This window comes from Bradyrhizobium sp. LB8.2, from assembly GCF_040548035.1.
Classification (GTDB): domain Bacteria; phylum Pseudomonadota; class Alphaproteobacteria; order Rhizobiales; family Xanthobacteraceae; genus Bradyrhizobium.
On record NZ_JBEPQV010000041.1, the window covers coordinates 1 to 57671 of the forward strand.

50 protein-coding genes and 1 pseudogene (1 of these 51 running past the window's edge) are annotated in these 57671 nt (G+C 61.1%); 25 read left to right on the forward strand and 26 right to left on the reverse strand.

The genetic code is table 11. The annotated features are described in order from the left end of the window. Positions 1 to 157 precede the first annotated feature (157 nt). Positions 158 to 1714, reverse strand: a complete 1557-nt coding sequence (locus ABIB06_RS34250) for an ISL3 family transposase (RefSeq protein ID WP_354052659.1) — start codon at positions 1712 to 1714, stop codon at positions 158 to 160. Positions 1715 to 1823: 109 nt separating this feature from the next. Here ABIB06_RS34250 and ABIB06_RS34255 point away from each other — a divergent pair, with 109 nt between their 5' ends. From ABIB06_RS34255 to ABIB06_RS34270, 4 genes are all read left to right on the forward strand, one after another. Further along, positions 1824 to 1991 carry a DinB/UmuC family translesion DNA polymerase gene (locus ABIB06_RS34255; RefSeq protein ID WP_354052661.1) on the forward strand — a complete coding sequence of 56 codons (168 nt, stop codon included), beginning with the start codon at positions 1824 to 1826 and terminating at the stop codon, positions 1989 to 1991. A gap of 947 nt (positions 1992 to 2938) precedes the next feature. After that, positions 2939 to 4150, forward strand: a complete 1212-nt coding sequence (locus ABIB06_RS34260; protein WP_354052663.1) for an ABC transporter substrate-binding protein — start codon at positions 2939 to 2941, stop codon at positions 4148 to 4150. 51 nt (positions 4151 to 4201) lie between these two features. After that, the gene (locus ABIB06_RS34265) at positions 4202 to 6166 is read left to right on the forward strand and encodes an AMP-binding protein (protein WP_354069972.1); all 1965 of its coding nucleotides are present in this window, start codon (positions 4202 to 4204) and stop codon (positions 6164 to 6166) included. Positions 6167 to 6356: 190 nt separating this feature from the next. Continuing rightward, the gene (locus ABIB06_RS34270; protein ID WP_354052664.1) at positions 6357 to 7367 is read left to right on the forward strand and encodes an NADP-dependent oxidoreductase; all 1011 of its coding nucleotides are present in this window, start codon (positions 6357 to 6359) and stop codon (positions 7365 to 7367) included. Between the two features lie 199 nt (positions 7368 to 7566). Here ABIB06_RS34270 and ABIB06_RS34275 read toward each other — a convergent pair whose 3' ends face one another. The 3 genes from ABIB06_RS34275 to ABIB06_RS34285 form a co-directional block, all read right to left on the reverse strand. Beyond that, entirely contained in the window at positions 7567 to 8730 is a 1164-nt protein-coding gene (locus ABIB06_RS34275) for an acyl-CoA dehydrogenase family protein (protein WP_354052666.1), read from the reverse strand. A 19-nt stretch (positions 8731 to 8749) separates the two neighbouring features. Further along, positions 8750 to 9814 (reverse strand): acyl-CoA dehydrogenase family protein, encoded by a 1065-nt coding sequence (locus ABIB06_RS34280; RefSeq protein WP_354052668.1) that lies wholly within the window; start codon positions 9812 to 9814, stop codon positions 8750 to 8752. A gap of 200 nt (positions 9815 to 10014) precedes the next feature. Beyond that, positions 10015 to 10869, reverse strand: coding sequence for an IclR family transcriptional regulator (locus ABIB06_RS34285; protein WP_354052670.1), 855 nt, complete (start codon positions 10867 to 10869; stop codon positions 10015 to 10017). A 657-nt stretch (positions 10870 to 11526) separates the two neighbouring features. Here ABIB06_RS34285 and ABIB06_RS34290 point away from each other — a divergent pair. Together ABIB06_RS34290 and ABIB06_RS34295 are read left to right on the forward strand one after the other, a co-directional pair. Beyond that, complete coding sequence (locus ABIB06_RS34290; protein WP_354052672.1) at positions 11527 to 12360, forward strand: enoyl-CoA hydratase/isomerase family protein; 834 nt, start codon at positions 11527 to 11529, stop codon at positions 12358 to 12360. 279 nt (positions 12361 to 12639) lie between these two features. Beyond that, positions 12640 to 13026 carry a YybH family protein gene (locus ABIB06_RS34295; protein ID WP_354052673.1) on the forward strand — a complete coding sequence of 129 codons (387 nt, stop codon included), beginning with the start codon at positions 12640 to 12642 and terminating at the stop codon, positions 13024 to 13026. 730 nt (positions 13027 to 13756) lie between these two features. On the opposite strand, the gene ABIB06_RS34300 is transcribed toward ABIB06_RS34295, so the two are convergent. After that, a complete protein-coding gene (locus tag ABIB06_RS34300; RefSeq protein ID WP_354052675.1) occupies positions 13757 to 15562 on the reverse strand; it encodes an amidohydrolase in 1806 nt (601 codons plus the stop codon). A 418-nt stretch (positions 15563 to 15980) separates the two neighbouring features. Next, positions 15981 to 16874: a LysR family transcriptional regulator gene (locus tag ABIB06_RS34305; protein ID WP_354052677.1), complete on the reverse strand. Its 894-nt coding sequence runs from the start codon at positions 16872 to 16874 to the stop codon at positions 15981 to 15983. 141 nt (positions 16875 to 17015) lie between these two features. Here ABIB06_RS34305 and ABIB06_RS34310 point away from each other — a divergent pair, with 141 nt between their 5' ends. From ABIB06_RS34310 to ABIB06_RS34335, 6 genes are all read left to right on the forward strand, one after another. Next, on the forward strand, positions 17016 to 17663 hold the full coding sequence (locus ABIB06_RS34310; protein WP_354052679.1) for a hydrolase: 648 nt from the start codon (positions 17016 to 17018) through the stop codon (positions 17661 to 17663). A 173-nt stretch (positions 17664 to 17836) separates the two neighbouring features. Then, positions 17837 to 19237 (forward strand): alginate export family protein, encoded by a 1401-nt coding sequence (locus ABIB06_RS34315; protein ID WP_354052680.1) that lies wholly within the window; start codon positions 17837 to 17839, stop codon positions 19235 to 19237. A gap of 150 nt (positions 19238 to 19387) precedes the next feature. Continuing rightward, positions 19388 to 19825, forward strand: a complete 438-nt coding sequence (locus ABIB06_RS34320; RefSeq protein WP_354052682.1) for a YybH family protein — start codon at positions 19388 to 19390, stop codon at positions 19823 to 19825. A 333-nt stretch (positions 19826 to 20158) separates the two neighbouring features. After that, entirely contained in the window at positions 20159 to 21199 is a 1041-nt protein-coding gene (locus tag ABIB06_RS34325; protein ID WP_354052684.1) for an LLM class flavin-dependent oxidoreductase, read from the forward strand. Positions 21200 to 21546: 347 nt separating this feature from the next. Next, a complete protein-coding gene (locus ABIB06_RS34330; protein ID WP_354052685.1) occupies positions 21547 to 22401 on the forward strand; it encodes a pirin family protein in 855 nt (284 codons plus the stop codon). A 300-nt stretch (positions 22402 to 22701) separates the two neighbouring features. Beyond that, positions 22702 to 23799 carry an alpha/beta hydrolase gene (locus ABIB06_RS34335; protein ID WP_354052686.1) on the forward strand — a complete coding sequence of 366 codons (1098 nt, stop codon included), beginning with the start codon at positions 22702 to 22704 and terminating at the stop codon, positions 23797 to 23799. Between the two features lie 295 nt (positions 23800 to 24094). On the opposite strand, the gene ABIB06_RS34340 is transcribed toward ABIB06_RS34335, so the two are convergent. Continuing rightward, positions 24095 to 24214, reverse strand: coding sequence for a thiamine pyrophosphate-binding protein (locus ABIB06_RS34340; RefSeq protein ID WP_354052687.1), 120 nt, complete (start codon positions 24212 to 24214; stop codon positions 24095 to 24097). Between the two features lie 262 nt (positions 24215 to 24476). Here ABIB06_RS34340 and ABIB06_RS34345 point away from each other — a divergent pair, with 262 nt between their 5' ends. Next, the gene (locus tag ABIB06_RS34345; RefSeq protein WP_354052689.1) at positions 24477 to 24827 is read left to right on the forward strand and encodes an AraC-like ligand-binding domain-containing protein; all 351 of its coding nucleotides are present in this window, start codon (positions 24477 to 24479) and stop codon (positions 24825 to 24827) included. A gap of 550 nt (positions 24828 to 25377) precedes the next feature. Further along, a complete protein-coding gene (locus ABIB06_RS34350; protein ID WP_354052691.1) occupies positions 25378 to 25845 on the forward strand; it encodes a YybH family protein in 468 nt (155 codons plus the stop codon). Between the two features lie 392 nt (positions 25846 to 26237). Here the strand turns inward: ABIB06_RS34350 and ABIB06_RS34355 are convergent, their stop codons facing one another. Beyond that, positions 26238 to 27818, reverse strand: a complete 1581-nt coding sequence (locus tag ABIB06_RS34355; RefSeq protein WP_354052692.1) for a Na+/H+ antiporter — start codon at positions 27816 to 27818, stop codon at positions 26238 to 26240. A 649-nt stretch (positions 27819 to 28467) separates the two neighbouring features. Here ABIB06_RS34355 and ABIB06_RS34360 point away from each other — a divergent pair. Continuing rightward, positions 28468 to 29478 carry a C-terminal helicase domain-containing protein gene (locus ABIB06_RS34360; protein ID WP_354052694.1) on the forward strand — a complete coding sequence of 337 codons (1011 nt, stop codon included), beginning with the start codon at positions 28468 to 28470 and terminating at the stop codon, positions 29476 to 29478. 362 nt (positions 29479 to 29840) lie between these two features. On the opposite strand, the gene ABIB06_RS34365 is transcribed toward ABIB06_RS34360, so the two are convergent. The 12 genes and pseudogenes from ABIB06_RS34365 to ABIB06_RS34420 form a co-directional block, all read right to left on the reverse strand. After that, complete coding sequence (locus ABIB06_RS34365) at positions 29841 to 31508, reverse strand: tyrosine-type recombinase/integrase (RefSeq protein ID WP_354052696.1); 1668 nt, start codon at positions 31506 to 31508, stop codon at positions 29841 to 29843. Between the two features lie 232 nt (positions 31509 to 31740). Continuing rightward, entirely contained in the window at positions 31741 to 32541 is an 801-nt protein-coding gene (locus tag ABIB06_RS34370; RefSeq protein ID WP_354052698.1) for a hypothetical protein, read from the reverse strand. Continuing rightward, positions 32538 to 32993, reverse strand: a complete 456-nt coding sequence (locus ABIB06_RS34375; RefSeq protein ID WP_354052700.1) for a hypothetical protein — start codon at positions 32991 to 32993, stop codon at positions 32538 to 32540. Before ABIB06_RS34375 ends, ABIB06_RS34370 begins: the two co-directional genes overlap by 4 nt. A gap of 10 nt (positions 32994 to 33003) precedes the next feature. Beyond that, the gene (locus ABIB06_RS34380) at positions 33004 to 33678 is read right to left on the reverse strand and encodes a hypothetical protein (protein WP_354052701.1); all 675 of its coding nucleotides are present in this window, start codon (positions 33676 to 33678) and stop codon (positions 33004 to 33006) included. A gap of 19 nt (positions 33679 to 33697) precedes the next feature. Next, positions 33698 to 34399 carry a hypothetical protein gene (locus ABIB06_RS34385; RefSeq protein WP_354052702.1) on the reverse strand — a complete coding sequence of 234 codons (702 nt, stop codon included), beginning with the start codon at positions 34397 to 34399 and terminating at the stop codon, positions 33698 to 33700. A 1-nt stretch (position 34400) separates the two neighbouring features. Beyond that, positions 34401 to 34775, reverse strand: coding sequence for a hypothetical protein (locus ABIB06_RS34390; RefSeq protein ID WP_354052703.1), 375 nt, complete (start codon positions 34773 to 34775; stop codon positions 34401 to 34403). Between the two features lie 10 nt (positions 34776 to 34785). Continuing rightward, positions 34786 to 35787: a site-specific integrase gene (locus tag ABIB06_RS34395; protein ID WP_354052705.1), complete on the reverse strand. Its 1002-nt coding sequence runs from the start codon at positions 35785 to 35787 to the stop codon at positions 34786 to 34788. Between the two features lie 130 nt (positions 35788 to 35917). Continuing rightward, positions 35918 to 36100, reverse strand: a pseudogene (locus ABIB06_RS34400) (DUF6538 domain-containing protein); the annotation flags it as partial. A gap of 378 nt (positions 36101 to 36478) precedes the next feature. Beyond that, positions 36479 to 37363, reverse strand: a complete 885-nt coding sequence (locus ABIB06_RS34405) for a relaxase/mobilization nuclease domain-containing protein (RefSeq protein WP_354052706.1) — start codon at positions 37361 to 37363, stop codon at positions 36479 to 36481. A gap of 188 nt (positions 37364 to 37551) precedes the next feature. Then, on the reverse strand, positions 37552 to 38070 hold the full coding sequence (locus ABIB06_RS34410; protein WP_354052708.1) for a plasmid mobilization protein: 519 nt from the start codon (positions 38068 to 38070) through the stop codon (positions 37552 to 37554). Positions 38071 to 38494: 424 nt separating this feature from the next. Further along, complete coding sequence (locus tag ABIB06_RS34415; RefSeq protein ID WP_354052709.1) at positions 38495 to 39475, reverse strand: ParB/RepB/Spo0J family partition protein; 981 nt, start codon at positions 39473 to 39475, stop codon at positions 38495 to 38497. Next, positions 39465 to 40226 (reverse strand): ParA family protein, encoded by a 762-nt coding sequence (locus tag ABIB06_RS34420; RefSeq protein WP_354052711.1) that lies wholly within the window; start codon positions 40224 to 40226, stop codon positions 39465 to 39467. Before ABIB06_RS34420 ends, ABIB06_RS34415 begins: the two co-directional genes overlap by 11 nt. A gap of 453 nt (positions 40227 to 40679) precedes the next feature. On the opposite strand from ABIB06_RS34420, the gene ABIB06_RS34425 reads away from it, so the two are divergent. The 5 genes from ABIB06_RS34425 (at position 40680) to ABIB06_RS34445 (ending at position 45660) form a co-directional block, all read left to right on the forward strand. Further along, positions 40680 to 41513, forward strand: a complete 834-nt coding sequence (locus ABIB06_RS34425; protein ID WP_354052713.1) for a GntR family transcriptional regulator — start codon at positions 40680 to 40682, stop codon at positions 41511 to 41513. Between the two features lie 50 nt (positions 41514 to 41563). After that, positions 41564 to 42745, forward strand: a complete 1182-nt coding sequence (locus ABIB06_RS34430) for an extracellular solute-binding protein (RefSeq protein ID WP_354069970.1) — start codon at positions 41564 to 41566, stop codon at positions 42743 to 42745. Positions 42746 to 42811: 66 nt separating this feature from the next. After that, positions 42812 to 43879, forward strand: coding sequence for an ABC transporter ATP-binding protein (locus ABIB06_RS34435; RefSeq protein ID WP_354052717.1), 1068 nt, complete (start codon positions 42812 to 42814; stop codon positions 43877 to 43879). Beyond that, on the forward strand, positions 43876 to 44802 hold the full coding sequence (locus ABIB06_RS34440; protein WP_354052720.1) for an ABC transporter permease: 927 nt from the start codon (positions 43876 to 43878) through the stop codon (positions 44800 to 44802). Before ABIB06_RS34435 ends, ABIB06_RS34440 begins: the two co-directional genes overlap by 4 nt. 15 nt (positions 44803 to 44817) lie before the next feature. After that, entirely contained in the window at positions 44818 to 45660 is an 843-nt protein-coding gene (locus ABIB06_RS34445; protein ID WP_354052722.1) for an ABC transporter permease, read from the forward strand. Positions 45661 to 46573: 913 nt separating this feature from the next. Here ABIB06_RS34445 and ABIB06_RS34450 read toward each other — a convergent pair. Both ABIB06_RS34450 and ABIB06_RS34455 read right to left on the reverse strand, forming a co-directional pair. Then, a complete protein-coding gene (locus ABIB06_RS34450) occupies positions 46574 to 46885 on the reverse strand; it encodes a DUF736 domain-containing protein (RefSeq protein WP_247297378.1) in 312 nt (103 codons plus the stop codon). Positions 46886 to 47603: 718 nt separating this feature from the next. Continuing rightward, positions 47604 to 47786 carry a hypothetical protein gene (locus ABIB06_RS34455; protein ID WP_148777359.1) on the reverse strand — a complete coding sequence of 61 codons (183 nt, stop codon included), beginning with the start codon at positions 47784 to 47786 and terminating at the stop codon, positions 47604 to 47606. A gap of 147 nt (positions 47787 to 47933) precedes the next feature. Here ABIB06_RS34455 and ABIB06_RS34460 point away from each other — a divergent pair, with 147 nt between their 5' ends. Next, positions 47934 to 48134, forward strand: a complete 201-nt coding sequence (locus ABIB06_RS34460; RefSeq protein WP_247004992.1) for a hypothetical protein — start codon at positions 47934 to 47936, stop codon at positions 48132 to 48134. Between the two features lie 146 nt (positions 48135 to 48280). Here the strand turns inward: ABIB06_RS34460 and ABIB06_RS34465 are convergent, their stop codons facing one another. From ABIB06_RS34465 to repA, 4 genes are all read right to left on the reverse strand, one after another. Further along, entirely contained in the window at positions 48281 to 48697 is a 417-nt protein-coding gene (locus ABIB06_RS34465) for a hypothetical protein (protein WP_354052725.1), read from the reverse strand. Between the two features lie 104 nt (positions 48698 to 48801). Then, the gene (gene repC, locus ABIB06_RS34470) at positions 48802 to 50034 is read right to left on the reverse strand and encodes a plasmid replication protein RepC (RefSeq protein WP_354069968.1); all 1233 of its coding nucleotides are present in this window, start codon (positions 50032 to 50034) and stop codon (positions 48802 to 48804) included. A 197-nt stretch (positions 50035 to 50231) separates the two neighbouring features. Then, complete coding sequence (gene repB / locus ABIB06_RS34475; RefSeq protein WP_354052729.1) at positions 50232 to 51251, reverse strand: plasmid partitioning protein RepB; 1020 nt, start codon at positions 51249 to 51251, stop codon at positions 50232 to 50234. After that, entirely contained in the window at positions 51248 to 52462 is a 1215-nt protein-coding gene (repA, locus tag ABIB06_RS34480; protein WP_354052731.1) for a plasmid partitioning protein RepA, read from the reverse strand. Before repA ends, repB begins: the two co-directional genes overlap by 4 nt. 1844 nt (positions 52463 to 54306) lie before the next feature. Between repA and ABIB06_RS34485 the strand changes: the two genes are divergently transcribed. The 4 genes from ABIB06_RS34485 to ABIB06_RS34500 all read left to right on the forward strand — a co-directional run. Further along, positions 54307 to 54528: a type II toxin-antitoxin system VapB family antitoxin gene (locus tag ABIB06_RS34485; protein ID WP_502916582.1), complete on the forward strand. Its 222-nt coding sequence runs from the start codon at positions 54307 to 54309 to the stop codon at positions 54526 to 54528. A 498-nt stretch (positions 54529 to 55026) separates the two neighbouring features. Further along, positions 55027 to 56202, forward strand: a complete 1176-nt coding sequence (locus ABIB06_RS34490; RefSeq protein ID WP_354052740.1) for an RHE_PE00001 family protein — start codon at positions 55027 to 55029, stop codon at positions 56200 to 56202. A 200-nt stretch (positions 56203 to 56402) separates the two neighbouring features. Further along, positions 56403 to 57140, forward strand: coding sequence for a type IV toxin-antitoxin system AbiEi family antitoxin domain-containing protein (locus ABIB06_RS34495; protein ID WP_354052732.1), 738 nt, complete (start codon positions 56403 to 56405; stop codon positions 57138 to 57140). Next, positions 57137 to 57671, forward strand: the 5' portion of a protein-coding gene (locus ABIB06_RS34500) for a nucleotidyl transferase AbiEii/AbiGii toxin family protein (RefSeq protein ID WP_354052734.1). Its footprint extends 380 nt past the window's final position; 535 of the gene's 915 nt are visible here — the first part of the coding sequence; its start codon is at positions 57137 to 57139; its stop codon lies off the right edge, out of view. The genes ABIB06_RS34495 and ABIB06_RS34500 overlap by 4 nt, the downstream gene beginning before the upstream one ends.

Sequence of the window (57671 nt, forward strand, 5' to 3'; positions counted from 1 at the left end):
TCCCGCCATAGAGGCCACCGAAGCAATTTGGTGGCGCCGCTGCAGTCATCGGCGAGAAGTTGTCCAGTAACATTCTTGATGAGGCAATGCGCCCCCTAAGCCGGGGGATCGGCGTCCAAAATTGGCTCTGACGCATATTCGATGATCGTGATTGTTTTTATGGCGCGCCAATCAGCCTGGCTTGAAGTAGATCGAGCTTAGCGCGCCCGTACATCTGCCGTTTGACCAGCTTGAGCTTGGTGATCTGAGCTTCCACTTGGCCATTGGACCAGGGTTGCGTAATAGCGGCGTGCACCGCGCCCTTATCGTTGGCGATTCCATTCGCGAACGAGGCGATGAGGCTCCGCTTGGATTCATCAATCCAAGGTTCGAGCTCCATCTCGGCCTTCTTTCGGATCATCGCGTGGAAGCGGCCAACGAGGGCTTGCGCATCGGCCAGCATAGGGACGTTTTGTTCGATGACCGCAAGCGTGACGGTCTCGGCCCTGGTTAGGTGGTCGCGCTTCGTCGTCATCAGCTGCGCTATCGTCCTGGCGGCGGGCACCTTCTGCAATTGTTGATGGCTGATAGTCTCGGCACGCCGCCGTCGCGTCGCCCATTCCGCCACCACGCGTAGTGATCCCTTGAAGCCTTGTCCCCTCAAGCGGCGCCAGAGCTCGGCACCGTTGCGACAGCCGACTGACCACTGCGCGTCCAGGAACGGCAGATGTCCGTCCAGGGTGCTTTGACGGGTGCGGAACATATCCGAACCGCCGCCGCGGCTAATTTGGCGAACCTGATTGCGACTATGTCCTGTGCGGCGGACGATCTCCTTGAGCGGCACACCGTCGCTGACGAGAGCCGTAATTACGGCATGGCTGTCCTGGCGCCGCAGATAGCCCTGATAGCGCAGCTTTTCCGCACTGGTCAGCAATTCCGGGTTGATCGTCGTCGCTCCGATTGCGGTTCGGATTCTGTTCATGGAGCGTCGCACCGCATCAAGGAAGGCCGCGCTCGCATTTTCCATCAGATGCCAGCGGTCAGCGACTTGGATGGCGTTCGGCAGCGCCTTGGCTGCTGCCTCGCCGTATCCACCACCGCGATCTCGCGACACAATGTTGATCGTTGGGTGCTTCGATAGCCACGCCCGAACGGTCGCAGTTTCCCTGTCAGGCAGCAGGGTAACGATCTGCCGCCGCTCCAAATCGCACACGATCGTCCCGTATCGATGGTTTCTCCGGAACGCCCAGTCATCGATGCCCACAACAAGCAATGGATCTGTCGGCATCGCCGCCCGCCGGCGGACCACCCGTAGCAAGGTATCGTTGCTGACGGGCAGCATCAGCCGCTTGGCGAAGCTTGCCGCCGGCCGGCCGCCGAGCGCTAACCCCAAGTGATGGACGATGTATTCCAGTCGTGCCGTCCGGCGCCGTCGAAGCGGGACGATGTCTTCACCAAACCGCTCCGCGAAGATCCGCCGACGGCAATGCGGCACCTCACATGTGAAGCGCCGCGTGAGCAATCGGAGGCGCACCTTTCTGCCCGCTGATGGCAAATCGGCCACGTGCCGGATGTAACGGCTATGGATTCGGCGCGATGCTGTCGCGCATAAAGGGCACTGGGCCTCCGCAGCCTCTGACCGAACAGCCAGAATAACCGTATCCTCTGAATCACTTACGCCATCAAATACCAAACCACTCGGGACGAGCGATGAAATTCGAAAACCTGTCCGCATGGCGCCGATTCTCCGTTGAAGAACCACAGTCGCCGGCGAACTTCATCAGAAATGAGTCAGAGCCAAAGTTGCAAGCCGATTGACAATAGATCTTATTGATCTCGATGCGATGACGGCCGAACTGCAGCCGCTAATCGACAAAGTCTGGCGCCACTGCGAGAACACGGGCAACCGAGGCCGTACCGTCACGCTGAAGATCAAGTTCTACCACTTCACGCGCAGCAGGTCGGGTTCCACCGCCATCGACAGTCGCAGCGACCTCGAACGGGTTCGATAGAACGATTGAAAAAGGAGATGCCTCTCGCCAAGCGGTCCGACTGCTAGGAATCTCGCTCTCGTCGCTCTCTAACCTCTGCAATAAGTGCGAATCGCATCACTGCCGGACGCGGCGAACGTTTCGCTCCTAGCTCGAAGCGAGCTGTCCAACCTGCTGATCGCCTCCCTCGTCACTTCAGTTTCGCCTTCTATGCGACGCTCACGCGCCGCACACCGATCACTTCAGTCCTCCGCGTCGAAATTGAAGTCGCCAAACTGCGCGTCGAAACACATATGAGTTTTACAAAAGTCTTTAATTGCTTGACCTGTTTTGCTCTGCCAGCCTTAGTTGACGGATCGAGCGTAATTCGTTTCTGCGCGCATTTTCTCACGCTCCGGCGTCGGTCTGTATGTACACGCTCCACAGCATCTTCTTATCGTCAGCTCGCGCCTCGTTCGCCTGCGTTTCTCGGCGCACGGACCGAAACCACACGGCTAACGGCACCCAACTCAGGCGCGCGGCAAGCGCATCATCGCTCCGGGAGAACCATCACACCGCCGCTTACGTCCGGGATAATCACGTCGGAACGCTGATCGAGAACACCCGGATTTTCCTATTTCACTTGCTGGCGCTGAACAGCATCGGCGCACCCATCATGCGGATCGATCCCGCGTACCGCGCCTCATGCACATGATCAGCTGCGCTAACATGAACTTCTCGACTACCGACCCCGAAAGCGCCGTCGCCTTGGCTGTTTTCCTTCGACAGATGCGCCGATGTTCAGCTCGACGATCCTGCGGTTCGGTAGAACCCGATTTGGTTTCTGCGCGAGCGCATCGGCCCTGCGGCAACCCACCGACATGGACCACCCGCACGCACTAAGCAGCTCGGATCCAGCTCATCGCGTGATCTGCGCTCCGCAATAAAAGGATAGCCGAACAGGCCCAAACAAAATCTGGAGGGAAACCATGAAAAACATCAAGAACTTATTCGCGCGCGCCTGCGTCGCAACGCTGATAACGACATCGGCGCAGGCGCAGATATCGGACGACACCGTCAAGATCGGCGTGCTGACCGACCTGAGCGGCGTATACGCCGATGCCGCCGGTCCCATGTCAGTAGAAGCCGTTCGGATGGCGATCGGTGATTTCGGCGGCAAGGTAGCCGGCAAGCCGATCGTCATGGTGGATGCCGATCACCAGAATAAGGCGGACATCGGTGCTGCCATCGCGCGTCGCTGGTACGAAACTGAAAACGTTGACGTCATTGTCGACCTCGTAAACTCGGCTGTGGCGTTTGCCGTGCTGGAACTAACCAAGCAGAAAGGCAAGGCGATCCTGATTGCTTCCGCAGGTTCGTCGGATCTTACCGGCAAAGCGTGTTCGCCAAATTCAGTACAGTGGATCTATAACACCTACGCACTCGCCAATAGCACGGCGCGGGCGCTCGTCATGGAGGGTGCCAAGAGTTGGTATTTCCTGACCGTCGATTACGCCTTCGGACATGCGCTGCGCAATGATGCGGCCAAGGCGGTGGAAAAACTCGGCGGCACCGTCGTCGGCGAAGTTCGCTATCCTCTCAACAGTATGGACTTCTCGTCCTATATCCTGCAGGCGCAGAATTCTAGGGCCGACGTCGTCGCGCTCGCCAACACTGGCGGCGACCTCGCAAACTCGATCCGGCAGGCTCAGGAATTCGGACTCACCAAGGGCAAGCAGCGCCTGGCAGCACTCCTGATGCAGAGCAGCGACATCCACGCCATCGGACTGCAGGCAGCGCAAGGGCTACTGGTGACGACCGGTTTCTATTGGGACCTCGACGACCAAACGCGGGCCTTCGCCAAGAAGTTCATGGACAAGACCGGCAAGCGACCGAATATGGTTCATGCCGGGCTTTACTCGGCGGTGACCAATTATCTCAAGGCCATCGAAAAGTCCGGCACTGACGACGGCCCGAAGGTGATCGCGCAATTGAAGTCGATGCCTATCGAGGATTTCTTCGCCCGCAACGCGTCGCTGCGCGAAGACGGCCAGTTGATCCATGACATGTATCTGGTGCAGGCCAAGTCGCCCGCTGAATCGAAGGGGGCGTGGGACTACGAAAAGCTGCTTCAGGTGATTCCCGGCAAGGATGCTTTCGTGACGCCGGAAGAAAGCGCCTGTCCGCTGCTCAAGAAGTAACCACTGCGCTGCTTCCCTCCCGTCGATTGAGATATCCCTGAGATGACAGAAATGAACGAAGCCACGCCGTATATCTGGATGCCGCCATCGGAACTGGCGGCGGCAAGCAATTTGACGGCGTTTCTGCGTGCCACCGGGCAAAGCGACTATGACGAACTCGCGTCGAGAGCGGAAGCCGATCCCGCATGGCTGATGCAGGAAGTCTTCAAGTTCTGCGACGTGAGATTCTACCGCAACTATGACCAGATGCTCGATGTTTCGGCCGGTCAGGCCTGGGCGCGCTGGTGCGTCGGCGGCACCACGAATATCGTGCTGAATTGCCTCGACAAGCATCGCGACACCGCAGTGTGGGACCGGACGTTCCTCGTCTGGGAAGGCGAAGACAAGCGTGAGCGCCGCTCGCTGAGCTACCGCGAATTCGACCGCGAAGTCGGGCGGTTGGCGCAAGGACTGCACGATATCGGGATCGGACGCGGCGATGTGGTCGCAATCTACATGCCGAACCTGCCCGAGACGTTCGTCGCTTTCTTCGCAATCCTGAAGCTCGGCGCGATCGTCATGCCGCTGTTTTCTGGATTCGGCCATACGCCGATACAGACCCGCTTGAATCATGGAGAAGCGAAGGCCGTCATCACCGCTGACGGCACATGGCGGCGCGGCGCTGCGGGGCCGCTCAAGTCAGTGCTCGACTTGGCCCTGGAGGCCTCGCCGACCGTAAAAAACGTGATCGTTGCGCGTCGCGGAAATCTGGCGATCGACACGCCAATGCAGAAGGACCGCGACCTCTGGTGGGACGATGCCATCGCCGGCAAGGGCGCCATGATCGCAACTGCTGAGATGCAGGCGGAAGACCCGGCGATCCTGCTCTACACTTCTGGTACATCAGGCGAACCGAAGGGATGTGTTTGGAACCATATCGGGTTCATCGGCTCGATGGTCACCCGCGATATGATGATCTGCAGCGACTTCAAATCGTCGGATAGGTTCTTCTTTTTCAGCGATATGGGCTGGATGGTCGGCGCGATGTGCGCCTGCGTCCCAAGTTTCGCCGGTGGCAGCTTGCTGGTAGCCGAAGGTACTCCGGATTACCCGGATTCGGGACGGTTCTGGCGACTGATCGCCGAACATCGGGTGACCTACCTCGGCGTGTCGCCGACGATCGTGCGCGGTTTGATGCGTTACGGGCTTGAAGTAGAATCCTACGATCTATCCAGCCTGCGGATGACGGCCTCCGGTGGCGAGGCGTGGACCAAAGCGCCTTGGCTGTGGTTCTTCGAGCACGTTTGCAAGAAGAAGATCCCGATCATCAACATGTCAGGTGGCACCGAAGTCGGTGGCTGCATCTTCACCGGAACGCCTAATCACCCGATGAATCCGGGCTCTTTCGCGCGCCCCGCGCTAGGCGTAGGCGCCGACATCGTTGATCTGACCGGGCAGCGCGTCCCCGATGGGACGGTCGGAGAACTGGTCCTGCGGCACTCCTCGATCGGACTGACGAAGAGCCTGTGGAAGGCCGATGAACGCTACATCGAAAGCTACTGGAGCACGTTGCCCGGATTGTGGGTTCATGGCGATTTCGCGATGCGTGGGGAGGACGGGCTCTACTACATTCTCGGCCGCTCCGACGACACCATCAAAATCGCCGGCAAGCGCACCGGACCGTCGGAACTCGAAGGCATTCTGATCGCAACCGGCAAGCTTGCGGAAGCCGCCGTGTTCGGCATTCCGCATCCGGTCAAAGGCTCGGCCATCGTATGTGCCTGCGTGCCGATGCCGGGCGTCGTAGGCGATCGTGACCTCGGAGACCAACTGTCGTCCGCCATCGTCGCAGGAATGGGCACATCCTATCGTCCCGAAATGATATTGTTCGTCGACGATCTGCCACGTACCCGCAATATGAAGATCATGCGCCGCGTGTTGCGTGCCGTGTTCGAGCACAAGGATCCCGGCGACCTCTCGGCGTTGGCCAATCCCGAGGCCGTCGACCGACTGCGTGAAAAAGTGACCGCTATTTGAACCAACCGGTAAACTCCGAGCGAACCATGCGTTGTCGCTTAATGTCCGCACCTTGATACAAGACGCAAGCCCTTCCCGCCCTCGGCGCGGGTGCCCCGGAGAATCTCTCGTGCTGTGGACGCGTCAGCAGCAGACCACAAATGCGAGTGCATCATTCATTTTGAAATCGACCTCTATAGGAACTGTCACCATGAAGCACAATCGCAATCGTCAGGTCATCCTGAAATCCCGGCCGGCCGAAATTCCGCAAGCCGACGATTTCGATATCATCGAGTCTGACGTTCCTGACTTGGTGGACGGCCAGATCCTGATACGAAACGCGTTTCTTTCGGTCGAACCCGCCATGCGTGGTTGGGTTAGTACCGTCGCCAATTACTTGGAGCCGGTGCGCCTCGGCGAAGTGATGCGCTCCTTCGCCGCCGGAGAAGTGCTACAGTCTGCACATCCCGACTTCAAGCCGGGCGACAAGGTGATGGGCATGTTTGGTTGGCAGGAGTTCGCGGTCGTCGGACCCGCCGCCGTCACGCGAAAGATCCGGGAGGGCGAACTGCCGCTTTCGCTCTCGCTGGGCGTCACCGGCCTCAACGGAATCACCGCCTATTTCGGGCTGCTAGACATAGGCCAGCCCCGCCCTGGCGATACGGTGGTGGTGTCGACCGCGGCCGGCGCTGTGGGGTCGGCGGTCGGTCAAATTGCCAAGATCTCGGGTTGCCGAACGGTCGGGATCGCTGGCGGACCGGCGAAGGTCGCGCAGTGCCGTGAGCTGTTCGGCTATGACGAGGCGTACGATTACAAGAGCGACAATCTAGCCTCCGCGCTCGCTAAAGCTTGCCCTCGGGGGATCGATCTCTATTTCGACAACACCGGTGGCGCGATCAGCGACATCGTACTTCGGCATCTCGCCGTCGGCGCGCGCGTTGTGATCTGCGGCACTGCTTCGTTCTCGACTTGGGATCCTTGGCCAAACGGTCCGCGCACCGAGCGTCACTTGCTCGTCAAGCGCGCCCGCATGCAGGGTTTCGTCATCTTCGACTACGCACCTCGGTTCGAAGAGGCCGTTTCCCGTCTGGCACAATGGGTCCGCGATGGGCGATTGCGCTATTCCGAAGATGTACAGAACGGAATCGAACACGCGCCGGGAGCGATCGCTGGACTCTACCGAGGCGAGAATACCGGCAAGAGGCTCATCAAGATCCGCTGAGGAGCGGTTCGGCAAAGCTCAAGAGCTTCGACCAACATCGGGGCCTGATGGCCACGCAAAATTCGCACGGCGACGTTCTGCCGTTGCCCTGACGTCCCTCCTTAGAACACTCAGCCCGCCGAAGCACGAGCGCTCCTCACTCATAGTCGTCGCCACCAATGCGCATGGTGGGACGGTCGAGAGAAGCGCGAGCGGCATGTCAGCGCAGCCCGAGCCCGCGTGCGATGATTCCGCGCAGAACCTCGGTGGTGCCGCCCTGAATGGTGAGCTTGGGGGCTATCTTGAGGTTGAAGGCCAGGCACTCATCAAGGGTAGCATGGTTGCTGGTTTCAGGATCGACGAAGGCGGCGAGATCGCGCACTTTGTGTGGCAACCGCTGCTCCCAGATCGTTCCCATATCCTTGACGATGGCTGCCTCGACCACCGGCTCCCTACCGGCTTCAAGCATTCCGGCTACGGAGACCGACATGCGCCGTAGCGTGTGGAGTTGCGCCACCAGACGCCCCAGCCCTTCCGCCGCGCGGATATCAGGCTCCGGTCCGAGCGAGCGAACCAGTTCGGTCAAAACCGCGTAGGTCTCAAGAAAGCGTTCCGGCCCGCTGCGCTCGTAGGCAAGTTCGCTAGTTGCCTGCTTCCATGCTCCGTCAATCTCACCAAGCAGGTTGCCTTCAGGAATGAAGGAATCTTGAAACACCACTTCGTTGAACTCGCGCAGCCCCGACATCTGTCGAATGACGTTGCAGGTGATGCCTGGCGTCTTCATATCCACCAGGAACGACGTCAGGCCATGACGTCTGTTTTCCTTAGTGGGCGCCGAGGTCCGGAATAGGCCGATCATGTAATCGGACACGTTGGCGTTGCTCGTCCAGATCTTGGTGCCGTTGATCAGCCAGCCGCCATCGGTCTTGGTGGCCTTGGCTTTGGCCGCAAACAGGTCCGACCCCGAACCGGGCTCGCTCATGCCGATACAGAAGCTGGCCTCGCCGCGGATGATCCGCGGCAGGATGGACTGCTTGATTTGCTCCGATGCGTAGCGGATCAGCGTTGGGCCGCTCTGCCGGTCAGCGACGAAGAACGGGCGAACCGGCGCGTTGGCTACGCACATCTCTTCGGTCACCACGTAGCGCTCCAGATAGCTGCGCTCCTGACCGCCGTATCTCTTCGGCCAAGTCATCCCGATCCAACCGCGCTCGCCGACCCGCCGACTAAACGCCTTGGCGTCTTCTTCTTCGGTGCTCCCCGACCTCAAGGGATCGAAGGTCCCGGCCGAGACCTCGTCTGCGAGGAATGCGCGGACCTCGCGACGCAGCTCCTGGCAATGCTCCGGCAGCCGGATCGGATCGAAACGCAATGCTGTCGTCATGTTCTTGGCTCCCAATCCTTTAACGCGATGCGATCAGCGGCCACAGTTCATCGGCGCCACGCCTACCGATCCACCGACCGAGTTCGGAGGACCAGTAGCTCTCGCTCCCGAAATCATCTCGCCAGGCCAGAGCGCGCAGTGTCAGACGGTGCAGTACATGCTCGGTCGTGAAGCCGATTGCGCCGTGCACCTGATGCGCGATCGCCGCGCCCTTGTCGGCGGCCTCGCCGCAGCGAATCTTTGCCGACGCCACCTCGAGCAAGAGGCCGTCCGAATCGCGTGGATCCGCACCCATGGCATCGGCCGCAGATGTCGCCGCAGCGACCGCGGCGGCGACCTCGCCACCTAGTTGCGCGAGATTATGCTGCACCGCTTGATATCTAGAGATGGTTCGCTCGAAGGCGACGCGCTCCGTCGAATAGAGCACGGACAATTCCAGCATCGCCTCCAGCGCCCCGCTGATCTGTTGGCTGCGCACGGCGCTGCCCATCAAGAAAAGGGAGGTCGGATCGAACCAGTCTGGCGCGATCGCAATTGCGACTGGATGCACACCGGCAACGGAAACAGTATCCGCCGCGTCGCCAGCAAGGTTTTCGAAGCGATCGATGCGGCACAGCGAGGCATCCACCAAAGCGATCCTGAGTCCTGAAGCGCTCTCGGCGAGAACCGCGAAGTGAGCGGCATCGCGCGCAAACGGGATACGCCTCGCGTGTCCGGTCAGTCGTCCCTCGACAGCCAGCGCGATCAATTCACGCGAGCCACCGGGTACCACCGTCATCATCCCCTCCGGCGCGACGATTCCGCCTTGCGACAGCAGCCACCCCGCAAGCATGGTCTCCGCCAGGGGCGCCGCGAGGGCCGATCTTCCGGCCGCGCGCAGCACGGCAAAGCCGTCGATCAGGCTCGCGCCCGAACCACCGTGCTGTTCCGATACCCACGCCAGCGGTAGACCAGCCTCGGTAAGTGCGCGCCACAACGGCGCCTTCCAAGCATCACCCCGCGCGTGCGCAACTTCCTGCAGATCTGCCAGGTCGGCGAAAATCCGTTCGGCGGTCGAAACGACTATATTGTCTTCATCTGACATGGAGGCTCCTTACTTGGGCGGCACTCAATTTGAGCGGACCGACGGCCTGTTCTGCCTTGGCATGGCCATCGTCCGCTCCATTGCAGGCTTGCGATCTACTCCGGTAACAGCTTGATGATGGCAAGATCGACAGAGAACCCACCGAAAGCAGGATGGCGAATACTCGTGCGCACCTGCGAAGATTGCCGATTGCGACACAGTCACTCGCTTAAGTGGAACTTGACCGCATCGCGCATCATGGCGGCAAATGCCTTCTCCTGCGACACTAGCGCGTCGGTCAGGCCAGCAACGCAAATAGCGAGAGGTTCGCTCGACTCAGCCACTCTCGGAAGGGCCATGGCCACCACACCGGCGCCTGGCGTCACCAGACTAAGCGACAATGCATAACCTTGCTTTCGCACCTTCCCGAGTTCGGCCAGCAACGCCTTTATGTCGACTTGTTTCTCATGAGGCGTGTCATAGGAGTTAAGCAACTTGACCAGACGGCGGACCTCCTTGTTGGTATATCTAGACAGCAATGCATAGCCCAATCCGGACTTCGCCAGCGGGCGCAGCGTTCCGGAGCGCACATGCAAGCGCATGGGGACCTTGGATTGGATGACGTGGATGTATTGCGCGGCCAAGCCGTTGCGCAGGCCCACCATGACGGTCTCTCCGGCCTTTGCCGACAGATCCTCCATCAAGTTGATCAAGCGTCCACGGCGGAACAGGACTGGGCTGAGCCAGTGGCCCAGCATCGATATCCGCGCCGTCGGGATATAGGTTCGACGGCCAGCGTCATAATGCAAATAGCCCAGCGCGGTCATGGTCCGCATCAGAGCAGACGTGCTCGACTGCGGAAACTGCAACGCGGCAGAAACGTCAATAGCCGATGCGGCGGACTGATGCTCCTCGAAGAACTCAAGAACCTCGAACACTCGCTTCGCTGACTTGACCGAGCTGTCGATCTTCTGATCTGGCGGCACCAGACTTTGAGTAACCTTGGGAATGTCGCGGCGGAATTCAGGCGTCACACTGCGCGTCGGCGCCGGTTTGGCAGGTTCATTTCTGTTCACAGTCGCCGCCCTCGTTCCTCATCCCGACATCAAGCCGACTCCTGAACCACCAGCTAACGTACCGGTCGGGGCGGCCGGCCCATGCGGGATCGGACCCCGGTCGAAAGCGCCGCGCGCGCCAGCCAGCCAAAGCAACTCTCTCGCAAGCCTTGCCTCTCCGTCTCGCAGCGCGGATTCGGCGTTCAGGTTTAGGACTTATGCCTATGGCATCCGATGGACTTTCTTCCCCGCTCAGGATGCGTTCGGCGCCGGCCGCATTAAAGCCCGGCGCTCGCCGGATCATGCAGCGACACCGCAGCAGCTTCGTGCCACCCGACGAGCAATCGATTATATCGATGCCTGTTTCCTTGAACTCGATTGCAGATGATAGGAAGCTCTGGATGCACCATCCAACACCGACGCCATCGACCGACGATATCCGCGCCAGCGCTCCAAGTTGATACGGCCAAGACATTCCACACGATAGCCGTTAGCACGATGGCGTCAAATCATAAAAGTATTCTCAAAAAACTCATATGAGGTTTGAGTCGTCGTCTTGGCCTCGTCCGAAAGAATTACCGATTGACGCGGTAAGAACTTCGCATCATCGCTGCGTTTCCTAACGTGATGAGACACTGAGCGTTAGCGGCAATCATCCAAAGCAAATGGGAGAGCCAGATGAACGACCAGACGTTGGCGGCCGGTCCCGACAATCGCTATTCCAAGTATACGCGGCTTCAGTTCGACTGGCCGCAGCCGCGCGTACTACGGGTCACCATGTCGAATGGCAAGATGAACTCCGCCGATGAGAAAATGCACGGCGAGCTTGGCATGATCTGGCGGGATATCGACGGCGATCCTGCCGTCTCAGCCGTCATCCTGACCGGTGCGGGCAAAGCCTTCTCAGCGGGTGGCGATTTGACCATGATCGAACGTATCATCGACGATCATGACACGCGGATGCGTAGCTGGAAGGAGGCTCGAGACATCGTCTACAACATCATCAACTGCTCAAAGCCCATCGTGAGTGCGATCAGAGGGCCAGCGGTCGGTGCCGGTCTTGCATGCGGCTTACTTGCAGACATCTCCATCGCCACCAAATCGGCGCGCATCATTGACGGGCATACTAAACTAGGCTTGGCAGCGGGTGATCATGCAGCGATTGTCTGGCCGCTGTTATGCGGAATGGCGAAGGCAAAATACTATCTTTTATTGTGCGATCAGCTTTTGGGCGAAGAGGCCGAACGGATCGGCGTGGTATCAATGTGCTGCGAGGACGACGAACTGGACGCGAAAGCGATTGAAGTCGCCGGCCGTCTCGCTGCAGGGCCGCCAAGCGCCATCCGCTGGACGAAATACGCGCTCAACAATTGGCTCCGGCAGGCCGGACCGACATTCGATGCTTCGCTGGCAATTGAGTTCATGGGATTTGTTGGACCGGAATTGAAGGAAGGCCTTGTCGCCCTCGCGGAAAAGAGACCGCCGGCATTTCAACAAGACTGCCCGCTCTAAGAACACAAGAACTGCTGCGTTCTGACGCTCCTCGGGTCGCTCGGCGCGGATTTTTTGCCATCGACATCACCCGCGGTCGCTCGGGTGTTGTCCGCGCACCGAGCCCAGCCTGACCGGAGGCCGTTCGAACGAGCGCATATGTTCGAACGGGGAGCTGTTTCGTGGAGGGCAGGTAAATACTATCGCAAAGCTGATGTTCAACCATGCGTCGGCATCCAGCGCACATTTCGCGAGCACGTCGCAAAATGGAGAAGACCTTCACAACGATTGGATATTCCCATGCCACATGCTGCGGACGACATCGCGTCCGACATCATCGAAAAATGGGCAGCGGCGTTCAGCAGATTGGATGCCGACGCCCTGTCCTCACATTATTCCAAGCACGCGTTTTTCTTCGGCTCGAACCCGACACTGTACCGCGGGAGAGACGGTGTCGCGGCCTACTTCAGGGGATTGCCGCGGTGGCGGGCATCTGCCGTTCAATTCAGCGACGTAGTCGCCGAAAGCGCCGGTCCCGAGCTCGTCAATGTCGCGGCCACGGCGTCGTTTGACGTTGATCGAGGTGGGCTAAAACTGCCGCTCAAAATTACCTGGGTGATCGCCCGCGAGGACGGCGACTGGAAAATCGTCAGCCATCACGTCTCGTCGAAAACGCCGCTGATTTAACACGCGCAAGGCGATTTATGGACGGAGCACTTAGCAGAAGCACTGTGCTGGCACGCGAACCGATCACGCGACATGGAGAGAGCGTCATTGCTCCCTCCGTGCCGTCCACGAGCCGGAGCATGCTGCCGAGCCGGAGCGTCCTTTCCAAGAGCCTCGGCCACTCGTCATGGACAGGCGGCCGGATCCCGATGCAAATTTATCGTGCACGGTAACGGATGCCCGCGCGCGTCCGTTCGGATCAACCGCGCCATAGAACCTCACAAGATTGGGATGGCTGATCCTACCGTTCGAAATGTTGACGTCAAACGCATACGCAGGATCGCAGGGGCCCGATTGCGTCTCGAACGAAAGGTGCCACGCGCCATCGTAGTTGGTATTGCCTTGTCTCGGCCGCGCATCGGCACCTTCGAGTGCGATCATGCAAATCGTCGCTGCCAAAATAATAATCTTCACGCTCGTTACCCCATCCGCAGAATAGTTTTCATTTGAACCCACCCCGACGCATTGAGACGCTTCCGCCTGATCCGGTAGCCCTTGGCGCGAAGGTGCGTCGCTGTATCAGAGACGCCGCTCCGCGGCCAATTTGAAGCCGGTGCTGCCCGGCCGGTGCTCGACTGTTGGCATGGCAAGTGTCGTTGCGCCAAATGAAAGGCAGAACTTCCAGTTGCGTGGCATCGGCAGATGCTTGTTAATCGAGATTCCGCGCAACCGGACGATTTTCTTGCGGGGTTCAGTTGTCCCCGTAGTAGCTGCCGAAGTATTTGACGGGTGACCAATTCGGAAGAATATCGGGAAGCTTTGGAGATAGAGCGCTGTAGTCCTGAGCACCAAACACAACCCTGCCGTCCATGACAGTCAGAACAGAAGAGACCGATTTGATCTGATCCTCCGGTACGGAAAAGTAATCCCTATCGAGAATAGCGAAGTCCGCGAGATTGCCCGGGGCGATCAAGCCCATTTCGGCTTCTGCATTGGCGAACCACGCTGGACCACTGGTATACAGCTTCAGCGCTTCGGCGCGGGAGAGACGGTTGTCCTTGGCAAGAACCTCGGATCCGGAGACAGACTTTCCAGACACCATCCAGCTTATACCGACCCATGGGTTGAACGTGGCAGCCCGAAAGGCGTCGGTAGTCATGGCCAATGGGATGCCGCTATCAACGAGCATGCGCAAACGGGGGGTCCTCAAAGCCTCCTCGCGACTATGGGTCTTGATAAAACCATCGGCATGCAAAGCCATTTTGTGGTCCAGGGCGATGCCGCCACCCAACCTTTTCACCCGATCAATGTTCTCCGGAGTGATGGTCTCAGCGTGTTCGAGACTCCATCGCAAATCATCGAGCGGGATCGTTTCGTTCACCTTCTCCAGAGCGTCGAGAAACGGCGAGATGTTCTCGTTGTAGGTGGTGTGCATGCGGAAAGGGATGCGCCGCTCCACCAGCTTCCTCACGTCCTGCTCGACGAAGCGCCGCATTTTCTCCGGCTCGATGACGACCGCCGGACGATCGAAGTTCTCATGATCGTGCACTTCTCCCGCCAAAACCTCCCCGGCCCCTCGATATTCATGGCCATGTGCCAAGGTAGGGTGCAGGTTTTGACCTGGGCTTATCGGGGCTGTTTTCGTGACCGCCTCAACCTCCAGATCCACCATGTTCACCGGTCCGCCCTTGCCGAGTTGCAGATCCACAAAGGGCATGCGCACATTGAGGCGGTTGTCTCGTGCGAGTACGTCCACCCTTGCCTGAGCTTTGGGGTATTCCCATCTACCGCCGTTATCGATGATCGAGGTCACGCCGAACCGGTTGAGACCGCGGATGCTGTATATCAACGAACTCACTTCTTCGTCGAACGTGGGCTGCGGCACCATGGTCTCCAGGGCCAGGAACAACCACGTGTAGCCGTGGATTACACCGGTGTATTGTCCGCGGCTGTCCTTTTCGAGTTCGGTGCCCGGCACCTTCGGGAATCGATCGGTGCCTAACCCAAGCACCTCCATCGCCCGTTTGTTCAAGTAGGCGCGGTTGTAGGCATACTGCACGATCATGGGACGATTAGGCACGGCCTGCTGCAATTCGTCCAACGTAGGAAAGCGGTTCTCCTCAAATTGGAAGGGGGACCAGCCTCCGATCACCTTGACCCACTGGCCCTCCGGCGTGCGTTCGGTTTGCTCGCTCAACATCGTCAACGCCCGACGCAACGTCGGCACGCCATCCCATCTTACATTGGAGTTATATGCCAAGTCGTTGAGCACGTGGATATGGGCATCCATGATGCCCGGGATGAGTCTTCTGCCATGCGCATCTATTACCTTGGTCTCGGATTTCTTCAGACCGAGGATATCTCCGTCGGACCCAACGGAATAGATGCGGCCTTTCTTGACGGCCAACGCTGAGGCTTCGGGCTGCCCGCGGTTGCCGGTCAAGATCTTCGCGTTGAAAACGATCAGGTCAGCGCCAGAATCATCTTGCGTCGATTGTGCCTGAACCGCGGATAACGAAGAAATCGTCACCAACGCGATTAAAATTCTTCTGATCATTTTATCCCCATTCGGCAGTTCTTAAGGCTGATCGGCCTCGCTAGACGGTAGCCGTCATTGCAAGTTCGTCATCGCAGGAGGCAGGATCGTAAGCACCGATATCTACCGTTTGCCGACTCGCGATTCTTCGCGATCGGCCAACTGATCTATCTGCTTGGTGCGCACTCAATCCCGCTTCCAGGCGCTGAAAAGCGCAATCAGATCCTCGCATGCCGTTGTAAGAAAGTTGGTTTGTTGGAAGACGCACGCCCTCATGACGAGGTCTAGATCGCCAGTACCATCGCCATTCATTCGACGGTAGGTAGTCGCGGCGATACACTGCGTCGCAGAATCGGGAACGGGCGGAGACGCGCACTAAACGATCGGAGATAGTCGGAAGTCTGACAGTAAAATTGTGGTATGCGCCGCACAAGAAGGTCTAGCGGGCTTGCGGCGCAGGCGATTCACTTTCTCCGAAACATTCGATCAGCAGATCAGTCAGCACGCGGACCTTGCGCGCCGGCAGCTGCCCCGGCGGGCGGACGACATATAGGCCTGCCGGCGGCAGTGGATAACGCGTCATGATCGGAACGAGGGCTCCAGACGCCACATGCTGATCCGTGAGACCATCAGGAAGCCAGGCGATGCCGACTCCGGCTAACGCCGCCGCAATAAGCGCGGTGCCGTTGTCCGCCTTGAAGCGCCCTTGAGGACGGACCGAGACTATCTTTTCGCCGTCCAAGAACTGCCAAGCTTCAGTCCCCTGCATGAGAGCTTCATGGCCTGCGAGGTCTTCCGGCTTCTCGGGTATACCATGCCTCTCGATGTAGTCTGGGCTTGCGACCAGCTTCCCATAAATCGGCCCGACATTGCGCGCGACCAGGCTTGAATTCTGAAGGAAGCCAAATCGAACAGCGCAATCGAACCCCTCCGCCACGAGATCGACAAAGCGATCACTGTAGGAAGCGTGAATCTGGAGCTGCGGGTGCTGCCGCGCCATATCAGCAAGTACCGGGGCCAGATGAGTTGGGCCGAAACTAAGGGGCATCGCCACTCTGAGGCGACCGCGCAGCTCGCCATCGTTCAGTATCAAGTCGCGTGCGGCGTCGATCTCGGCGCAGGCTCTTTCCGCGTAGTCTCTGAATGTGATCCCGGCCTCCGTCAAAGCTGCTCCGCGCGTGGTTCGCGCGAGGAGTTGCACGCCGAGGTCCGCCTCAAGCCTGGCGAGATGCCGACTGACGACGGACTTCGAGACGCCGAGACGGCGCGCGGCGGCCGAAACCCCGCCGGAGTCGGCGATTTCCACGAAAATGCGTAACTCTTCGATATCCATCTCGGTGTTCCAGTTTCGGCGACGCAGTGTCTCAGATCAGCGGCCTACCGCATTGCAGTTGGTGGTGACAGTGTTCGCGCCGCTGCCGCCCTTCTCTTCCGTAGTTCAATCGCAAACGAAGCGGCAGCAGAGGATATATGCATGACGTTCCGTAACGGCCTAGACTCTCTCCTTCGTCCTCAAGACTCAGTGCTCGTCCTGATAGACCATCAACCTTACCAGCTCGCGAACCTTAACAGCCACGATCCGCATGCCGTAGTCAATGCATCGACGGCCCTCGCAAAGTCGGCCAAGGTCTTCAACGTTCCTACCATTCTAACAAGCGTGGTGGCGGCAAGGGGAGGACTCATCTTTCCCCAGATCACCGATGTATTTCCCGGCCAGGAAGTTATCGACCGTACGTTTATCAACACCTGGGAAGACAAGAAGGTCGTGGATGCCGTCAAGGCGACGGGTCGCAAGCAGTTGATCATCGCAGGTCTTTGGACGGAAATCTGCGTCGCGATGCCGGTGATCCAGGCTCTCGGCGAGGGCTGGGACGTGACCGTCATCACCGATGCATCGGGCGCCACTTCGGTCGAAGCGCACGAGGTCGCCGTCCAGCGCATGATCGCGGCCGGAGCGAACATGATGACCTGGCTGGCGCTGGCTGCCGAATGGCAGCGCGACTGGGCCCGGCTGGATACGGCTGGCCCCCTTACGGAAGTGATAGTGCAGCACGCAGCCGGAAGCGGCATCGCGTATCTGTGGGAACAGCAGTTGCTCAATACGCCGGTGCCCAAGGGCTAAACCGATCGGGCAAGGACACGTTGCCGCGAGAAGGAGGCATCCTTCTCGCGGTCTCGTCGTTCGCCTTTGCGGCCCGAACTAGCTGACGACGTCCTTGAACGAGGGCGCTCCGGTGCTGGAATCGAGAGCACACCTATCCTACCTGTGGATCGCCATCGTCGATGAAACGCATAATGCTGAATTTTAGCCTCGTTTGTGCGACGGCGATCGTAGCTACGACCTCCCTCGCGCAGGCGCAGGTCAGGACGGACGTCGAGCGGGCGCCAACCCTGACGAGCGAGCGATACTCGGAAGATTGGTCCTATCTTTCCGATCCATCCAAGCGGACCGGCCACTGGACGGAGCCGTTCAAATACATTCGATTGGACGAGAATGGAGAGGCCTATCTCTCGACCGGCATGGAAGTTCGGTCACGCTACGAAGGCTATACCAACGTCGGTTGGGGATCGGCGCCGAACGACGGCTATGTCTGGAACAGGTTTATGCCTTATGCCGATCTCCATGCGGGACACATGAGGTTCTTCGCGCAACCGATCGTCTCCGGAATCGCCGGGACCGACCGCGCCCTTACCCCTGTAGACACCACGGGCGCCGACATGCTGCAGGCATTCGGCGAGATGGAAATGCCGCTCGGTGACCGCACTACGCTGCGCACTTCCGCAGGGCGCAAGATGATTTCGCTCGGAGCGGGCCGTTTCGTCGATACGCGCTACGGTCCTAACATCCCGCGGGCCTTTGACGGTGTCGACGCGACCGTGGCGGCTCCGGTTCGGCAGGTCACGCTGCTGTATGCTCGCCCAGTCGATAATTTTCCTGGAGACTTCGACGATCGTACGTCGCATCAGCAGTCGCTTTGGGGGGCGTATGCCACGCAGTGGCTGAAGGAGAACAGGTCGGTCGGCTTCGACATATATTATCTCGGTCTTTTGGATCGCAAAGCTGTTTTCGACCAAGGCAGCGGCAGAGAACTGGTGCATACTTTCGGCACGCGGATCTTCGGGGACACCGGCGCCTGGTTCTGGAATTTCGAAGGCGCTGTGCAGCGGGGAACTTTCGGAAATGGTCGCGTGGCGGCATGGGGCGTTGGCGGTGAATTCGGCTATCGTTTCCTTGAGACGCCCCTTCAGCCCGAAGTCCGGCTCACGACCGACGTCATCTCGGGAGACAAGAACCCGGACGACCACGAACTCGGGACGTTCAACCCGCTTTTTCCGCGAGGAAAATACTTCGGCGCACTTTCCCCCATCGGACCGCGCAACCTCATCCAGGTAAGACCAACTATCACTGTCTATCCGCAAAAGGACATCGCGGTCTCGCTTACCGGGGGTGCCTATTGGCGGCAAAGCACGGCCGACGGAATCTACGGGATCGGGGGAAACCTCGTGCGAAGCGGAAAAGGCAGCGACGAGCGCTTCATCGGAAATCTCCTGGAATTCTCGGTTGGTTGGCAGGCCACGGCTGAACTCAACCTGTCGGCATCGTTGAGCGCCTTTGAGCCTGGACGCTTCATATCGGACACCGGGCCTGCGCGCACCATAACCATGGTGGCTGTCATGTCGAACTTCCGGTTTTAGCGAGCTCGCGAGCCGCCCGGCTGGCTGCGCTCCGGCCTGCGGCGTTCCGGAATCGGCGACACAGCTTCGCAGAACCTCATACTAGTCCGAACAACGGAAGCGACATAACGTCCAACGGTAATCAGTTGAACCAAAAGGTGAAGCAAGTTCATGAAAACGCTCGGAAAATCCGCAGGCAAAGCCGCACACGACGCGTCGGTCCAAAAGATCGAAGAGGTACTGCAGACCTACGAAGCGGCGCTGAACGCCTCGGACACCGACAAGGTGCTGACCGTATTCGCACCTGACGGCGTCTTCATGGCCCCGAGCAGCCCTTCGACGGTCGGCGCCGATGCAATCCGGGCTGCCTACAACGGCATCTTCAAGGCGATCACCTTCGATACCGAGTTGACGGTCGCGGAAGTCGTGCAGGTCGCTCCGAACTGGGCGTTTGTCCGGACGAGCTCGAACGGGCACGTGACCGTGAATTCGATCAAACAGCGCGTCCCCGACGCCAACCACGAACTGTTCATCTTCCAAAAAGGCGATGACGACGCGTGGAAGATCGCGCGCTATTCCTTCGCGACGACGAACCCGCTGCCCCAGTAACTGGGCGCGCGCACCGCCTGACAGAACCGAGGCGATGTGGGATGGACTGGACGGCGATCTCGTGGGGCTGATCGTCATCGCCACAGTCGCCATCGGCGGTGCACTCGGCCCGATGCAACTTGCGCCACACATCATCCTGCTCTCGGGCGTTGGCGGCATGGTCGCTTTCTTCCCAGCCTTCCAATTGGGCCTACGTGTCGTGGCCGGCGTTCGGCGTACGCGCAACGACTTGGCGCCGGATGCTCATCGGGATTGGGTCGGAGCATCGACTTCGAACCATCTACCTCGGCGCTCGCCGACAGGTATCGTTCATTAACCAGATGAGGAGCCCCTATGGAAATTGGTATCGATAGCTTCGCGGCCATTCTTCCCGATCCGGCTACCGGGAAGCCGCCGTCAGCGACCGAGCGGATGGCCGATCTCCTTGACGAGGTCGAAGTCGCAGACCGGGCCGGGCTCGATGTCTTCGGAATCGGCGAGCACCATCGTGCCGAGTTCCTCGATTCCGCGCCCGCGATCATCCTGGCGGCGGCGGCGGCACGCACGAATCGGATCAGGCTGACGAGCGCGGTCACGGTACTGAGCGCCGCCGATCCCGTTCGGGTTTTCCAGGAGTTTGCGACGCTTGACTTGATCTCCAAAGGGCGCGCCGAACTCGTCGTCGGCCGTGGTTCTTTCGGCGAAGCCTATCCGCTGTTTGGTTTCGATACGCGGGACTACGACGAGCTGTTCGCGGAGAAGCTTGACCTGTTTCGGAAGCTCGGCGACCAGACGCATCTTATCTGGAAGGGCCGGTTCCGTGCCGCGCTCCAAGGTCAGGGCGTCTATCCGCGTCCGCATCAGCCGCGACTTCCCCTCTGGATCGGCGTCGGTGGCACGCCGGAGTCCTTCGCGCGCGCCGGCGCGCTCGGCCTTCCCCTGATGGTTGCAATCATCGGCGGGTCTTTCGAGCGCTTTCGCACGCTCGTCGACCTCTATCGCGAAGCCGGCTTGCGCGCGGGCCACGGTCCTGATGCACTTAAAGTGGGTGTCCATGCGATGGGATTTGTAGGCGAGACCAATACGGCAGCAAAGGACGCATTCTTCCCCGGTTGGGCGCATCTAACGTCAAAGATCGGCCGCGAGCGTGGCTGGTCCCCACCGACGCGCCACCAGTTCGATGTCATGGCCGGCCCGGAAGGCGCATTTCTGGTCGGCGATCCCGAGACGGTTGCAGCCAAAATGCGCCATGCAAGCGACGCCCTTGGAGGCGTATCGAGGATCACATTCCAGATGAGTACGGCCTCCCTCGAAACCGCCGCAATGAAGCGCTCGATCAAACTCCTCGGCACTGAGGTTGCGCCGATCGTTCGGTCGCACCGCGCCAAGCCGTGAAGCACGTCCCAGTCCTGGCAGGAGGCGGGTGAATGGCGGCCTCAGGCATTATACTTCGGCGACGGGAGCGTTCCACTTCTTGCGACACCGTGGGGCACGGCGAGGGACTACCGCAGCGACAACAGGGCTGACATTGTCCGTCGAAGCGACACAGCGGTCGGTTCTTTCCTCAACGAACTCTCCGCCCAGACAGTTTCGAAGAGCCGAAGGAATGGCTTCAGAGGCTTACCGGTTCGACCGATAACTATTCAACAGCGGAAGGAACGCGCTGAACATGACGATGCTGACGACCCAGGACATGCAGATTTGCCGGCGTTCATCGAGGAGATCGAAATCGCATGATTGAGATGATTATCGAGCAGCGGCGCCGCGATCTCGGAGGTGGCTTCGAAGTCGGCCGGGTGCTGCCTTTTGCAAAAAGGCGCATGGTCGGCCCTTTCATCTTCTTTGACCATCTAGGACCGGTTGATCTCGCACCTGGCGTCGATCGCAGCGTCGACGCCCGTCCGCACCCGCACATCGGCCTGTCCACGGTGACCTATCTGTTCGCTGGCGAAGTCGTGCACCGCGACAGTCTCGGATACGAGCAGGCGATCCGACCTCAAGAGGTCAATTGGATGGTCGCTGGGCGGGGCATCACGCACAGTGAGCGAATGGAACGCGCACGTGCGCAGGGCGACCGTCTGCACGGCATTCAAGTCTGGGTCGCGCTGCCGAAGGAGCAGGAGGAAGTGGCTCCGTCGTTCTACCATTGTTCCGGAGGACAGTTGCCAAAATGGAACGAGTCAGGGGTTGTGGGTCAACTGATCGCTGGCAACGCCTACGGGCTGACGGCCGATGCCGTGACCCATTCTCCGCTGTTCTATGCCCATCTTGACATGGAGTCAGGCTCGACCGCGGAAATCCCTGGCGGCCACAAGGAGCGCGCGATCTATGTCGCGACCGGTGCCGTGGAATTGGGCGGTACGCGCTACGAAGCCGGACGGATGCTGGTGCTGAGCCCGTCCGCCTCGCGCATACGAGCGTTGCAGCATTCCGCGGTGATGGTCCTGGGCGGCGAGCCGGTCGGCGAACGGTTCGTCTACTGGAATTTCGTGTCGTCCTCGAAGGACAGGCTCGCGCAAGCAGCTTCGGACTGGAGAGCAGGAAAGATGAAACTGCCCGATGCCGACGATGCTGAATTTATACCCCTGCCGGAGTAAACAGTTCCGCCCGTTCTGCCACGCAGCCTAGGAGAAGTCGATGCACGATACCAAGGCCGAATGACTGCCGCCGTCGATGCGACCAGCTTCAATGCTACCCTAGCGCTCACGACCCAAGTAGCTATGACCATTGCGTTTGGTGATTTCGGTTCGGCCTTGATCTGTGGCGGTGGCGTGATGAGGACTTTGATGGTTGCGGCATAATCATTGACGCGCTGACGAACCGCCAGGATCGCATGGGGAACGGAATCGATGACGCACCGGCAGCCGTCGGCTCGGTACAACACGGCAGCGCTAATCATGATCTTCGCCATCGCACTTGGTGGCTGCGCGCGTCGGCCAGGGCCGTCGGTGCTCGATCCGGTGCCGAGCGTTGGCGCTGTGAACGTTGTGAATGTCTACGTCGCGAGCACGCGTGCTGCGCAACCTGGAGCGCCGGTACCTCTCGCCGAAGGCGGCGCGGCAGAGCCGGCATACTTCCGCTATGTGATCTCCATCCCGCCCGTTCACAGGCCTACCGAGATCGAATGGCCGATTGACGCTCCCGACCCGGCCAGGCATTTCTCAGTCGCTTCGGCTGAACGTCTCGATGAAGAGAGGTTCCTAGTCGAAATCGGGAAGGCCGCTGCACGCGGCGATTCACTTGGCCGCGACGTCGGCATCTTCGTTCACGGCTACAACAACAGTTTCCAAGAATCGTTGTTCCGGACTGCCCAACTCGTTGCCGACTCGGATTCCGGTCGCTCGGCCGTTCTATTCTCCTGGCCGTCGAAGGCAGAACTCACTGGCTACATCGCCGACAAGGACGCGGTGACCCTCTCGCGTGACGCGCTCGCCCACCTTGTCACGCGGGTGGCGGCCGACCGTAGAGTGAGGGGTGTCAAACTCGTCGCGCATAGCATGGGGTCTTGGCTGACGATGGAAGCCGTTCGACAAATTCGTATCGCGTCGGACGTTCGAACTCTCGAAAAGCTCAACGATGTAACGCTCGCGGCGCCCGACATTGACACCGAGGTCTTCCTTCAGCAACTGCGCATCATTGGCCGCCTGCGCTCGCCCATCACAGTGCTTGTTTCCAAAAACGACCAAGCTCTGTCGTTTTCCAGGTTCCTTGCGGGAGGCCAACTCCGCGCCGGGGCGGCGGACATTGACGATCCCCGCGTCGTCTCTGAGGCCAGAACCGCGAATGTCCGTGTTGTCGACATATCCGGCCTCGCCACGTCGGCGGGGTCCGGCCATGACGGTTTCACGGCGTACTCGGCGATCTACGGCCGGCTCCAAACAAGCCGTGACGGGCTGATCGCCTCGGAGGTAGGTGCTGGGGTGTACGCTCTCGATGTGGCCGACAGGCTGAGGCCTTTGGACGCCCGCCTCGAACGGAGAGCTGCGGTCCCGTAGCGCCTCGAGCATGCACAGTTCTCAGTGTGCTTCAGCGAAGCAGAAGCAGGGGTCGGATCGACACGCGCCCCGAACACGAAAGCGCAGGATCTCTCTCGCATCCTCTCGAAGGACTGCGGTAAGCCGGAGGAGTCAACGCGCCTCGCTGAAATGAAACTGTCGGCGGTCGATTTCCACACCACATTTCTGCTCGCCGCAGTGGCATTCCTCTCTCACCGATTTGCCGCTTGCCCGATCAAGACAACAACGGCGCTATTCCAGCCGCGCGGTGCTTTAGCGACGGCCGATGTCCGCGTTAGTTTGACATGCCTCCCGAGGCGGACGCGCAGCACACGCCGGTCTTGCGTTTGATGCGCCCGTAAACGTCCGCCGCGAAGCCCGCTGATTGTTCGTGTCGGAAGTGCACATTGATCATCGCCAGAACCAGTCGTTCCGCCTCGCTCCGAGCAACGCCCCGGGCGCGTGGCGCGCGATTAAAAAGTGGAAAAACACGGCCGTCTCCATCTAAAGGCCGATAAACCGTTACAGCTTTCCTGCGTTGGCCCGATCAAAGCGCGCCTGAAGCGCAGCACCGCGCATTTCAAGAGTTACGAAGCGCTCAATCGCTGTGTGAACTAAGCAGGCTGCTTCGCGTTGATCGTCGCCCAGCCTATAATATACCGGACGGAGACTCTCCCATGAATGTTCGCAAGTTTTCCGTTGCTGACGCATCATTCGAGCGCTCGCCTGGACAGGACGGAGAGGTGCTCGTCGGCAACGTAATCGACCAGCGCCATGGTGGGCCGATCACCATCGGCTTCGGTCGCTACGGGCCTCATCAGAGCATCGATGTAACGCTCGCTGTTCACGGTGTTATGATGATTCTTGAGGGGCATCTGTTGGTCTCGACAGGCACCGGCACGATCACCGCTGGTCCGGGCGAGATGGTCTACATGTCGAAGGGCGAGTCTGTCACCATCCGTTCACATGAGGATGGGGCAGTCACCGCCTATGTCACATATCCGCACTGGCAAGCGGCCCTTGCGTGAACCAAGCCGACTCGCCAGCACAAGCTGTCTTCTACGGAAACATCTTCCAAGGCGAGAACCGCGGACGCCCGGGCGAAGAGAGGCACCCGCTGCACCTTGATCAAGTGTCGGCCTGTCTTTCCGGCACGTCATATTCATGTGTTGCGAAGATTGAAATGCACGAGTCGATCGCAGCCGCTACGACAGATCATGCGGGAGGAAAGGGCGCGCCTTCGAGCGCTTCCATGAACTGAACAAGTTGCTTGAATCGGGATCGGCACCCCTCCGCTTGCTACTCTCAGTCGCGAAAAGCGGCGCCTTGAAACGACATGTGCTTCACGCCGTTGGCCCGGGCGACCGAACGATCGTCAGCTTTCATTGATCTTCCCCCTCAGGTGGCTTCCTCTCACCCTTGAGGAGCTACTCCAATCGATCATCGATCGAACATCGCGGCCCCCGGCATGTGGCGTTCCGCAAACGGCGACACAATTACGCAAAACCCGTCACTATTGACGAGCCTGGGAGCGATATAGGATCAGAAAGCAAATTAACGAAGGCGGATCGAGAATTCATGAGATGGCGCGCCAAATCGCATGACATGGCCGTCGGAGCGTCCGCTGGCATCAGTTCGGCACAGGCCGAAGCGGATCGCGTAGATATTGAAGGCGTGTTGCAGGCCTATGAGACTGCGTTGAATACGTCGAATGCCGAGGCGGTAATGAACTTGTTTACATCCGGCGCCGTCTTCATGCCACAGTATAGCCCGTCATCGAGAGGCACCGATGAAGTACGTGCCGCCTATAATCAGTTATTTCTATCGATCACCTTCTGTGTCGAGCTACAGGTCGAAGAGATTGTGCAAATCGCACCGAATTGGGCGTTCGTTCGGACAAGCTCAGATGGGTGGATAATTCCGCTTACTACGGGAGTACGCACCTCCGACGCAAACCACGAACTTTTCATTTTCGAAAAGGACGATGACCACGAGTGGAAGATTGCCCGATACTGCTTTTCTACGACGAATCCGCCACGTCAATAATTTAGGGCCCAGTGCCGGGCCGAGTCGGCAGTCTCGCACCAAAAGGCCGGTTAGCCAAAGCCCTCGGCGATCATTCAACCGCCGCCCGCAATGTCAGTTTGAATGAGCAATGGTCCGCTCCGTCAAGTCTACGGTGCGCGGACTTTGGGCTATCGATTCATTGTGCGGTAACTAGCATTATCTCTTCCGGGAAGCGGAGCGCCCTCGATGTGACCGACAGACTAAGGCCCTTGGAGGTCCGTCTTGAGCATAGAATCGCCGGCCTATATCGTTTCTAACAGTGCGCCGTTTTCGGACTGTTCGAGCGAGGCGATAAAGTGAATCTGACTAACCGATTTCCCGTGTCCAGAGTCCTCATGGAACACGGTCCATTCGATGATGTCGCGCTGAAATTATACGAAGCGCTTTACCGTCATCTCCTCTAGATCGAGCTCTTGTTCGATCGCGTGCAGCACGATGTCATGAATTTGGTCGGCACGATGCATCCGCAACAATTCTTTGCGACCAGCGGAAATTGCGGCCAGGACGGCCGTAAAGTGATCGGCACGATGCGGCGCCAACATTTCGGGGTCTTCCGAGAAGCGTTTCGACGCCCTCATCCGGTGGGAATATTGCTCCATCAAGCGTGGATGACGGTGGCTTCCGTCCGATTCAAGCGACTCTTTCTCGACCGCCGCCAACTGAGCGGCGGCAATGCGGGCACGGGCATCCGCCTCGGAAAGTTTCGAATTGATAGGTGCGGCCATTCCGGTTCCGGCGACGAGCCGTACGAGCGGCGCTAGGGTTGCGCCTTGCAGAAGCACCGTCGCGAGGATGACCGCAAACGTCACCGCCAGGATGAGATCTCGCCCGGGAAAGGCCTCGGGAAGCGAGAGAGCCGCGGCGAGACTGACCACTCCCCGAATTCCTGCCCAACTCATGATGAAGGTCACGGATAGTGGAGGATAGGGGTCCCGTGCACGAAGCGTCGGGATCAACGCTCGGGGAATATAAGTTGTCGGGAAAATCCACCCGAACCGTGCGAAGATCACGGCCGCGACGATCGCCATGGTTGTTGGCAGAAGCTCGAGCAGGGCATCGGACCCGCCAAGCCTAACCAGCATACCGCGGAGCGAGAGGCCTATCAGGACGAAAATCAACGATTCCAACAGGAACACGACGGCGCTCCAAACCGCCGTCGATCGTATACGAGTGACAGCGGACAAGAGGTCATGCTGACGCCACCCCATGATCATGCCGTAAGCCACAGTCGACAGCACTCCGGAAACGCCGATTTTCTCCGCCGCGATGTACAAGATCCACGCAGTTAGAAACCCCCAGACGACCGAGAGGTCCGTATCGGCGATGTGCTTGAAGACAACGATGGAAACACCCGCGGAAGCGACTCCTAGCGCCACTCCGCCAACCGCGAGCCAGGAAAACTCCAATGCAGCGTGGGTCAGACTGAATGCCCCCGTTAATGTTGCGGTGACTGCGAGCCGGAAAAGAACTAGTCCGGTCGCGTCGTTGACTAGGCTTTCTCCCTCCAGCAGCACCAGTACTCGTCGCGGCAAAGGCAACTTCTGCAGTATTGCCTTCGCCGCTACAGCGTCTGGCGGCGAGACAATTGCGCCCAGAGCAAAGCAGGCTCCCCATGGCAGACTTGGTTGCACCAGATGCGCCACCAATCCGACGACTAGCGTCGTGAAGACGACGGCTCCCACGGCGAGTTGCATTATGATTCTCAAGTCCGCGCGAAAATCCCGCCAGGCGGTGAACCACGCGCTCGCCATCAACAGTGGCGGCAGGAAAAGCACGAGGACCAGATCGGGATCGAGTTCGATATTCGGAGTTCCCGGCATCATCGCAAGACCTATCCCGCCGGCAATTAGTGCTGCGGCGCGAGGAAGTCGTAGCGTTTGCGCGAGCATCTCAAGAACAACGATCATTGCGATCAGCAGCAATATGATCTCGAAGCGTTCGACAGAGAACATTTCTTCCTTGTTTGATCGTTGCCGATTCGGAGATCCGATCGGGCGTTGTAGATTAGGCGAGTTTGCCGCTGGCGCGAGCGCGTGCCCTAATCGGCAAAGGATGTTTCGGGTACCGGAGACCGGGCTCCGAATATAGCGAATTTCTCTCGCCACATCAGTTTAAAAAGGGATATTCGCGTTCCACTTTTCGCGACACAGAGACTCAAATGTTGCGGCTACCGGACGCCGTTTCAAAACGATATCGAATTTCGGGAGAGTATTTCTCGGCGTCTGGATCGAGGCGTCTCTATGAGAGACCGGCCGAGACTTCTCATCTTATCGGCGCTCGGAGCGCGGCTATGCCGATCTCACGCCCAGGGCAGAACCTCACAGATGTTTCGCCCATCAAGGGCTACTGGTTCCGTCAGCTAAGAGCCAATGCCACGATAGCGGCGACTAGGCTCCGAAATCTTGGCATCTCTAATTTTACGTTGAGTATGTTTCGGAGCATCGCGTGCCATGGTCTCGAGATGATCGGGAGGCGAGGCTGTCACCCCGAGCGCCGGCGAGAGCACGAGCTGCGGTCACCGATGGCACACTGCAATTACTTCTGAAGCAACGTCACGAAGCCGAGCCAGTCGCTTGGATCTCCACTTGGGAACTGGATGCGTTGGTCGACCTAGCCCTGGGAGCTCCCGGCAACGTTGTCGGTCGTGCGCTCTTTCGACACCTTCCCGCGCTTTTCGAGTTCGACCATGATCATTACCTGCGCCTCGTCCGTTTCTGCTGGTCTCGTTTCCGACCCTACCTCGACCGACCAGTCTTTTGGTCCGTGTTACCGGGCGAAAGCGCAACCGAGAAATTCCAGCGTGCTTGCGTCGAGGGGTGTCTGGAAGCGACCCTGGACGAGCACTTCTGGCTGCGAGAATCCAAGGTAGATTCAGAGGCACTGATCGACGATCTCGCAGCCGCACTCGGGGCGAACGTCGGCACATTTGCGTTCAAGGACGTCGGAGAGAAGGACCGGCTCCGAATAAGATGCCACGCAGCAGTGCCGTTCGGCGCGACGGAAAGCGAGACACAGCGACAGGACCGCGGTACCGACGAACCGCCGCCGGCACGAGCGGAAGAAATCCGCGCCGCCTTCAACACTCCGTTCTGGCCGCATGTCCTGGTGACGACGTCAGTCGGGCAAGAAGGCCTTGATTTCCATAGCTGGTGCGATCGGTTGGGTCACTGGGACCTGTGTTCGAGCCCGGTCGATCTCGAACAGCGCGAAGGACGCATCCAGCGGTTCGGCGGCCTGACCGTTCGTAGGCCTCTGGCCGAAGCTCTCGGAAGGACGGCGTTGCGGGAATCGCGTGAACTTGGATCGTCGCCTTGGGATACGATCGCGCGGGAGGCGGACAAGTCCTACGGCGACGAGACGGGCGTGAGCCCGTGGTGGACGATGCCGAACGCCGAATTCAAACGTCATCTCTTCGCGCTTCCGCAGAGCCGCGATTTGAATCGGTTCGCGCGATTGCGAAATCAGCGGCTGCTCTATCGCCTCGCGCTGGGACAACCTGATCAGGAGGATCTGGTGGATCTTCTGACCAATCACGATGCCGAAAGCGCGAAGGAGTTGCGAACTCTCACATTGGACCTTTCGGCATTTTCGCATCGCAAACACCGAGAATAGACAGGTGGCGATATGTCCATACCGTAGACAATATTCAGAAGGATCTTCCCGCCGGATTGGCCTAGCGGCGTGATCGAGCTGTGGTTAAATTCGTCGATAACCCGGGTCTCCGGCGACTTCCGTACGTTCCCGCTTCTTACGGGTTTGCCGGGCCGTCCGTATCGCAGGTGAGTATGGTCGGCGCACAGCAATCCACCGCTTTCAAAGTTTCTTTTCAAGATGACATTTGCAGGGCTTCCGGTTGCGCCTCTGCAAGAATGCGATCAACTGCCTTTTCGACGCTTGATCGATGGAGTCTCGAACCGCAGGAACTTCTCTGCGACGAGCAAGTCGACCGCAGCCTGGATGGCAAAATTTCCCTCTTAGGCAGCCTTGTCCGACGTTCGTGACCGTCGATCGTTGTGGAGGAACGCCAGAGCTCGCTCGAAGACGTCGTTACCGACGACCCGTTCCACCCGCAGTGCGCTTCCGTGGACGTCGTACGTCGGAAATAGATCCATCCAGGCCGAGGTGACGTCGACCGGAAAGAAGCCGTATTTCTCGCCTTCCATTTTGAACGCGTGTCCCTGGATATAGAGGCGCACCTCGCGGTCCATCGAAATTCGGCGGCACTCGGTTCTGAACCGATGTCTCCATCCGTGGTTGGGCGCCACCGTGCCTTTCTCTATTTCGGCGACCTTGCGCGCCCACTCGGCGAGGCCTTCGGCGCGCGTCTTGTGCACGATGAGGCGCTCGTCCTTCAGTTTTTCGACGCCGAAAAACAAGGGCATCCCCTCGCGTCGTCTGACGAAATCCAGGAAGCCCTGCTCGACGAGATGGCGGTGGATCGGAACGATGCGCGGACGACCGTTCTTGCTCTCCTCGATGTCGATCGCCCATGCGCCGGCTTCGAACACGATGTTCCTCGACTCCAGCCGGGTCATCTCGGCGACGCGCGCACCGGTGTAGGCGAGCAGCCAGGGCACCCAGCGGCGCGTGTTGGCGACATCCTCGGAGACGTCGGCGTGAGACTTGAGGCTGGCCTTCAGGATCGCGTAGACCTCGCCGTCGCGCAGGTCCTTCTCCCTCTTGCGGGGCAGCGGCTCGCCGTCGGGGACGATCGCATCGCACGGATTGACGCGGATAAGACCCTGCTTCCGCGCGGAATTGAAGATCGTCTTGATTGCGGCGAAGTATCCGTCCTTGATGCGCAGATCGCTCAGTCTCCGCACGATCTTCAGGTGCTCGATCCATTTGCGAAGCTGATCGACCGTTACCTCGGACACTTCGTTGTGTCCGGCGAAGGCAATGAACTGGTCGACGCACGCCTTGAACGAGGCGTGGGTTTCGGGCTTTACGGTCGGCGTCCGCCGGGTCCACGCGGCGCACAGGCCCGACAGCGTGGTGCTCTCGGCGTTGGGCCAATCGGGATAGAGATCTTCGTCCTTATCGGCCCGAAGGTCGCCGCCCGCTTTCCTGATGGCGACGCGACATGCGTGCTTGGCGGCGTCCTGCGCGGCTTCGATCAATCCCCATCGGACGCCGAAGCTCACGATCAGCCCGCGCGCGGCCAGCACGGCGTCCACGTGATCACCGTGGAGGAATTCGAGGCGATCGTCGTCGAAACCGGGAGAGGTGAACTCCCGCTCGATCTCGCCGTCGATCTCCTGCATGACGCGCAGCGTATGGCCCGCGCCCTCGCGCGTGTTCGCGTCGCCTGGCGGATAGAGCTTGAGCCAGCGTCTATGGATCTCTCCGGCCAGCGCCTGGATATGGATTCGCGTGAGTTCGGTCGTTCGGCCGCTCCGCAATTCCGCCCACCTGGCTTCGACGGCCTGGTGGTGCTTTTCCCACGCCGCCTTGGCGAAGGCCTCGTTTCGCCCGAGGCGCTTCTTTTCCTCACGTTTGTCGCGCTTCGGACCTTTGCCCCCGGAGTTCGCGTCCAGTTCCCGCAGCACGCGTCGGACATCGTCGGGAATCCGGCGACGGTAATGGTACACGCCGCCGCTGTCGCGGATCGGTCCTCGCTCCTTCTCTTCCTTCTTGTGCACGAGACGCCCACCGGTGCCGGGCGGCGGGTGCCGGCCGGACGTCCATTTGCGCCCCGATCCGTGAAATATTCCCTAAGCCCCGCCTGCCCGCCTCCGGTTGTAACGGCCCTTCGACTGACGTCCAGATGGGCGATCTCGCCCCCAGCTTCACCTGCGGAAACAGGGCCACCGCATGACGACGATACCCGCGCCGGAAGTGCCGCGGCCGAAGAGCAACGCCGCCCAGATCGTATCAACATGATCCGTCATTCAGCATCTTCTCGATCTTGAGGACGTCGTCGGGCGAGTTCAGCACGAGCACGCGGATGCCGTGGTCGCGCTGGTCGGCATCCGGCTGATTCCACGGCAGGTATGGCTCGCAGATCGGATCGATGATCCGTTCGAGATCGACACTGTAGTCCCGAACGACATCCCACCCGTCCTCGTCGAACGTCAGGCTGATGGAGCCGTTCTTTTTCTCCTTGTGGACGGCCAGTTCGGCGCACTCGACCTGCCAGAGATAGTCGAGGATGCCGTCGCGGTCGGTTGAGCGCTCGAACTCGGGCTCGTCGTCCTGCAGGTCGCAGGTGATCGTGTAGCCGTCCGCCAACAGGGCGTCGACGAGCTTGGTCGCGATCTCGCGGTCGATCCGGCGCACCTCGCGCGCTCTGGCCACCCGGCCGAGGCGTTCGTCGAAGCTCTTGTCGCTGTCGACCCGGCCCTCCCAATAGAGATGATTGAACCGGATGACCTGGGCCGCGATCATCTCCATCGCCGCCGCCTTGTCGCGGTCGGCGTCGCCGCTGCGGACGACGGTGGCGTGCAGCCGTTCGTTGAACGACCTGTCGGCCCGGCGCCTGTCGGGAAAGGCCGTCAGGACGTGGTGCGTGGAGGTCCCGTAGTCGGTCTCTTGCATGTTGGTCTTCCAACCGCTCTCGTAGCCGAAGACGACCTTCATCGCCTCCATGGCCGACAGCCCCCGTGCGATCACGGTGTCGTCCTTGTCGATGTAGTCCTCGGGAAGGTAGAGAGTGTAGGTCTGCATCTTGGTCATGATGCCTTGCCTCCAATGACGTTGTTACGGCGCGATACGGGGAACCGGACGAGGCGCCCGTCGAAGAACGCGCGCGGGTCGTGCTCAATGATCTCCTCGAAGAATTGCAGTGCGCGGACGTGATCGGTCGCAAGACGGGTCGTGCGCGGAACCACGCCGCGCAGGACAGGCTCGAAGGCGCCTCCGATCAACCGACGGCGACCGATGACGTATTCGCGGAAGGCGCCCCGGTCGCGGTAGAACATGATGGCGCTGAGCTCGCGGCGATGTTCCAGCGCGATGATGAGGGCCTGAGCGATCGTCACATTGTGCGCGATGGTCTCCTCGCCACCGTCGCGATTGACGATCATCGCGTACTTCTTGCCGTCCAGGCGGCGCGGCGTGGCGATGTAGACCGAGCGCCAGGGGTCGCTGGCCGCCGGGACGCGATCGGTCGTCGGTGTCTCGTCCATGTTCGCGCTCCTATGCGTGCCCCGGGCGACCGAACGCGAACGCGTACTTCTCGCGCCGGCGGCGTTCCTTCGCGGTCCGGTACTTGTCCGGGTCGATCGAGTCCGCGAACGCCTGCGCCGCGCCCTCGACCGTGATCCTCCTGATCGCCTTCCTCTCGATGCCGGGGCTGGCGAACGCGCGCAGCAACTTGCCGACCGTGACGGCATCCATCCTCTCGAACGCCCGGCTCACCGCCTCGCTCTGGCGCGCGCCCGCCTCCCAGTCGAAGTCCCAAAGCGCCTCGAACTCGCCGGGCCGCAGGCCGTCGAGCGACCGGTGGCGCTTTTCCGCGCAACGGTCCAGGAGCCTGCGCACGGTCCCGAGCGGGACGAGCACCACGATGCGATCGGACGCGGGATCGTACCGGTCGAAGCGGACGCCGTGCGGAATTCCGAGCTTGAGCGCCAGCTGGATCGCGAAGGTCTGGCAGAACGATTTCGCGAGCGTCGCGCACTGCTTGGCTGGGTCGGCCGCTTCCGCGAAGAACTTCAGAAAATCCTCGCGGTCGAATTCGTCATACATCTGCAGATACGCGCGTGCCCCGGCGGCGCGATCGCGCGCACCGGACAGCAGCGGCGCCCAGGCCGGCGACGAGAAGCCGGAGAAGTCGGGCATATAGCCCTCGAGCGTCGGAAGCAGACTCATTTCGATTTCCTCTCTCGCGCTACGCGCGCTGTTCCGGATGGTGGGGACCGGGCTGTGACGATGCCTTCCGGCGGATGGCGACGAGGTCCGCGAACCGCGTCCAGTCGACGGCCTCCTCGAACGACAGGCGGACGTCGTCGCCGCCCGTCATCTCGGCGTACAGCCGCTCCTCGATCTCGGGATCGACGAATCCGGCGAGCAGGTCGCAGAGCTCGACCCGCCCCCAGCGTTCGACGGGTTCGGCGAGCCACTGCTCTACGGCATCCTCGGGATAGGGAACGGCACCGCCGTAGGGCGCGAAGCGGTCGCGGATCGAACCGAGGAGCCGTTGGTGCCGCTCTTTCGCGCTGCGTTCGAGCAGCTTGCCGGCGCTGCCGACCGGCATCGTGGCAAGGATGAAGTCGGTGGTGCCGCCGCCCGCGGCCGCCGGGATGTCGAATTCGGAGAACGTCAATCCGAGCTTGAACCCCAGCCATCGCGAAATGTCCGCGTCGAAGCGGCGGCAGTAGCGCGTGGCGAGCGCGGCGAAGAAGCGCGAGGCCTCGCTGGTCTCGCGCAGGATCGCCTCGAGATCGGCGGCGGTCAGTTCGTCGGCGCCCTCGTACCTCGCGAAGCGCTCCGCGCACCTGTCCAGCGAAAACGGGAACAGATTCTCCCAGCGCGTGCCGTGGAAGCCGCCGAAGCCCGGCAGGAACGTCGTCAGTCTCGTCGTCTCGGTCATGTCATGCCCTCCCTGCGGTATGCCGGCGCGCGAAATCTTGGTCGGTCACGACGCGGCCGTTCCAGAACTGGTAAGGATGCTGCAGCAGCATCTGCTCGAAGACCTCCATCGCCCGATCCGCATCGAGACCGGGAGAGCCCGAGCGGCGCACCACGGTGTACGTCGCGCATTCGAAGTCGCCTCCGCCCGCGGGGCGTAGTCCGATCGCGAAGTGACGCAAAGGGCCGATGTCGCTGTGGGCGATCGTGGCCCTGCCCTTGCCTCCATATTCCAGCGCTAGGACCAGCGCGCGGATCAGCGGCACGCCGCGCGCCACGACGGCGGCGGCGGCACCGTCGCCGTTCTCGATGAACATGGTGTAGGTGACTTTCGACATCGCGTTTCCTCTAGACCACGTAGCGCGGCAGTTTTTCGATCTCGCGGAGCGCCACGAGCGGCCAGGTCTCGCCGTAGTCGTCGGCGGTCTTCGCGCCCGCGTGGCCCTGGATGATGTTGCGGACGTCCTGGGGCATGCCGACGAAGCGGGCGACGCTGGAGAAGCGGTGGCGCCAGCCGTGGGACGGGGCGACGCCGACGTCGATGCCGAGCGAACGCACCCACTCCGCGATGCGCTCTGCGACCTTCTTGTGGTGCGGATTTGAATCCTTGCCCCCGCGGCTGCGGCCGGGGTCGTAGAACAGCGGCCGCTTGCCGCGCGACTTCGCGTAGTCGAGCAGTCCCTGCTCGATCAGGTGGCCGTGAAGAGGCACTTCGCGGTACGTGCGCGTCTTGTTGTTGGCGCCGCGGATGCGGATCATCCAGATGCCGTCGCGCTTGACGAATTCGGCGGCGGTCAGCGGCGTGAGTTCGTTGATGCGCGCGCCGGTGTAGGCGCCGATCCACGGCAGCCAGCGGCGCGCCGCCTTCATCTCGGCGCTGATCAGATGCGAGAACGGCCCCAGCGTCGCGGTCAGGATCTTCGCCGCCTCGTCGCCGTCGAAGCCCTTCTCGCGCTCCTTGACCTTCTTCTTCACGCGCACCTTCACCTCCTTGGTGGGGTTCTCGGCGAGCAGCCCCTGGTCGACGGCGAACTGCAGCGTCGCCTTGGCCGCGGCGAGGTAGACGTCGCGGACCGTGACGTTCTTCATGCCGCCTTCGAGAAGCGCGTCCTTCCAGGCGACGATGTCGGCGCGCGTGATCGCGGCTGCGTCGTCGTGGCCGAGATGGCCGATCAGCCGCTCGACGACCGGGGTCCAGCGCTTGACGGTCGCGGGCGAGAGCTGGGCTTCCTTTGCGTAGGACTTGAAGAGGAGGCGCAGCGGCACCGGCGGCTTCGGCGCGCCTTCGGCCGGCGCCGTGGGCGAGACTGCCGTCGCGGACACCGGTGACAAGGCGGGCGCGGCCGGCACCGACGCGGTGTCGGTGGCCCGCCGGCTCCGGCTCGCGGCCCGCCGCGGACACGCGCGAGAACTTGGCGTCCAAATAGGAGGCGAAGCGCTCCGAATTCGTGATGCGCGTGCCGTCGATCTCGGCCCATGCGCGCCCGAGCCGCGCCAGCTCTTCGAGGTTGCGGATCCGCGCCATGGCGGGATCGCGCGTCTGCAGCGAGAACTTGATCTCGCTCTTGCCGACGACGTCCTTCAATCGTTCGGGGACGCGTTTCCGGAACAGATAGATTCCGCTTTCCGGATGGCGCTTGGGCGTAAACGATGCGTTAACCATGATCCGTGTGTACCGACGTTGTGTACCGACGGTGGATCCGGAAAACCCTTTGGATTCAAAAGGTCCGCTGTTTTCTAGGGTTTTCGAGGGGGATGGCGGAGAGGGAGGGATTCGAACCCCCGATAATTCGGCGCGGCTTCGGCAATCATTGCCACTCGCTCACAGCTCAAATCCGACTGCTCACCGCAGCGATATCGCTTTGTTTGGTAAGATCAGTTCGCCGTCACGAGTTGATCAAGGACCGTTCCGGATGTAACAATGAGACATCCCTTGCGTCGAAACACTGATCGGCCAAGTTCGGAAAATCAATGGGTTACGCTGGAATTGGTAGCGGGAGAGGCGAACCCCCGACCCCAGGATTATGATTCCTACGCTCGCTCATCTGGTCCGGTCATTGCCTCTTGTTTGGTGGCGCCCCTCTGCATCGACGCCCTCCTCCTCGCCGCGGCGGCGGGTATTGGCAAGCTCCGAAAGCTCATTCTTCAGCGCATGCCGAAGGGTTTCGACAGCAGGCATGTCGTTGACGAATTGGCGAACCTGGCGCGCAAGCTCGTGATCTGCTGCCACGCCAGAGCGCTGTAGCTCGGCGGCATAGTCGAGATATCGCTGCCGGATCGCATCCTGACGTGACTTAATCTTTTCGTCCCAAGGCCGTTTCACAGCCTTGCCGCCCCTCACCTCCGAAAGCACATCCGTGCGGGCGAACCGATCGACATCGGGCGTGATCTTTCGCGTGCGCAAAGCGAGCACCGGCCCGCGATCAGCTTTTCGAACCCGCCCGCGGGTTCGCCGTGGCGTTGCCTCCGCTGCGATCCCGCGAAGCCGGAGCTCGCCAGCAAACCGCTCCCGCCAGGCCTGAAGATCCGCCTTGCGAGGGTTGAGGCGCTTGCCGTCATGGCCCAGCGACCGAACAGTCAAGTGCACGTGGGGATGCTTGTCGTCGAGGTGCTGGACGAAGACGTAGTCGTGATTGTAGCCGAACGTCTCGATGGCAAATGCCCGGGAGGAATCCTTGACTGCGCCGGCGTCGGTGCCAGCCGGCATCGACAGGATGATGTTGACCGAAAGCGATGCATCACGCCGGCGCTTGTCGTCGAGACCGGCATCGTCCTCCCAGCGTTGCTGCAGATCTTTCAATCCGGAACGACCCGCCAACGTCGCGCCCTGCTCTGTCTCCGCCTCGAGCTCACCGTTTCGCGTGATGTAGGCAAGGTGCGACTTGAGATGAGCCACGCCCTTGGTGCGGCCGGTGATTTTGACCATGACCTCTGGCGCTCGGCGCACGATGCGCTCGAGCTTTGCGCGCATCGCCGGCGTAATGCGACTCCGAGCCGTCGGATCGGGGGTATCCCACTCGGCCCGCCGCGGGCGGCGATTGGGCGTTTCCCAGACATAGGAGATCGGCGGAAGTTCGGAGGCCAGGTCGCTCGGCCGCGGCGAGGAGCGCCGACTCATCGGCGTCCATCCCAATAATCCGCGTTGCCGTGCAGCGCATTACGTAGTTGGGCGAGCTCTGTTTCAATGACCAATGTGGCCTCTCGAATTGCGGACAGATCGAGCTCAACCGCCCTGCCCTGCAGCACGCTGGTGTTTGCCGCGCGCGCGATCTGGTTGATGTTGCCGCCGATCCGGTTGAGCTCACGAACGATAGCGCGAAGCGCGTCATGCTCGGTCGGGGAATGCTGCACTGGAGACCCCAATCGTGAGCGCACCAGGGCGACGATCCAGCCGGTTCGGGTCATGCCACGCTGATGAGAAACTTCCGCGAGCTGCCGCATCTCGCTCTCGCGAAATCGCACCGTCACTTTCTCCGGTCGCCCGACAGGCAACGCCAAGATGCGCGGCGCTGGCGCAGCTAGGGCATTAGCAATGAGACGCCGCAGCAACGCGGACTTGCCGCCCTGGGTAGCTGCAAGAACTGAGAACTGCGCCGCGACTTCGTCGGGGACGCGAAGCGAGATCAGAGCCATGCACTCCAATCCCAATCGCGATGTAATACATCGCTGGCGCGAAGCCTATCCTGCACTAGAAAAAGCGAATCTATCCACCCCCTCCATGTTGGTTCAAACCAACACGCTCGGCATTCAAAGCTCGGGCGTTGCTGCAAGTGAGATCCAACGTGACCGAAGATCGATGCGGAGAATTGCTCTTCGAATGACGCAGCCGCCGCCCCGAATCCTTGCTCTCCACGAACGCCGTGCGCGCAGATCGGCAACATCGGCACCGAATATGTGGACCGCGGCTTTCCAGCAGCCTCCGGCCTCTCTACAGCGCTGTGGGGGGCGCGTTCGGCCTCCGGCTGCTGCGCTGGCGCGCCATCCTTCGGATGGGAAATCCGCTCCGCCGTCGCGCCAACTATGGCAGCGTTTCTGAGGAGGCTGTCTAAAACCAGCTTCATGCGAACAGGATCTCTTCGATTGTGATGGTCGATACTGGAACCTCTTCCGCTACTTCTGCGCCATCAACCAACAGTACTGCGTGCCGAGAGCCTTGAGACGCGAGTCGATCGACCAGAAGACAGCCAGTGCGATCTTGGTGACGCACTCTGATCGTTAGAGATGTGCTCATTCGCTCGTTCCGATCGGCCGAAGAGTTGGGGAGCTTTTCCGCGATCGCCGTCACGCGGTCTCTCTCCATGGGTCGCAATGCCACTTGCGGTGCGATCGGGCTTCGTGCCGGTTGAGCTCCAGGCGACCCTTCGCTATCAGCAGGCGATCCGCGGACTTCCGTGCGGACTTTGCGAGCCAGTTGACGAGCGTGCGCGTCGGTAAAGCTCTCCTGTGCTGCGCATATGGTCTCGACAGCGTTGGGCTGTTCGCGCCAAGCCTGGTAGAGTTCATACACAGCACGGATTGACGAGCCGGCAAGTTTCGACCGGAGGAACTCCGGCATACTCTGGACCGACGCGTAGCGAGACACCCAGTCCCTCGGCTTGCCGAGCTTGCGCGAGATGTCGGCTTGGTTATCACCCTGCTCCAAGCGGCTCGCGATGAACGCCGCAATTTCGGGGGCATTGAGGTCATCGCGCTGGATATTCTCGATCATCTGAACATACCGATCCGCAGCCCCAACGGCATGAATGAAAGCCGGAATGTCGCGGAGCTCGGCGCGCTTCGCAGCACGATACCGCCTCGCACCCATGATGATCACGTACCGGCCTTCCTCTGTCGCTTGCCTCAGCACGATCGGTTGCAGCACGCCATGCTGACGGACTGATTCCGCAAGCTCCTCGAGCTTCTGTTCGTCGAAGCTGCGACGAGGCTGGTCCGGATCTTCGTCAATACGGTCGATGGCGATGCAAGCCGGTTGTCCGATTGTGGCGGCACCATCTTCCGCAGCGTCGATGAGCTGCTTAAAGCTGAGATCAAGCGCCATGTGCCGGCTCGTCTATCTGCGCGACGATCTTGGCGAGAACATCGCGGATTTCCCGACCAGCCTCTTGCGCAGAGCGGCGCTTCAGCTTCCAGACCGGCAGACGTTCAGCGACGGCCTCAGCGTAGCCGTCCCTTGCAACGATCTGGCCCGGGAACACATATTTGCCAGCCTCGCGCAGGAGCTGCTCAAGATGCGATCTTTGACGGGGCGACTTCGTGTTGAAGTTTGAGGGCAGTAGTCCGAGGAACTTCGTGTCCCGGCGGCCATAGCGCCTCTGCACGCCGATCACGGTCTGCATCAGCCCTTTGACGCCCTTGATCGAATAGTCCTCCAGATAAATAGGAGCCAGGACATGCGACGCCGCAACTAAACAGCCGACACTGCGCAGCCCAAGCGATGGCGGGGTATCGATCACACAGGCGTCGAACTGATCCGACGCGATTGCGAGGTTCTCTTGCAGAGCGGTTATGGCGGTCGCATTGCTACGATCGAGGTCAGTCAGCGAGCTATCGGCCGGCGCGAGCGTTAGGCCTTCGTCTTCCCGAGGCACAATCCGTATCCCCGGCTTGAACAAATCCGCGGCCAACGTTGAACCGGCATACTGCCTTAACGTATCCGACGCATTGCTCTGCGCATCAACGTCGATCACAAGTACGCGGAGGTGCGCTTCCGCCATGAACCAAGCCAAATGCACAGCAAGCGTCGTCTTGCCGACCCCGCCCTTTTGATTGTTGATGACAATGGTCTTCATCTTGAGGCCCGAAATGGGTCTAACGGCGCGGGAGTCATGTCCTTGTCCTCATGTCGTGGGGGATGTTGGTTTGAACCAACAGACGATTGCGAATCCGACCACCGGAACAATCCCGAAATTCATCCGGCGAATCCCCTGCCAGAAGAGTCAGGTCAGTTCTCGCCATCGAGGGGTGCAAACTCTGGCAAGCGAGGCTGGGATCGTGCTCATTGCTGGATCACTGCTGTCGACACAGTCGCGAGAGGATCGTCACGCGACGCGCGGAGACCGCTTGCGGGCTCCGGGAGCGTCGTCGTGGCGGCGCGAGTAGAGCCGTCCCCGAACGGCTCGCCCAAGCGGAAACTGTAAGCGCGAACCCGCTGGCTCCGAGGCTCGACTTCGAGTTAGCGCCACCAACTTGACGCTTCGCGGCCGAGTAATATACTAGTGTTCCAACTCGCATTGGAGGAACGCTTGGACCGACGCACGCCGCGCGATCGCGGCCGCCAAGACGGCCGTCCGAACAGCTCCACCCCAGGTGAGGTCGGGGCGGTTCTGCTGAGGCGCAATACCATCGCAGAGCAGATCCATGCCGTCCTGCGGCGCGACATCGTCTGCGGTCGGCTGTCGCCACGCGCGAGCCTAACCGAGCAGGAACTGGTGCATCGTTTTCGCGTCTCGCGAACGCCGATCCGCGAAGCCATGATCAAGCTCGCTGACGAAGGCCTGGTCGAGATTTTTCCGCAGTACGGCTCCTTCGTCGGACCGATCAAACTCGCCGAGGTGTTGGACAGCCAGTTCGCGCGCGAGACGCTTGAATGCGCGGCGGTGGAAAAGGCGGCCGCGCGCGTCGAGCCCAGGCAGGCCGACGACCTGAAGGCGCTTCTCGACCGGCAGCGCGCGCTACAGAAGGCTGGCGACGAGGAGGGTTTCTTCCGCGCCGACGAGGCCATGCATGCCCATATTTTTTCGATCGCCGGTCATCCAACCGCCTGGCAGTTCGTAGCCGGGGCCAAGGCACAGATGGATCGCGTGCGATACCTTGCCATGACGCTCCTGCGCAAGCAGCCATCCGTCATCGACCAGCACGTCCTGATTGTCGACCGGCTCTGCGCCCGGGACCGCGACGGCGCGGTGGCGGCCATGCGTACGCACATGCGAGGAATCCTGAAGACCATCGAGATTCTCAGGGGTGAGAAGTACGACTATTTCGCCGAAGGGGAAGGAGATCCGCAGCCAAGGCGCGAAGCGCTCGATCAAGCAGCCCGGAAGCGGCCGCGAAAAGTACAAGCCGACAACGAACCATAAGCATCGCGCAAAACGTTGCGCGCCAATTTCAAAAGGGAGAGAGAACGGCCATGACATTTGCACCCACTCGCCGCAGCGTCGTCGCGGGCCTCGCCGGCTCGTTCGCCTTCAACGGTCGCGCTTTCGCGGCGTCTCCGCCGCTGCCGTCCTCCCCCGTTTCCCTGAACATCGTCGACGTTGCCGGCAACCTGGCTTTGACGCAGAAGGCGATCGAGGCCTACCGCGCCAAGAAGCCCAACCTCGTCTCGAAGATCACCTTCACCAAGGCGCCGGCGCCGGAGCTGCCCGGCAAGATCAAGGCGCAACAGGGCGCTGGCCGGGTCGACATTGACGGCGTGCTGACCGGCATCGATGCGCTCTCAGCGGGAGTCGACCAGAACCTCTGGATTCCGACCGTGACGGACTACGCGGACAAGCTGCCGAAACTCGACGATATCTATTTGCCGGGCGCGCGCGCCATGCAGGGGCTCGCGGCCAATCAGGGCGTATGCATCGTGTTCTGTCCGGCAGGCCCCGTGATGGAATATATGCCCGAGAAAGTGAAGCAGGTGCCGGGCACGGCCGAGGAGCTGCTCGCCTGGGCCAAGGCCAATCCCAACCGCTTCATGTACGCACGTCCCGCCAATTCGGGTCCGGGCCGCGTCTTCATGATGGGTCTTCCCTACATCCTCGGGGACAAAGACCCGAAGGATCCCAAGGACGGCTGGGACAAGACATGGTCCTTCCTCAAGGAGCTTGGGCAATACGTCGAATACTATCCCGCCGGCACGGGCGCCGTGATGAAGGAGCTCGGTGAAGGCTCGCGCGACATGATCCCCTCACAGATGGGTTGGGACATCAACCCGCGTGCGCTCGGGGTCGTGCCGAAAGAAGCCAAGGTGTTCTTCCTGAAAGGCTTCCACTGGATTCTCGACGCCCACTATCTCTGCATCCCTAAGGGCGTCAGCCCTGACAAGCTCGCGGTGCTGCTCGATCTCATCAACTATCTGCTCGGCAAGGATGCGCAAGCAACCACCTATGACACCGGCTACTTCTATCCGGGACCGGCCGTGAAAGACGTCACGCTGGCGATGGCGCCGCAAGACAGCCAAGACGTCATCAAGGAATTCGGTCGTCCGGAATACGAGGCCGCAATCACCGGCAACCCGCAGGAGCTGCCGCTGACACCCGACAAGCTCGTCTACGCCTTCAGCCGCTGGGATGAGCAGATCGGCGCGCAAAAGAAGAAATGACGTCCGGTGGCCCGCCCTTGTGGCCCTCCGATGAGATCAGCCCGTGCTCCCTGGAGTTCTTGATACATGTCGATTGCAGGACGTGACTTCCGCGAGCTCCGGCTCGAGGACCTGAATCGCAGCTTTGGCATGCTGAACGCCCTCAAGAGCGTCAGCCTGAGCATCAAACGGGGCGAGTTCATCGCACTCCTCGGCCCCTCTGGATGCGGCAAGTCGACTGCACTCAACTGCCTCGCCGGTCTGCTCACGCTGACCGGCGGCAGCATCTGGCTCGACCAGACCCGGATCGACCGGCTCAAGCCGGAAGAGCGCGGCTTCGGCATGGTATTTCAGAACTATGCGCTGTTTCCGCATATGACGGTCCGCCGCAACATCGGCTTCGGGCTCGCCATGCAACGCAAGCCGAAGGAGGAGATCGCGCGCAAGGTCGAGGAGGCGCTTGCCATCGTTCGACTCACCCAGCAGGGCGACAAGCTTCCGGGTCAGCTTTCGGGTGGCCAGCAGCAACGCGTCGCGATCGCGCGCGCCATTGTGATCGAGCCGCCGCTGGTTTTGATGGACGAGCCGCTGTCCAACCTCGATGCCAAGCTTCGACTTGAGATGCGCGCGGAGATCCGCCGCATCCACGACCTAATCGGCTCGGCCACCATCTATGTCACCCATGACCAGGAGGAGGCACTCTCGATGGCCGACCGCATCGTGGTCATGCGCGACGGCATGGTGCGCCAGGTTGGCACGCCGCCGGAACTCTACGCCCGCCCGGCGCATGCCGATGTCGCGGAGTTCATGGGCTATCGCAACTTGCTGCCCGCGCGCGTGCTCGAGGGCAGCGGCGCCGATGGCATCCACGTATCCGTCGGCGGCGCGGCGCTCAAAGGCGTGGCCGTCGAACAGCGCCCCGCCGATCAGGCGATCGTCGCCGTTCGGCCTGACGATCTCAGGCCCGCCAGCGACGGGCCGGTCGCCGCGATCGTGGAGAGCGCGCAGTACCACGGGCGCGATTTCTACTGCTCCGGACGTGCCAGCGACGGCACCGAGCTCTATTTCTGCTCACCGCAGCCGGTACGGAAGGGCGAGAACGTGCTTCTGGCGGCCGATCCTACCCGTGTACTGATCTATCCGGGGGCATCATGACTCATAGCGCCGATCGACTGGCGCGCACCGCGCAAGAGAGCGCTCAAGAGCGGACTCCCTGGCGCGTCCGGCTCGCGCTCCATGACATCGACGGCGTCACCCTTCTGGTGGTGCCTGCGGTACTGTTTGTGCTCGGCCTCTTCGTCTATCCATTCCTCTATGGCTTGGTGCTGTCGTTCAAGCCGCGCGCCGGAGACTTCCTCGCCAACTACAGAAAGTTCTTCTCCGACCCGTTCCTCTACGACACGATCTACGCGACGTTGCGGCTCGCGCTGCCGGCGACAATCATCAACGTACTGATTTCGATTCCTGTCGCGCTCCGCGTGCGCAAGATGCACCGCCGCCGGCTGCTGACAACAATCCTCGTCATCCCGATCACGCTCGGCACGGTGCTGATCGCCGAGGGCCTGCTCAACTATCTCGGCCCGCAGGGCTGGCTCAATCGCACGCTAATGCTGTTCGGCGTGATCAGCGCTCCGCTGCGGCTCTTGCACAACTATACCGGGGTGATGCTCTCGCTGATCCTGTCCGGCTTCCCCTTCACATTTCTGTTGACGCTTTCCTACATCACCGGGATCGATGCGTCGCTCGAGCAGGCTGCGGCCACGCTCGGAGCGACAGCGCGGGCACGCTTCCGACACATCCTGCTGCCGCTGCTGGTGCAAGGGCTCGCCGTCAACTTCTGTCTGTCCTTCGTCCAGACGTTTTCAGTGTTTCCCTCAGCGGTGCTGCTGGGCGCACCGGCCGGCGACACGCGCGTGATCTCAATCGCGGCCTATCAGGCGGCCTACGAGCAGTATGACGCCTCCATGGCCGCGGCGATCGCAATGATCATGGGCTTCGTGCAGCTCGCCGTCGTCCTGCTGGCGCTCGCCGGCCGAAAGCTGTTCTACCGTGGGGCCGCCGGCAGCGGAAAGGGCTAGAGGGACGACAACACAATGGGCAGGAACAAGACCATCTCCGAACGGTTGTGGGCCGCGGCGATCTGGGCAGCCGTTATCTTCTTCATCGTAAACTTCATGGCGATGATTGCGACCGTCGTGATCAACTCCTTCGGAACACGATGGCTCGGAGCGTGGCTGCCGGCCGGCTATACGACGCGCTGGTATCGTTCGGCGTGGGACGAATTCCAACTCGCCGACGTGTTGATCACCACCTTCCAGGTGGTCGGAGCCGTGGTGCTGCTATCGGCGCTGTTCGGCGTACCCGCAGCCTATGCGTTGGCCCGCCGCAACTTCCCCGGCAAGCAACTCGTGATGCTGCTGTTCCTGCTGCCCCTGATGATCCCCCCGATCACATTCGGCATTCCGCTCGCGACCGTGCTCTACCAGCTCGGCGTCGGCGGAACGCTTTGGGGTGTCATCATTGCCAACCTCGTGCCGACAGTACCCTTCGTCATCCTGGTGATGATACCATTCATCGAGCAGATTGATCCGCGGATCGAGGCGGCGGCCCGCGTGTTCGGCGCCGGGACCGGGCGGCTGTTCGTCTATGTCCTGGTCCCGCTGCTCGCGCCGGGCATCTTGGCCGCGCTACTGCTGGTGCTGGTACGCACGATTGCGATGTTCGAACTGACTTTCTTTACCGCCGGCCCCGACAGCCAGACGCTGGTCGTCGCGCTCTACTACGCCGTCTATGCAGCCGGCGTGAGAGCGGGCCAGTCGATCGACGCGATGGCCGTCATCTACATGATTACCACATTGGTCTGGCTCCTGATCGCGCTGCGTTTCGTCGATCCCACGCAAATGGTCGCCCGCGCGAAGCAGGAGGCGGCGCGGTAATACAAGGTGCCTACCTGTGTGGCTTGCGAGGCCGCCGCGGCATTCACGGCGAGGTGGTGTCCACGAGCAGCGAATCGGTGTTTACGCGATCACCCTCATTGGGCGAAGTGACAGATGCTCGCCCCTCCGTCGCCTTTCCGAGCGATGGGCTCACTGTTCGCACCGACCTCCTGCACGATCGGGCAGCGCGTCCTAAAACGGCAGCCGGACCGCTGATTGATGGAAAACCAGCATCCGACGCTGAACGGGTCCCGATTAGACACCGCCGATGTAGGCGCGGGGCGGATTGCGATAAAGCTCGCGGCTTCGTCGATCGCGACGATCCTGCCCAGTATCACCGGGATCCGGTCGCGGATGTAGCTGACAACGGCCAGATTGTGCGCGACGAACCCATGAGTGAGTGGAAATTTCTCCTGAGGTCAACGAGCAGATCGAGCACCTGCGATGGAAACCTCGAGTGCCAATATTTGCTCTCAATCAGTTTCGGCCGCACCAGCGCCGCGCGATGTCCAGACTCTCGTGCTGCTCACTTGAGAATTCGAGCGGATCGTCCTGCCCGTGAGGCCTCAATCGTCGACCGGCGCAACGATTGCGGTCGCAGCTTCCTGGAAGCTGACGTTCACACCCTGCCGAAGAGATCGATGATGTTCTGAACGGAGGAGCGGCCCTTAACGACGGTGCATCGCAGGGCGCAAGACGAGGGGGCTTATGCCCCCTCCTCGGCTGCGAGCGCTTCGCCGCGTTGGCGCATGAGTTCAGCGAGTTCAAGCTCGAGCGCCTTACGCTCCGCCGGCGTAAACAGGCATTCGCGGAGCTCGGCGCGCAATTCTGCGATGGTGTCGATGGTGATGATCGCATCTCCGGTCGAAGGGAAGCAGGCCCCGCCTTCCGGTGGAGCCCACTCGGCAGAGCTTCAGTCCCGGTTCGGCCGGGACCAGATCAGTTGGAGCCCTTCCGCACCTTCGACCTCGGTCAAGGTGGCGAAGATCGGAGCGGGGAAGCTCGGGTCGTCCAGCTTGACGGAGAGGTAGTCGCGCTCGGTCTCCTTAGCGGTCTTCTGCCAGGCCGCGCCCAACTCGACGTTGCCCGAGTAGATGCGGAAGTGCGGTCCCTTGTCGGAAGGATTCTCGACGCGGATCAGCTTGGCCTTGACGTTGAGGTTGAGCGTCTTGATTGCGCCGGAGAAGCCATTGCCCGTGGAAGTGAAGGTGCCGATGGTAGCCATTGTCTCATTCCCTTGGTTTTCTCGGGCCGCGCCTATCGCGACCTCGATGGCGGTCGTGAGACCGGAGGCGATCGACCTGCACCTAAAGGGCCGAAATGAAATGGAGGACGGCCGGCAGCGACTTTCTTGGACCGCGAGGAATGGTGCGCAGCGCCAGGGGAAGAAAGTCGAGGACGGACGTTGCAGGGGCAAGATCGAGAGCCCGCAAAGCGGGATCGCCCTTCGGTCAGACCAGCCTCTATCGAGGACGCTGATGGGTGCGCCCATCGCGAAAACACATGGAATGAAGACAGGCGGCCCTGGTCGTTTCATCCATTCGCATCTCAAGGCAACGGGCGTCGCAGCGAGACGTACTTCTCCTTAAGTAGGCCACCTAAGCGCCGCGTCATCACCCGCAATGGAAACCGTCGCTGTCAGCAACGTCGGCGCACCTGTCGAACTTGCCATCGCAAAATCGATAACGAGGCTGGCGACGTACTGGCCATGAAGATGCAACCCGCCCTCCGCATCCATGCGACCGACCGCCCTGCGAGGCGTGAAACAGATGCTAGCGTCGCTGGGCATGCCGGCCACCGAGTCCGGGCGATTCCGCTGGCACGCGCGATGAAACGAAGCTGGGCGTTCGGGTTGCAACGCCACAGCGTTGGCGAGGGTTGTGAGCACAATCGGCCTCTGCAGCAATCCGGCTGCCGGGCGCGATTTTCAACTCGAATGTTATTTATTTGGCCGGCGGTCGCAGCGGGCTTTCCGCCCACTTCCGGGCGGCGGGATCGCGCAGCGGATCGTCCTCGCAGACCAGGCAGACGTAGCGCGGCCGGCCGGGCGCGACGTCGTCCGGCACGGCCGTCATCGGCTTACCGCACTTCGGGCACAGCTTCCGGCTGAGGTAGAGCGGAGTCATGGTTTTTGCCTGCCGGGACCAGCTTAGTTCCCCGTGCGCCGCGAGCACAAGTCAATCGACGAAAATTGTCCGCATGCACCAGACCGCTTGACGCGGAGCGCGTCTCACACTGAAATCCGATTTTCAGTGATGTGGCGGGGTGGCGTCGTGGAAGAATTTTACAGGGGCTTCGCGCAGCGGGCGCGCGATCTGGCGGAGAACGCGGACCCCTTCACCAAGCGGCGGCTGCTCGACCTAGCCCAGCGATATGATCTCAAGAGCAGACCGGGAGCCCCGGGCGGCCGGACCCTCCCGCCACCGCGCGCGATGCCACCGACGGCGCTGTTTTCCGGCTCCGGCGAAGCTTAAGACCAGTCGGAGCGCGGCCCGGTCGTCGGTTTTCTATGTTTTCATCGACCGGTCCGGGTGTCGGCCGCCCGCGGTCGCGGTGCTCGCGTTAGTACAAGCTGGCCCTACAGCACTGAACCGCGCTGGCGCAGGCGCGCCGCGAAGGGTCATCGCCTGCGCCGCGCGATCTCGTCAGCGACCATGCCCTCCGCCCGCACCAGCCGTTCATGCAGGGTCTCGAACATATCGAGGATGTCATCATTCGGTTCATTCTTGCCCTGCTCGATGGCTTCGGCGACGAGCTCATCGAGAGGCGTCTCCTCCAATTGGCCTTTCTCCAAGAGCTCTTCAAACAGACTGTCGCTGCTCGGCTGCGGTTGGATGCGACCGTCGGAGTTGCACCAGACTGTGAATGTCTGAAGTCCCAGAACAGCGTGCTCGACCATCTCCGCATCCAACGGAATCGTCCCCCAGGCCTCGCCCGCCTCGTCCGCGAACCCCGCCACGTACATCCGCTGCTCCGTGGCGCCTTCATCACGAGCCTGGAAGAACGGCGTGAGGATGATTGGAGGGTGTTTTGCCATGACGATCTCTCCGAACGCTTTACGTCGACCCGGCGCAGCAGCCGGATTAGCGCGGGTAATTTGATCACACGAAAAAGGCAACCTGGGAACGGCGCCTCATCGCCTTACGCCCGCTGCTTGTCTCGCCGGCGAGAATTGATCTGCGCCATCAGGATCGGGCCAAGCGAAAATTCGCCGACCTCGGCTTTTCGCGTCAAACCGCGCAGATAACCGCCGGCGGAATTGATCGCCGTCCCGCGCTGCAGGATACATGCGACGACGATGGCTGCGGGGACCTCGCCCATAACCTTTTGAGCCTCCTCCCAGGCGCTCGGGCTGATGCCCAGCATCGCTCGCACAACGGTCGCGGTAGCGAGGAAATCGCGCCAGTTCGAAACCCCACCCTTCGCATAGTCGACGATGTCAGGACACGCACTCAGGACCATTCCTAACGGATACGCCCCCTCCCCGACTCGCGAGGGTTGAGGTTTGGGCTCAACTCCCGCCGCCCTGCCTTCTCGAAGGACAGGTTCAAGATCAATAAGGGCGTCTGGTTTTGAATTCTGTATGTGGCGCTCAGAATGGGACTCATTGGCGCTCGGATCCTTGGATTTGATGTGTGCTTCCAGAAGATTGAGTACGTCGTCGGCAAGCTGAGATAACTCGTCGGCGATCGGCTCGAGCTCCTGGCGCGTAGCCGTGCGCGGAATCTGGTCGACGATCGCGCGGAAGGCGGCGTGGACAACCTGCCAATCGGCAGGCCCCTGCCCTCCCCTTCGCGTCGGGACGGCTTCCTCAATGCCCGTTGCAATCATCTTCGCGATGTCGCGCCGGCACAGCGTGATGCGCTCTCGTACGAGCTTGAGCGCGCGGGCCTCGGCTTCGATATCGGCCGCCAGGCTCTCGAACTCCTCCGAGCGCACGACCAGCGGCGACAGGTCGAAGCCGAAGGCGAGCTCGATTTCACCGGCATTGTCCTTCCGCGCATAGCGCTTGCCATTCGGACTGTCGCGCCGAACGATCAGGCCCGCGTCGACCAGCACAGCGAGATGGCGCCGCAGCGTCGATGCCGGCATGCCGTGCGCGCGCCGGGTGAGTTGATGGTTTGACGGAAAAACAATCAGATCATCCTCCCCTGTCAGCGCCGTCTCAGGATGGAAGGTCAGCAGCGCATTTAACACCGACAGCGCGCGCTCCGACACGCCAAGGCGCGGCCGCGCCGTGCAGATGGCATGGAAGATCCTCCATTTGTGCACGATCTTTTCGGGGGAACGTTCCGTTGCGACCATCTGGCTTGCCACATGGGCAAGCGTCAGCGATCGCCGCCCAAAGGGCGTCGTTGGGGAGTGTGACTGCATGTCTTTGCCTCAGCTGGGCAAAGAAAACCTGCTCGCCGAAACGGCGATAAAATCGCATAGAAACTCTTGACTGCGATTCGCGAAAGTGATTCTCTGTCAGTCGCCAAACTTGAAGAGAAGGCTTCCGGAACTCCGTTTCGGGGGCCTTTTTTCTTTTCCCTTGTCTGCTCCTGGTTCGGGTTTACGGGACGAGGCGATTAGACCTCGGTAGTTTCCTGACCGCCGCTCGTCTTGGAAAAGGCGTCGAACAGCGCCGGGAGTTGGTCCACAAGAAACGCCGCGAATGTCACCGGAACATTCTTGTCGATGGTGAGCTTTAGTTCGCGGTCGGTGTGACGGATCTGGGCAATCTTGTCGCCGGATGCAGACAAAACTGGCTTCTCTTCCGATGGCTTCGATGTCCCCGCGGGAGATGGACGGCTTGCTGCTGAGAATGCTGCGAGAAATCGCGCGTCGGTTTCCCGCTCTGCAAATTTCGGTTCAACGATCGCCGCTCTCACACGTTTGAGCGCGGCGGCATCCTTGATTAGTTCAGCGAACGACTGCCAGCGGCCGCGGCCAACTTTCGGAGCCTTCCCGATCGCTTGGATAACGTCGGTTGGAACCGATCGAGCGACGGCGAGAAGTTTCGAGGCCTCCGCTCGATCGATCGACAACGCATCTTGCACGACTGACCGGCTATGCCCGGCATCTTCGATATGCATCGCGAAGGTCGCGCGCTCTATAAAACTCAAATCTTCGCGCGGTGCGTTCTCAAGTCCTTGCGCCACGACAAGCGCTTCATCTGACAATGACCGCAGGATCGCTTTGACGGGAATGCCCAATTCGCGCGTGGCGCGAACGCGGCGATGACCATAGGCGCTCTGGTAGCGCCCTTTCGCTTCGGGATGCTCCCGAACGAGAATGGGCACCTCTTGGCCACGTTGTGCGATTGACTGTTTAAGTGCCTCGAACGAGCTATCATCATTGTCGCGAAACCGGTCGGACAGGGGTGACGGATCAATAAGCGAAGGGTCGATTTCAAGGATCACGGCCCCAGATGCAATTCTTTCGCGAAGCTCCTCGTTCTCTTTCTCGACTTCGGAAAAAGAATCCTTCAACGAGCGGACCGAGCCCGACGAGACCCGCGGCAAGGCGCCGGGCATGTTGTCAGCTGACAACGGGCTAGATTGCGGGGCCGTGAAAAGGCTCTTGATGGTGTCAGTACGTTTGCTCATCGACCCCACACCTTCTTGAGAAGTTGCGCAACTTCGGCATTGACCGCGTCGACTGATTCCAGTGCCCGGTCGTAGGCGCCTCGCCCTACCGTGCCGCGCTCCAGCTCATAAAGTGACTGCTTGGTGAGACCGGCATTAGCGATTGCAGTCGATTTCCAAACGGTGGCCTGGAGCACATCCGATCCAAAGAGATTGCGAAGGAGCGCCACGATTTGAGCTTCGGGCACGTCGTTGGGATCGTGTCGCGTGATGACATACCGGATGAAATCGTGATCAAGTCGCCCGCCAGCTTCCTCGATGACGGACATGAGATCCGACGTCATGAGGAGAAATTGGCTCATCGATGCGACATCGACCATCTGCGGATGGATGGTCACGAGCATCGCGGTGGCCGCGTTTAGCGCGCCCATGGTCAAGTAACCAAGTTGGGGTGGGCAGTCGATAACAACGACGTCGTAGTCGTCTGCAACCTGGTCGATGGCGCTGGCGACGCGGCGAAAGAACAGGTCGTGTCCGCGTTCACGCCGCTCGATCATTGCGCGAGGCGTATGGTGCTCGAACTCCATAAGCTCGAGATTGCCTGGAACGAGGCCTATCCCGTCAAAGTAGGTCTTCCGGACGATCTCGCGCATCGGCCGGCGGTGCTCGTCATATCGGATGGCACCATAGAGGGTTTCATTCGCCCCAATATCAAACTCGGGCTGGTACCCAAACATCGCGGAAAGCGAAGCTTGCGGATCGAGGTCAATCGCAAGGACCCGAAAGCCGGCAAGGGCAAGATACTGTGAAAGATATAATGCCGTCGTCGTCTTGGCGGAGCCGCCCTTGAAGTTCGCTACGGTGATAATTTGGAGCTTGTCGCCCGGCTGGCGGCGCGGGAGAAATTCCAGCGCTTCTCGAGGGCGCGCGCTGGCTAGGTACCCGCGCAACTCATGAATCTGGGCCAGGGTGTAAGATCGGCGCCCCCCGGGACCCGTCGCCGGGTTCGGTCCAAGTCCGTCGAGCGAGAGCTGTCGTAGATACCCATCGGACACGCGCGCAATTCGCGCTACCTCCCCTGAGGTGAACGAGCGGAGAGACTTGCTTGCTGAGGGCGGAAAAAGCGTCGTCGCGAGCGACCGAAGTTGACCGGAAAGAATGCCGGCGTGGCGAGTGATCCGCGCAGATGCTGTCTCGCTCGTAGCAACCGATTGTTCCGCTAAGCTCGCCATTTGCTTTCTCAAGACGGTTTCTGCGCGTCAGACGCCTAATCTCCGTCTTGAGAGATGGCCACGATTCTATGATTTGAGCAAGAATTAAAGGGTTAATGACTTATTAACGCTCGATGGCGCGCCCCACGGCGAGCTGGGCCTTTTTGACCCACCGCCTTGCTGTTGTCAGCTGACAACAACGGCTTCGGCGAGTCGGGCGAACCTCCACTATGGTGTGAGTCGGCCGGCCTTCACGAGTCTCCAAGCTTCATTTCGTAGCTCACCAACTGCTGCGCTGAACGGTGCTGCCGCCGCCGGAGCTCGAGCAGCGGGACGCACTCCGCGGCGCAGCCTCCGTTGAGTGCTCAATCTCAGACCATGTACTGCAAACTCCAGAGAATCGCGCCACCGTGTGGCGTCGGTTCCCCCTGCCATTCGCCCGACGCCGCACCCCCCCCCACGAGGAGCGCCCTCCCCGCCTCATCTACGACACTGGCCTTAGGCTCCCGAGCTGGATGGCGAGCCAGGTTAAAGTGGCGATGTCGGTTCGCTGCGGTTCTGCGGCCCGCCGGACCGTCTCGGTGTCTATCGAGGGGTTGGCCGCGTCACTTCGCTGCGCTGTCGCTCGCCCGAAAAGACGAGCAGCAGGACCGCACGGTCGCAGGGGTCCACCAACCGGTTGGACGAATAGCTCGCGAGCAACCGACCAAGCACACCCCAGGTCATCCGCTCTTGCTCTCCCTCCGCGCTGCCGTGAGCACACCGACGGACCACCAGCCGCGACGTCGATCTCAGGCTCAGCGCTGCAAAGGGACCCTCCTGCCCTTGCCAGGATACAAGGTGCCACCGCCCGCCGACCATCGCTCCATCGGGGCGCGTGCGATCCGGCGAAGGAACGGAAACGTGCAGTCGGGGCCGTCACCTCGACCGGCATGACGGGTTGCGGATCAATCTTGCGCGGGGCCGGATCCAACTCATGATGCTGGAAGCCGAGGTGAGGGCAGGCGAACCTGCTGCCGGAGCTTGGTCGATCATAGGCCGACATCGGGCGGAGCCATAACCGTGCGTCATCCGGAAGAACCAGCTGAAGAGCACGCCGGCCTCCCGGTCGGCTGCCTCAGTCCTATCAGGAGGTATCCGAGGCGTCTGTCGTAGGAGCAGTACTCCTTTGGCGAGAAGCAAGACCGTCGAGCGAATACGATCTTCCCGATGGTGGGTGCTGTCGCGGATACCTGCGTGACACTTGAAGCCGACCTGACATGCGGAACGCCGACTCGAGCTATGGTGCCACCAACCACCCGGTGAGCATTGTTGTCAGCTGACAACAATGGCCTTCCCAAGGGGATGGATGTTGTCAGCTGACAACAGTTTGTGCCCTCCGGCCATCCGTGGCTCCAACTCGCCGAGACACGACCGTATCGCATCAGTAGTCGCCGTCGATCCGCGCCCCGAGGAATTCAAACCCGGGAAAGGCGCGGGCGAGGACCGGGACGAGGTCGTCGTCAGCCCGGATGATCTACCAGGACGGCCTCAGGGGGAGGCAGCGTCCGGGAGACGGAGAAGAGGGGAGGCGTTCACAGACAATTAACCATAAAGATTGACCTCACACGCCGCGAAGGCCGCGCGTCTTGGCGGGTCTGCCGGGGATACCCCTGGATCGACGCAACCGATCGGGGACTGCCCGCACCGTCGACCTGAGTGGGCCCAGATTAGCGAGGCCTAAGATCCTGACAAATCTACCCAGCGGCGAGGCCGGTCCTTCCTTCAGTGTATCCGTGGAGATATTGAGGGATACACGATGAGGACTGGATGAGCGCACATGGCCTTCCATCAAGAAGCCGGAGACCGACGCGCTCGCCCGCAAGGTGGCGGCGCTGAAAAAAATCGGCGTTACCGAAGCAGTGCACGCGGCACTCGCCCATGAGCTCGCACGCGAGCAGGGTAAGCTGTCTTTGGTCGAACTCAGCGTCCAGTTTTGCCGGGATCTGCGCGCCAGGGGCAATCCGCACCGGGCGCAGCCCGCCGACAAGGCGTTCCGCGACGGTCTGTATGAGGACACCTGGCGTTCATTGACATTTTGGCCTTGACCGCGCTCTTGACCGACGAGGACGAGGCACGCGAGTTTTTGGCCCGCCTGCAGCGGAGCGGAACGCGTCTCACGTCACCGACGGTCGCGGTGGCGCCTGAGACGCACGGCTCGGGCTCGCGCTCGACGCCTTCGGCAAGGGCCGGCATCCGGCGAGCCTCAATTCCGGGGGCTGTTTTGCCTACGCTTGCGCCCAGCATCTGCCGCAACTCTTGATGTTCAAGGGCGGCGACTTTCCGCAAACCAATATCGAAGCCGCCTAAGCGACCCCGGCCGGGCGGTCGCGGCATCCGGAAAAGAAGCGGCTTGTCCGGAGTAGGGCCGGGGGTTGGCACGGAGTGCGGTTTTGTGGTCGATCTGAAGCTAGGCGGCGAAGATTTTACCACGCTGCGGGCTCGGAATCGTTGATTACGCGGTGACGACCAACCCAGTCGATAAGAGGTAGTTATCGATAGTGAGGGTGACGGGAACCCGCGTCGCTATGACGGAATCCAATGCTATGTTAGCTTCCGTTTCGTCCATTCTCGTTAAGGTTATCAAGATCTTGCCGACAAGCTACGAAATCCCCGATCCGCTGCCCTGGGCTCAACTCGCCGGTCCGCTCGCGGCCGCCGAGGATACAGTCGCCCGGCTCGACGAGCGGCTAGCCAAAAGCCTAATCCGCGACGGCACAATCAGCCGGATGCACTTCGCCGACGCCTGCGCCAGTCTGTGGCTTGAAGGCGAACTTGTCCACCTCGACGACTTGGTGCTCCACGACGCCGGCATGGATGTCCGCACCCCCACCCATGAGCTGACCCGGGCCCATGCCGTGTTGCGCGTCCGTCGGCGCATCGCCGAGGCGAAGCCCGATTGGGCGCTGTCAGCTGCCGGACTAGCTGACCTCCGGGGCCGAGGCGAGCGAGAGGAGGGGACGGGCAACCGGAAGGAAGTTGAGGAAAGTCTCGGGGTTGACGAAGACGCGGAGCGGGAGGAGGTGGGTTTCGAAGGGCCGCTTGGCGCCACCGATCCCCACCTGTCCGCAGCCTTCGCCGCTGTCGACGCCGCGAACGCCAGGGCAGAGCGCAGGCTCGCCGACGAGGCTCGGTCGCGACCGGAGCGGGATCCGCTAGTTTACGATCCCGACTGGGACGAGGAAGGCCGTCTGGATCACTGGCGCGGTGTGGTCAACCAGACCCGCGGCTTGCCGCCGACCTTGGCGGCGGCGATCGCCGCGGATGCTTGGGATGCGATCGAACCGCTCGAACACTCGCCTTGGCTAGGCCGCCTGCTCGCAGCTAGCGTATTGCGCGACCGCGGCAAGACACGCTGGCATCTGCCGTGCCTGCATGCCGGGCTGAAGGGCATTCCGCGTGAGGGCCGGCGGCCACGCGACGGCGCAGCGCGGCTTGTCGTGCAGCTCGAGGCGATGACGGCCGCCGCCGAGGCCGGCCGCAAGGACCACGACCGCTGGCTGATGACCAGAAACCTGCTCGCCCGCAAACTCGCCGGCCGGCGCGCCACTTCAAAACTGCCAGCTCTCCTTGACTACGTGTTGACCCGGCCGATCGTCTCGGCCGGCATGATCGCGGCGGAGCTCGGGATCACGCCCCGTGCGGCCCAAAACCTCGTCGCCGAGCTCGACTTGCGCGAGACGACCGGTCGAGGACGCTATCGGGCATGGGGAATCCTTTAGAGCACGGCGCGGCCATTGAGACCGCAAGCACCCCCTATGTGACTCTCAGCTTGGGAGGTCCTGGGGGCACCTCGCAGGTTCAGTCGTCCTAATTCGGCCGGGGGGTTCGCTTAGATTAGTGTTAGTTATCGTAGCCTGACTACGATTTTGGTATCCAATTCAAGCTTGCGGAATTTTAGAATTGTTCATAATATCGTAGCATGGCTACGACTCACAGGGACAAACTAAACAGGCTCTATACCCACTCGGCGCCCGCGACGCCGCTGACCTCCGATGACCTCGCCGCCCTCGGGATATCAGCCGACCTGGCCGTCCACTATGTCCGCGCCGGCTGGCTGCAGCGGCTGGCACGTGGTGTCTATTGCCGGCCCAACGATCCGCCCGCCTTACATCCGAGCCTCGTCCTGCTGCAGCGGAGCTTCGAGGGATTGCATGTCGGCGGCAAGTCCGCCCTCGACTGGCATGGAATCCGCCAATACGTCTCCCAACGGCCCATCCTTCATCTGTACGGTTGGAAAGCGGGGCGGCTCCCTGAGTGGTTCACCCAGCGCTTCCCGGCCGAGTACCACCGCAAGCGGCTATTCAAGGAAGAGCCCGGCGCGCTGCTTCATGTCCGGCCCTTCGAGAACCGCAAGGGCGGCCCACTCGTCTCGGCGCCCGAGCGCGCACTGCTGGAGGTGTTAAGCGAGGTTGGCATCCGGCAGCCGCTGCAAGAAGCGCGCGAGCTGGTCGAGAGCACTTACAGCCTGCGCGCCGACGTGCTGCGCGACCTGCTCAAGCGATGCACGAGCGTCAAGACCGTGCGCCTCTGCCTGCAACTCGGTCGCGAGCTTTCCCAGCCTTGGGTCGGCAAGTTCGATCCGTCCCAATTGCCCAAGGGTAGCGACCGGCCGTGGGTATCGCGCTCGGCTGACGGGCTACTGGTGTTGAAGCCATGAACCAGCTCTACCTCGACAGCGCGCGGCTGCTGGCGCGGGTTGCGCCGCTGGTGCTCGTTGACAATACGTTCGCGCTCAAGGGCGGCACGGCGATCAACCTGTTCGTGCGCGACATGCCGCGGCTCTCGGTTGATCTCGACCTAGTGTTTCCCGACCATACCCTGCCGCGCGAGCAGGCGCTTGAACGCATCAACGAAGCCATCCGCAAAAGCGCCGCGCGCCTGCAGAGGCTGGGCTTCCAGACCCACGCGCCGGCCATTGCAGAATCTGGGGAGACCAAGCTGCTGGTGCGGCGTGGCGGCATCGAGGTCAAGATCGAGGTCAACTTCGTCATGCGCGGCGTCGTCCATCCGGTCCGCACGGCCTCGCTGACGCCGAATGCACGCGAGACGCTGCTGGCGGATCTCGAAATCCCGGTGGTGTCGCTCGAAGACGTGTATGGCGGCAAGCTGGTCGCGGCGATGGACCGCCAGCATCCCCGCGATCTGTTCGACGTCATGCAGCTCTTCGCGCACGAGGGAATCACGGCCG

Excerpts from the sequence above, each read along its gene's own strand:
- ABIB06_RS34250 (WP_354052659.1), bottom strand. The coding sequence starts at position 1,714 with ATGCGGACAGGTTTTCGAATTTCATCGCTCGTCCCGAGTGGTTTGGTA.
- ABIB06_RS34255 (WP_354052661.1), top strand. The coding sequence starts at position 1,824 with ATGACGGCCGAACTGCAGCCGCTAATCGACAAAGTCTGGCGCCACTGC.
- ABIB06_RS34260 (WP_354052663.1), top strand. The coding sequence starts at position 2,939 with ATGAAAAACATCAAGAACTTATTCGCGCGCGCCTGCGTCGCAACGCTG.
- ABIB06_RS34265 (WP_354069972.1), top strand. The coding sequence starts at position 4,202 with ATGAACGAAGCCACGCCGTATATCTGGATGCCGCCATCGGAACTGGCG.
- ABIB06_RS34270 (WP_354052664.1), top strand. The coding sequence starts at position 6,357 with ATGAAGCACAATCGCAATCGTCAGGTCATCCTGAAATCCCGGCCGGCC.
- ABIB06_RS34275 (WP_354052666.1), bottom strand. The coding sequence starts at position 8,730 with ATGACGACAGCATTGCGTTTCGATCCGATCCGGCTGCCGGAGCATTGC.
- ABIB06_RS34280 (WP_354052668.1), bottom strand. The coding sequence starts at position 9,814 with ATGTCAGATGAAGACAATATAGTCGTTTCGACCGCCGAACGGATTTTC.
- ABIB06_RS34290 (WP_354052672.1), top strand. The coding sequence starts at position 11,527 with ATGAACGACCAGACGTTGGCGGCCGGTCCCGACAATCGCTATTCCAAG.
- ABIB06_RS34295 (WP_354052673.1), top strand. The coding sequence starts at position 12,640 with ATGCCACATGCTGCGGACGACATCGCGTCCGACATCATCGAAAAATGG.
- ABIB06_RS34300 (WP_354052675.1), bottom strand. The coding sequence starts at position 15,562 with ATGATCAGAAGAATTTTAATCGCGTTGGTGACGATTTCTTCGTTATCC.
- ABIB06_RS34305 (WP_354052677.1), bottom strand. The coding sequence starts at position 16,874 with ATGGATATCGAAGAGTTACGCATTTTCGTGGAAATCGCCGACTCCGGC.
- ABIB06_RS34310 (WP_354052679.1), top strand. The coding sequence starts at position 17,016 with ATGACGTTCCGTAACGGCCTAGACTCTCTCCTTCGTCCTCAAGACTCA.
- ABIB06_RS34315 (WP_354052680.1), top strand. The coding sequence starts at position 17,837 with ATGCTGAATTTTAGCCTCGTTTGTGCGACGGCGATCGTAGCTACGACC.
- ABIB06_RS34320 (WP_354052682.1), top strand. The coding sequence starts at position 19,388 with ATGAAAACGCTCGGAAAATCCGCAGGCAAAGCCGCACACGACGCGTCG.
- ABIB06_RS34325 (WP_354052684.1), top strand. The coding sequence starts at position 20,159 with ATGGAAATTGGTATCGATAGCTTCGCGGCCATTCTTCCCGATCCGGCT.
- ABIB06_RS34330 (WP_354052685.1), top strand. The coding sequence starts at position 21,547 with ATGATTATCGAGCAGCGGCGCCGCGATCTCGGAGGTGGCTTCGAAGTC.
- ABIB06_RS34335 (WP_354052686.1), top strand. The coding sequence starts at position 22,702 with ATGATCTTCGCCATCGCACTTGGTGGCTGCGCGCGTCGGCCAGGGCCG.
- ABIB06_RS34340 (WP_354052687.1), bottom strand. The coding sequence starts at position 24,214 with ATGATCAATGTGCACTTCCGACACGAACAATCAGCGGGCTTCGCGGCG.
- ABIB06_RS34345 (WP_354052689.1), top strand. The coding sequence starts at position 24,477 with ATGAATGTTCGCAAGTTTTCCGTTGCTGACGCATCATTCGAGCGCTCG.
- ABIB06_RS34350 (WP_354052691.1), top strand. The coding sequence starts at position 25,378 with ATGAGATGGCGCGCCAAATCGCATGACATGGCCGTCGGAGCGTCCGCT.
- ABIB06_RS34355 (WP_354052692.1), bottom strand. The coding sequence starts at position 27,818 with ATGTTCTCTGTCGAACGCTTCGAGATCATATTGCTGCTGATCGCAATG.
- ABIB06_RS34370 (WP_354052698.1), bottom strand. The coding sequence starts at position 32,541 with ATGACCAAGATGCAGACCTACACTCTCTACCTTCCCGAGGACTACATC.
- ABIB06_RS34375 (WP_354052700.1), bottom strand. The coding sequence starts at position 32,993 with ATGGACGAGACACCGACGACCGATCGCGTCCCGGCGGCCAGCGACCCC.
- ABIB06_RS34380 (WP_354052701.1), bottom strand. The coding sequence starts at position 33,678 with ATGAGTCTGCTTCCGACGCTCGAGGGCTATATGCCCGACTTCTCCGGC.
- ABIB06_RS34385 (WP_354052702.1), bottom strand. The coding sequence starts at position 34,399 with ATGACCGAGACGACGAGACTGACGACGTTCCTGCCGGGCTTCGGCGGC.
- ABIB06_RS34390 (WP_354052703.1), bottom strand. The coding sequence starts at position 34,775 with ATGTCGAAAGTCACCTACACCATGTTCATCGAGAACGGCGACGGTGCC.
- ABIB06_RS34405 (WP_354052706.1), bottom strand. The coding sequence starts at position 37,363 with ATGGTCAAAATCACCGGCCGCACCAAGGGCGTGGCTCATCTCAAGTCG.
- ABIB06_RS34410 (WP_354052708.1), bottom strand. The coding sequence starts at position 38,070 with ATGGCTCTGATCTCGCTTCGCGTCCCCGACGAAGTCGCGGCGCAGTTC.
- ABIB06_RS34415 (WP_354052709.1), bottom strand. The coding sequence starts at position 39,475 with ATGGCGCTTGATCTCAGCTTTAAGCAGCTCATCGACGCTGCGGAAGAT.
- ABIB06_RS34420 (WP_354052711.1), bottom strand. The coding sequence starts at position 40,226 with ATGAAGACCATTGTCATCAACAATCAAAAGGGCGGGGTCGGCAAGACG.
- ABIB06_RS34430 (WP_354069970.1), top strand. The coding sequence starts at position 41,564 with ATGACATTTGCACCCACTCGCCGCAGCGTCGTCGCGGGCCTCGCCGGC.
- ABIB06_RS34435 (WP_354052717.1), top strand. The coding sequence starts at position 42,812 with ATGTCGATTGCAGGACGTGACTTCCGCGAGCTCCGGCTCGAGGACCTG.
- ABIB06_RS34440 (WP_354052720.1), top strand. The coding sequence starts at position 43,876 with ATGACTCATAGCGCCGATCGACTGGCGCGCACCGCGCAAGAGAGCGCT.
- ABIB06_RS34445 (WP_354052722.1), top strand. The coding sequence starts at position 44,818 with ATGGGCAGGAACAAGACCATCTCCGAACGGTTGTGGGCCGCGGCGATC.
- ABIB06_RS34450 (WP_247297378.1), bottom strand. The coding sequence starts at position 46,885 with ATGGCTACCATCGGCACCTTCACTTCCACGGGCAATGGCTTCTCCGGC.
- ABIB06_RS34455 (WP_148777359.1), bottom strand. The coding sequence starts at position 47,786 with ATGACTCCGCTCTACCTCAGCCGGAAGCTGTGCCCGAAGTGCGGTAAG.
- ABIB06_RS34465 (WP_354052725.1), bottom strand. The coding sequence starts at position 48,697 with ATGGCAAAACACCCTCCAATCATCCTCACGCCGTTCTTCCAGGCTCGT.
- repC (WP_354069968.1), bottom strand. The coding sequence starts at position 50,034 with ATGCAGTCACACTCCCCAACGACGCCCTTTGGGCGGCGATCGCTGACG.
- repB (WP_354052729.1), bottom strand. The coding sequence starts at position 51,251 with ATGAGCAAACGTACTGACACCATCAAGAGCCTTTTCACGGCCCCGCAA.
- repA (WP_354052731.1), bottom strand. The coding sequence starts at position 52,462 with ATGGCGAGCTTAGCGGAACAATCGGTTGCTACGAGCGAGACAGCATCT.
- ABIB06_RS34490 (WP_354052740.1), top strand. The coding sequence starts at position 55,027 with ATGTTAGCTTCCGTTTCGTCCATTCTCGTTAAGGTTATCAAGATCTTG.
- ABIB06_RS34495 (WP_354052732.1), top strand. The coding sequence starts at position 56,403 with ATGGCTACGACTCACAGGGACAAACTAAACAGGCTCTATACCCACTCG.